At 73.0% G+C, this 57,107-nt stretch carries 52 protein-coding genes and 2 pseudogenes (1 of these 54 running past the window's edge); 24 read left to right on the top strand and 30 right to left on the bottom strand.

Annotated elements, in window-relative coordinates; genetic code table 11:
• The coding region (locus tag ACU436_RS35965; protein ID WP_459031556.1) for an HNH endonuclease signature motif containing protein at window positions 1–520 on the top strand (520 nt) is incomplete at its 5' end.
• 145 nt (window positions 521–665) lie between these two features.
• On the opposite strand, the gene ACU436_RS35970 is transcribed toward ACU436_RS35965, so the two are convergent.
• Complete coding sequence (locus ACU436_RS35970; protein WP_459031557.1) at window positions 666–1,304, bottom strand: TetR/AcrR family transcriptional regulator; 639 nt, start codon at window positions 1,302–1,304, stop codon at window positions 666–668.
• Window positions 1,305–1,369: 65 nt separating this feature from the next.
• Here ACU436_RS35970 and ACU436_RS35975 point away from each other — a divergent pair.
• From ACU436_RS35975 to ACU436_RS35990, 4 genes and pseudogenes are all read left to right on the top strand, one after another.
• Window positions 1,370–1,576: pseudogene (locus ACU436_RS35975) on the top strand (SDR family NAD(P)-dependent oxidoreductase); the annotation flags it as partial.
• A gap of 67 nt (window positions 1,577–1,643) precedes the next feature.
• Entirely contained in the window at window positions 1,644–2,588 is a 945-nt protein-coding gene (locus ACU436_RS35980; protein ID WP_459031558.1) for an SDR family oxidoreductase, read from the top strand.
• A gap of 166 nt (window positions 2,589–2,754) precedes the next feature.
• Entirely contained in the window at window positions 2,755–3,627 is an 873-nt protein-coding gene (locus ACU436_RS35985) for an SDR family oxidoreductase (RefSeq protein ID WP_459031559.1), read from the top strand.
• Window positions 3,628–3,801: 174 nt separating this feature from the next.
• A complete protein-coding gene (locus tag ACU436_RS35990; RefSeq protein ID WP_459031560.1) occupies window positions 3,802–4,533 on the top strand; it encodes a hypothetical protein in 732 nt (243 codons plus the stop codon).
• Between the two features lie 11 nt (window positions 4,534–4,544).
• On the opposite strand, the gene ACU436_RS35995 is transcribed toward ACU436_RS35990, so the two are convergent.
• Window positions 4,545–5,519 carry a carbamate kinase gene (locus ACU436_RS35995; RefSeq protein WP_459031561.1) on the bottom strand — a complete coding sequence of 325 codons (975 nt, stop codon included), beginning with the start codon at window positions 5,517–5,519 and terminating at the stop codon, window positions 4,545–4,547.
• A gap of 130 nt (window positions 5,520–5,649) precedes the next feature.
• On the opposite strand from ACU436_RS35995, the gene ACU436_RS36000 reads away from it, so the two are divergent.
• Window positions 5,650–7,221, top strand: a complete 1,572-nt coding sequence (locus tag ACU436_RS36000; RefSeq protein WP_459031562.1) for a PucR family transcriptional regulator — start codon at window positions 5,650–5,652, stop codon at window positions 7,219–7,221.
• 10 nt (window positions 7,222–7,231) lie between these two features.
• Here ACU436_RS36000 and ACU436_RS36005 read toward each other — a convergent pair.
• The 3 genes and pseudogenes from ACU436_RS36005 to fdrA all read right to left on the bottom strand — a co-directional run.
• Window positions 7,232–8,014: pseudogene (locus tag ACU436_RS36005) on the bottom strand (oxamate carbamoyltransferase subunit AllH family protein); the annotation flags it as partial.
• Window positions 8,011–9,429: a YlbE family protein gene (locus ACU436_RS36010; protein ID WP_459031563.1), complete on the bottom strand. Its 1,419-nt coding sequence runs from the start codon at window positions 9,427–9,429 to the stop codon at window positions 8,011–8,013. The pseudogene ACU436_RS36005 and the gene ACU436_RS36010, both read right to left, overlap by 4 nt.
• Window positions 9,426–10,943, bottom strand: coding sequence for an acyl-CoA synthetase FdrA (gene fdrA / locus ACU436_RS36015; RefSeq protein ID WP_459031564.1), 1,518 nt, complete (start codon window positions 10,941–10,943; stop codon window positions 9,426–9,428). The genes ACU436_RS36010 and fdrA overlap by 4 nt, the downstream gene beginning before the upstream one ends.
• A gap of 380 nt (window positions 10,944–11,323) precedes the next feature.
• On the opposite strand from fdrA, the gene ACU436_RS36020 reads away from it, so the two are divergent.
• Together ACU436_RS36020 and ACU436_RS36025 are read left to right on the top strand one after the other, a co-directional pair.
• Window positions 11,324–12,592: an amidohydrolase family protein gene (locus tag ACU436_RS36020; RefSeq protein ID WP_459031565.1), complete on the top strand. Its 1,269-nt coding sequence runs from the start codon at window positions 11,324–11,326 to the stop codon at window positions 12,590–12,592.
• Window positions 12,589–13,140 (top strand): DUF1097 domain-containing protein, encoded by a 552-nt coding sequence (locus ACU436_RS36025; protein WP_459031566.1) that lies wholly within the window; start codon window positions 12,589–12,591, stop codon window positions 13,138–13,140. Before ACU436_RS36020 ends, ACU436_RS36025 begins: the two co-directional genes overlap by 4 nt.
• Before the next feature lie 19 nt (window positions 13,141–13,159).
• Here the strand turns inward: ACU436_RS36025 and oxlT are convergent, their stop codons facing one another.
• Together oxlT and ggt are read right to left on the bottom strand one after the other, a co-directional pair.
• A complete protein-coding gene (oxlT, locus tag ACU436_RS36030; protein WP_459031567.1) occupies window positions 13,160–14,464 on the bottom strand; it encodes an oxalate/formate MFS antiporter in 1,305 nt (434 codons plus the stop codon).
• Between the two features lie 86 nt (window positions 14,465–14,550).
• On the bottom strand, window positions 14,551–16,149 hold the full coding sequence (gene ggt / locus ACU436_RS36035; protein ID WP_459031568.1) for a gamma-glutamyltransferase: 1,599 nt from the start codon (window positions 16,147–16,149) through the stop codon (window positions 14,551–14,553).
• Between the two features lie 102 nt (window positions 16,150–16,251).
• Here ggt and ACU436_RS36040 point away from each other — a divergent pair, with 102 nt between their 5' ends.
• Window positions 16,252–17,004 (top strand): FadR/GntR family transcriptional regulator, encoded by a 753-nt coding sequence (locus ACU436_RS36040; RefSeq protein ID WP_459031569.1) that lies wholly within the window; start codon window positions 16,252–16,254, stop codon window positions 17,002–17,004.
• On the opposite strand, the gene ACU436_RS36045 is transcribed toward ACU436_RS36040, so the two are convergent.
• The 4 genes from ACU436_RS36045 to ACU436_RS36060 form a co-directional block, all read right to left on the bottom strand.
• The gene (locus ACU436_RS36045) at window positions 16,949–17,791 is read right to left on the bottom strand and encodes a DMT family transporter (RefSeq protein WP_459031570.1); all 843 of its coding nucleotides are present in this window, start codon (window positions 17,789–17,791) and stop codon (window positions 16,949–16,951) included. The two genes, ACU436_RS36040 and ACU436_RS36045, sit on opposite strands and share 56 nt — an antisense overlap.
• Window positions 17,792–17,839: 48 nt before the next feature.
• A complete protein-coding gene (locus ACU436_RS36050; protein WP_459031571.1) occupies window positions 17,840–18,397 on the bottom strand; it encodes a hypothetical protein in 558 nt (185 codons plus the stop codon).
• Window positions 18,398–18,622: 225 nt separating this feature from the next.
• Window positions 18,623–19,258, bottom strand: a complete 636-nt coding sequence (locus ACU436_RS36055; protein WP_459031572.1) for a TetR/AcrR family transcriptional regulator — start codon at window positions 19,256–19,258, stop codon at window positions 18,623–18,625.
• A gap of 210 nt (window positions 19,259–19,468) precedes the next feature.
• Window positions 19,469–20,431 carry an ABC transporter permease gene (locus ACU436_RS36060; protein WP_459031573.1) on the bottom strand — a complete coding sequence of 321 codons (963 nt, stop codon included), beginning with the start codon at window positions 20,429–20,431 and terminating at the stop codon, window positions 19,469–19,471.
• 197 nt (window positions 20,432–20,628) lie between these two features.
• Here ACU436_RS36060 and ACU436_RS36065 point away from each other — a divergent pair, with 197 nt between their 5' ends.
• From ACU436_RS36065 to ACU436_RS36075, 3 genes are all read left to right on the top strand, one after another.
• On the top strand, window positions 20,629–22,542 hold the full coding sequence (locus tag ACU436_RS36065; RefSeq protein WP_459031574.1) for a cytochrome c oxidase assembly protein: 1,914 nt from the start codon (window positions 20,629–20,631) through the stop codon (window positions 22,540–22,542).
• Window positions 22,543–22,607: 65 nt separating this feature from the next.
• On the top strand, window positions 22,608–24,839 hold the full coding sequence (locus ACU436_RS36070) for a heavy metal translocating P-type ATPase (protein ID WP_459031735.1): 2,232 nt from the start codon (window positions 22,608–22,610) through the stop codon (window positions 24,837–24,839).
• A gap of 620 nt (window positions 24,840–25,459) precedes the next feature.
• Complete coding sequence (locus ACU436_RS36075) at window positions 25,460–26,356, top strand: hypothetical protein (RefSeq protein ID WP_459031575.1); 897 nt, start codon at window positions 25,460–25,462, stop codon at window positions 26,354–26,356.
• Between the two features lie 21 nt (window positions 26,357–26,377).
• On the opposite strand, the gene ACU436_RS36080 is transcribed toward ACU436_RS36075, so the two are convergent.
• Together ACU436_RS36080 and ACU436_RS36085 are read right to left on the bottom strand one after the other, a co-directional pair.
• On the bottom strand, window positions 26,378–27,958 hold the full coding sequence (locus ACU436_RS36080) for an ABC transporter substrate-binding protein (protein ID WP_459031577.1): 1,581 nt from the start codon (window positions 27,956–27,958) through the stop codon (window positions 26,378–26,380).
• A 185-nt stretch (window positions 27,959–28,143) separates the two neighbouring features.
• Entirely contained in the window at window positions 28,144–28,563 is a 420-nt protein-coding gene (locus ACU436_RS36085; protein WP_459031578.1) for a universal stress protein, read from the bottom strand.
• A 105-nt stretch (window positions 28,564–28,668) separates the two neighbouring features.
• On the opposite strand from ACU436_RS36085, the gene ACU436_RS36090 reads away from it, so the two are divergent.
• Window positions 28,669–30,267 carry an AMP-binding protein gene (locus ACU436_RS36090; RefSeq protein WP_459031736.1) on the top strand — a complete coding sequence of 533 codons (1,599 nt, stop codon included), beginning with the start codon at window positions 28,669–28,671 and terminating at the stop codon, window positions 30,265–30,267.
• Between the two features lie 319 nt (window positions 30,268–30,586).
• Here the strand turns inward: ACU436_RS36090 and ACU436_RS36095 are convergent, their stop codons facing one another.
• Genes ACU436_RS36095 through ACU436_RS36145 form a run of 11 tightly spaced genes read right to left on the bottom strand, consistent with a single transcriptional unit; the run spans window position 30,587 to window position 41,909 of the window.
• On the bottom strand, window positions 30,587–31,657 hold the full coding sequence (locus tag ACU436_RS36095) for an alcohol dehydrogenase catalytic domain-containing protein (RefSeq protein ID WP_459031579.1): 1,071 nt from the start codon (window positions 31,655–31,657) through the stop codon (window positions 30,587–30,589).
• Window positions 31,644–32,288 (bottom strand): GntR family transcriptional regulator, encoded by a 645-nt coding sequence (locus tag ACU436_RS36100; protein WP_459031580.1) that lies wholly within the window; start codon window positions 32,286–32,288, stop codon window positions 31,644–31,646. The genes ACU436_RS36095 and ACU436_RS36100 overlap by 14 nt, the downstream gene beginning before the upstream one ends.
• Window positions 32,285–33,187 carry a 2-deoxy-5-keto-D-gluconate 6-phosphate aldolase domain-containing protein gene (locus tag ACU436_RS36105; protein WP_459031581.1) on the bottom strand — a complete coding sequence of 301 codons (903 nt, stop codon included), beginning with the start codon at window positions 33,185–33,187 and terminating at the stop codon, window positions 32,285–32,287. The genes ACU436_RS36100 and ACU436_RS36105 overlap by 4 nt, the downstream gene beginning before the upstream one ends.
• Complete coding sequence (locus ACU436_RS36110) at window positions 33,184–34,179, bottom strand: alcohol dehydrogenase catalytic domain-containing protein (RefSeq protein WP_459031582.1); 996 nt, start codon at window positions 34,177–34,179, stop codon at window positions 33,184–33,186. Before ACU436_RS36110 ends, ACU436_RS36105 begins: the two co-directional genes overlap by 4 nt.
• Window positions 34,176–35,015 (bottom strand): carbohydrate ABC transporter permease, encoded by an 840-nt coding sequence (locus ACU436_RS36115; RefSeq protein WP_459031583.1) that lies wholly within the window; start codon window positions 35,013–35,015, stop codon window positions 34,176–34,178. Before ACU436_RS36115 ends, ACU436_RS36110 begins: the two co-directional genes overlap by 4 nt.
• The gene (locus ACU436_RS36120) at window positions 35,005–35,952 is read right to left on the bottom strand and encodes a carbohydrate ABC transporter permease (RefSeq protein ID WP_459031584.1); all 948 of its coding nucleotides are present in this window, start codon (window positions 35,950–35,952) and stop codon (window positions 35,005–35,007) included. The genes ACU436_RS36115 and ACU436_RS36120 overlap by 11 nt, the downstream gene beginning before the upstream one ends.
• Before the next feature lie 5 nt (window positions 35,953–35,957).
• A complete protein-coding gene (locus ACU436_RS36125; RefSeq protein WP_459031585.1) occupies window positions 35,958–37,241 on the bottom strand; it encodes an ABC transporter substrate-binding protein in 1,284 nt (427 codons plus the stop codon).
• Window positions 37,238–38,401: a 6-phosphofructokinase gene (locus ACU436_RS36130; protein WP_459031586.1), complete on the bottom strand. Its 1,164-nt coding sequence runs from the start codon at window positions 38,399–38,401 to the stop codon at window positions 37,238–37,240. Before ACU436_RS36130 ends, ACU436_RS36125 begins: the two co-directional genes overlap by 4 nt.
• Window positions 38,401–39,882: an aldehyde dehydrogenase family protein gene (locus ACU436_RS36135; protein WP_459031587.1), complete on the bottom strand. Its 1,482-nt coding sequence runs from the start codon at window positions 39,880–39,882 to the stop codon at window positions 38,401–38,403. Before ACU436_RS36135 ends, ACU436_RS36130 begins: the two co-directional genes overlap by 1 nt.
• Complete coding sequence (locus tag ACU436_RS36140) at window positions 39,879–41,051, bottom strand: mandelate racemase/muconate lactonizing enzyme family protein (protein ID WP_459031588.1); 1,173 nt, start codon at window positions 41,049–41,051, stop codon at window positions 39,879–39,881. Before ACU436_RS36140 ends, ACU436_RS36135 begins: the two co-directional genes overlap by 4 nt.
• Window positions 41,052–41,105: 54 nt before the next feature.
• The gene (locus ACU436_RS36145; RefSeq protein WP_459031589.1) at window positions 41,106–41,909 is read right to left on the bottom strand and encodes a DeoR/GlpR family DNA-binding transcription regulator; all 804 of its coding nucleotides are present in this window, start codon (window positions 41,907–41,909) and stop codon (window positions 41,106–41,108) included.
• Between the two features lie 89 nt (window positions 41,910–41,998).
• On the opposite strand from ACU436_RS36145, the gene ACU436_RS36150 reads away from it, so the two are divergent.
• The 3 genes from ACU436_RS36150 (at window position 41,999) to ACU436_RS36160 (ending at window position 44,758) form a co-directional block, all read left to right on the top strand.
• Window positions 41,999–42,871, top strand: coding sequence for a hypothetical protein (locus ACU436_RS36150; RefSeq protein ID WP_459031590.1), 873 nt, complete (start codon window positions 41,999–42,001; stop codon window positions 42,869–42,871).
• Between the two features lie 10 nt (window positions 42,872–42,881).
• Window positions 42,882–43,598 (top strand): TSUP family transporter, encoded by a 717-nt coding sequence (locus ACU436_RS36155; RefSeq protein WP_459031591.1) that lies wholly within the window; start codon window positions 42,882–42,884, stop codon window positions 43,596–43,598.
• Window positions 43,599–43,708: 110 nt separating this feature from the next.
• On the top strand, window positions 43,709–44,758 hold the full coding sequence (locus ACU436_RS36160; RefSeq protein WP_459031592.1) for a Glu/Leu/Phe/Val dehydrogenase dimerization domain-containing protein: 1,050 nt from the start codon (window positions 43,709–43,711) through the stop codon (window positions 44,756–44,758).
• Here the strand turns inward: ACU436_RS36160 and ACU436_RS36165 are convergent.
• On the bottom strand, window positions 44,713–45,753 hold the full coding sequence (locus ACU436_RS36165) for a LacI family DNA-binding transcriptional regulator (protein ID WP_459031593.1): 1,041 nt from the start codon (window positions 45,751–45,753) through the stop codon (window positions 44,713–44,715). The two genes, ACU436_RS36160 and ACU436_RS36165, sit on opposite strands and share 46 nt — an antisense overlap.
• 99 nt (window positions 45,754–45,852) lie before the next feature.
• Here ACU436_RS36165 and ACU436_RS36170 point away from each other — a divergent pair, with 99 nt between their 5' ends.
• From ACU436_RS36170 to ACU436_RS36180, 3 genes are read left to right on the top strand one after another with little or no spacing between them, the layout of a single operon-like run.
• Complete coding sequence (locus ACU436_RS36170; protein ID WP_459031594.1) at window positions 45,853–47,037, top strand: enolase C-terminal domain-like protein; 1,185 nt, start codon at window positions 45,853–45,855, stop codon at window positions 47,035–47,037.
• A gap of 10 nt (window positions 47,038–47,047) precedes the next feature.
• Window positions 47,048–48,388 (top strand): cation:dicarboxylate symporter family transporter, encoded by a 1,341-nt coding sequence (locus ACU436_RS36175; protein WP_459031595.1) that lies wholly within the window; start codon window positions 47,048–47,050, stop codon window positions 48,386–48,388.
• Window positions 48,389–48,402: 14 nt separating this feature from the next.
• Complete coding sequence (locus tag ACU436_RS36180; protein WP_459031596.1) at window positions 48,403–49,740, top strand: class-II fumarase/aspartase family protein; 1,338 nt, start codon at window positions 48,403–48,405, stop codon at window positions 49,738–49,740.
• A gap of 9 nt (window positions 49,741–49,749) precedes the next feature.
• Here the strand turns inward: ACU436_RS36180 and ACU436_RS36185 are convergent, their stop codons facing one another.
• Complete coding sequence (locus ACU436_RS36185) at window positions 49,750–50,490, bottom strand: DUF1990 family protein (RefSeq protein WP_459031597.1); 741 nt, start codon at window positions 50,488–50,490, stop codon at window positions 49,750–49,752.
• A 253-nt stretch (window positions 50,491–50,743) separates the two neighbouring features.
• On the opposite strand from ACU436_RS36185, the gene ACU436_RS36190 reads away from it, so the two are divergent.
• Window positions 50,744–50,863 carry a carotenoid oxygenase family protein gene (locus ACU436_RS36190; protein ID WP_459031598.1) on the top strand — a complete coding sequence of 40 codons (120 nt, stop codon included), beginning with the start codon at window positions 50,744–50,746 and terminating at the stop codon, window positions 50,861–50,863.
• Window positions 50,864–50,882: 19 nt separating this feature from the next.
• Here the strand turns inward: ACU436_RS36190 and ACU436_RS36195 are convergent, their stop codons facing one another.
• Window positions 50,883–51,047 carry a hypothetical protein gene (locus tag ACU436_RS36195; protein WP_459031599.1) on the bottom strand — a complete coding sequence of 55 codons (165 nt, stop codon included), beginning with the start codon at window positions 51,045–51,047 and terminating at the stop codon, window positions 50,883–50,885.
• Window positions 51,048–51,059: 12 nt separating this feature from the next.
• Window positions 51,060–51,806 carry an alpha/beta hydrolase gene (locus ACU436_RS36200; RefSeq protein WP_459031600.1) on the bottom strand — a complete coding sequence of 249 codons (747 nt, stop codon included), beginning with the start codon at window positions 51,804–51,806 and terminating at the stop codon, window positions 51,060–51,062.
• Between the two features lie 143 nt (window positions 51,807–51,949).
• Here ACU436_RS36200 and ACU436_RS36205 point away from each other — a divergent pair, with 143 nt between their 5' ends.
• Both ACU436_RS36205 and ACU436_RS36210 read left to right on the top strand, forming a co-directional pair.
• Window positions 51,950–52,717 (top strand): hypothetical protein, encoded by a 768-nt coding sequence (locus ACU436_RS36205; protein WP_459031601.1) that lies wholly within the window; start codon window positions 51,950–51,952, stop codon window positions 52,715–52,717.
• 50 nt (window positions 52,718–52,767) lie between these two features.
• Window positions 52,768–53,544 carry an IclR family transcriptional regulator gene (locus ACU436_RS36210; protein WP_459031602.1) on the top strand — a complete coding sequence of 259 codons (777 nt, stop codon included), beginning with the start codon at window positions 52,768–52,770 and terminating at the stop codon, window positions 53,542–53,544.
• 8 nt (window positions 53,545–53,552) lie between these two features.
• Here the strand turns inward: ACU436_RS36210 and ACU436_RS36215 are convergent, their stop codons facing one another.
• The gene (locus tag ACU436_RS36215) at window positions 53,553–54,470 is read right to left on the bottom strand and encodes an aminoglycoside phosphotransferase family protein (protein ID WP_459031603.1); all 918 of its coding nucleotides are present in this window, start codon (window positions 54,468–54,470) and stop codon (window positions 53,553–53,555) included.
• Between the two features lie 522 nt (window positions 54,471–54,992).
• Here ACU436_RS36215 and ACU436_RS36220 point away from each other — a divergent pair.
• Both ACU436_RS36220 and ACU436_RS36225 read left to right on the top strand, forming a co-directional pair.
• On the top strand, window positions 54,993–56,114 hold the full coding sequence (locus tag ACU436_RS36220; protein WP_459031604.1) for a DUF222 domain-containing protein: 1,122 nt from the start codon (window positions 54,993–54,995) through the stop codon (window positions 56,112–56,114).
• Window positions 56,051–56,362 carry an HNH endonuclease signature motif containing protein gene (locus ACU436_RS36225; protein WP_459031605.1) on the top strand — a complete coding sequence of 104 codons (312 nt, stop codon included), beginning with the start codon at window positions 56,051–56,053 and terminating at the stop codon, window positions 56,360–56,362. The genes ACU436_RS36220 and ACU436_RS36225 overlap by 64 nt, the downstream gene beginning before the upstream one ends.
• Window positions 56,363–56,566: 204 nt before the next feature.
• On the opposite strand, the gene ACU436_RS36230 is transcribed toward ACU436_RS36225, so the two are convergent.
• Window positions 56,567–57,107, bottom strand: partial view of an RraA family protein gene (locus tag ACU436_RS36230; RefSeq protein ID WP_459031606.1) — the 3' portion only. Its footprint extends 125 nt past the window's final position; only the last 541 of its 666 coding nucleotides appear in the window; the start codon falls outside the window, past its right edge; it ends in the stop codon at window positions 56,567–56,569.

Below are 57,107 nucleotides of genomic sequence, written 5' to 3' on the forward strand. Positions count from 1 at the left end.
GGCCTCCACCGCCGAACGCCTCGCCTGCGACGCCCGCGTGCGACTACTGCTGGACGACCGGACCGGGAACCGCATGTACATGGGCCGCAACCGGCGCCTGGCCACCCCCGCCCAGATCGCCGCACCCACCATCCGCGACGGCGAGGGATGCCAATTCCCAGGCTGCACCCACACCCGGTACCTCCACGCCCACCACGTGCTCCACTGGTTGTTCGGCGGACCCACCGACATCGACAACCTCGTCCTCACCTGCACCCACCACCACAAGCTCATCCACGACGCCGGCTACCGGATCCGACGACTGCCCGGGCGGTGGGAGTTCCTCCGCCCAGACGGCACCCCGATTCCGATCACTACGGCACCGTTGACCGGCAACACCGAAAGTTTGATCGAGATGCACACCCGGGCCCGGCAGCGGATCGGCCACACCACGTTGACCCCGAACTGGGACGGCGACCGCCTCGACCCCGAACCCATCCTGGACGTGCTGCTGCCGAAGAGGACCTCGGCGGCGGCCTGAACGAGGTGTCGCGTTCCGCGGAACGCACCGCGCAAATGGGAAGGGGGAACGGGACCACAGGATAGTTGAGCAGGCACCCGACAGGGCGGTCTCGTCGGAAACGGGCGTGCCCACCGCAACGGAATGCCATCTCGTGCCGGTGGGTTCACGCTCTGTCCGACGCGTGCCGATCCTGGGCACGCGCGCCGGCTCGGGCACGATCCGCGTCAGCAGGCGGCTGGACCAGGAGCTCGAACAGTGGCCGCAGCCGTCGTTCCAGGGTGGGGGCGTCGGCGGTGGCCAGCGCCGAGCTGCCCAGCACCTGTTGCATGAGCCGCACGCCGGCCAGCACCGACAGGAACAACGCGGCTCGCTCGTGGGCCTGTGCGCCGGGCAGCAGCGCCTGCAGTGGGAGCTGGAAGTGGGTGTCGATGGCCCCGCGCAGGATCTCGGTGGCCCGAGGGTTCGCCACCGAGCGCAGCATCAGCAGGAAGCCGTCCACGGAGCGCGGCTCGGCGGCGACCAGCGCCGCCGCGGCGAACCGGCTCAACGACGCGACGTCGTCGGCGATCAGCGTGCGTTCGGTGAAGGCCACCTCGACCACCTCGGCGAACAGCCGCTCCTTCGAGCCGAAATAGCGGTTGACCAGCATCGCGGTCACGCCGGCCGCGTTCGCGATCTCCCGTACGCCCACGCCGTCATAGCCGTGGCTGGTGAAGGCGATCAGCGCCGATCGCAGTATCGCCTCCCGGGTGGCGGCGGCGTCGCGCCGGCGAGCCCGCGGTCCGGTCGGAGAGTCAGCCATGTCTACGAGTGTAGACTTGACGATGTCTACAGCCGTAGACACCACGCCGCACGGAGGGGGTTGACATGGATCTACAGCTGTCCGGCAAGCGGGCATTGGTCACCGGATCGAGCGCCGGCATCGGCGCGGCGATCGCCACGCTGCTGGCCGGCGAGGGCGCCCAGGTAGTGGTGCACGGTCGGGACGCCGCCCGGGCCGAGGCGGTCGCCGAGGCGATCCGCGCAAGCGGCGGCGCCGCGGAAGCGACGACCGGCGATCTGAGCACCGACGGGGGCGCGGACGGGGTGGCCGTCGAGGCCGAGCAGGGCGGAGAGATCGACATCCTGGTCCGGGCACATCGTGCAGTTCTCCTCGATCGGCGGGCGGGTCGGCGGCACCCCCGGCATGGGCGCCTACCAGACCGCCAAGTTCGCCGTGGAGGGCTTCTCCGAGGTGCCTGCTGCTGGGCGCGAGCGCCGTCGAGCTGGCACTGCGCTCGGCCGGGGATCGGAGCGCGGAGGCGCGTCGGTGGGCGGAGCTGAGCCGTTCCGCCGACTACCCGGCGGGACGGTCGTGACCCGGATCGCGCTCGTGACCGGCGCCAACAAGGGTCTCGGCAAGGAGGTCTCACGCCAGCTCGCCGCGCGCGGCATCAGCGTGTTGTTGGGCAGCCGGGACCCGGAGCGCGGCGAGCGCGCGGCCGGTGAGCTGCGCGCCGATGGCCTGCCGGTGCGGCCGGTCGTGTTGGACGTGACCGATGCCGACTCGATCGCGGAGTTGGCGCGGCAGCTGCGCGTCGAGCACGGCCGGCTGGACGTGCTGGTCAACAACGCCGGCATCCTGATCAACCCGCCGGCACTGGAGACGACCGTCGACGACATGCGCACCACCTTCGAGACCAACGTCTTCGGCGTGGTGGCGGTGACCTCTGCGATGCTGCCGCTGCTGGTCGAGGCGCCGGCGCCGAGGATCGTGAACGTGGCCAGCACGACCGCGTCGCTCACCTACAACGCCGGACCGGCCGCCCGGTTCGCCGACGCGCCCCGCAACCTCGCCTACGCCGCCTCCAAGTCGGCGGTCACCATGCTCACCGTGCAGTACGCCAACGCGTTTCGCCGCGCGCCGAGATACACCCACTTCAAGATCAACGCTGCTACTCCGGGACACATCGCCACCGACCTGAACGGCCGACGGGGACCGCGCACCCCGGCGCAGGGCGCGCGCATCGTCACCACCCTGGCCACGCTGCCGGACGACGGTCCCAGCGGCGGCTTCTTCAACGACGGCGGCCACCTGCCCTGGTGACCCGGGCGGCGGCGAGTCACCCACAGGCGAGGCGAGGTTCCTCGCCGATGCGGCAACGGCGCAGACATCAACGAGAGCAGTGCTCTTGACCTGACGCCCGCCCGGTGTAACCTCATCGAGAGAGCACTGCTCTCTAATGAGTTCACCGTTCCAAAGAGGGGGAGACATGAGCGCGATCGAGACCGTTCTGGTGACCGGGGCGACCGGGAACACGGGATCAGCGCTGGTCGAACGGCTGCTGGGGCGCGGGGTGAGCGTGCGGGCGATGGTGCGCACGCCAGCGGCCGCAGCACGGTTCGACGACAGCGCCGCGATACCGGTGATCGCCGACTTCGACGACCCGCGTGCCGTGGCTGCGGCGCTCGCGGGGGTCGACCGGGCGTATCTCGTGACACCGTCGTCCGAGCGCGCGGAAGCCCAGCAGTTGCGGTTCGCCGAGATCGCCGCGGCGGCCGGTGTCCGGCACCTGGTGAAGCTCTCGCAGTTCGCCGCCGCCGCGAGCTCCCCGGTGCGTTTCCTGCGCTACCACGCCGCCGTCGAGCAGCACATCCGCGGGCTCGGCACCGGCTGGACGTTCCTCCGCCCCAACCTGTACCTGCAGGGCCTGCTCGCGATGGCCGCACCGATCCGCGCCGAGGGCAGGTTCTTCGCACCGATCGGTGACGCGCGCGTCAGCGCCGTCGACGTCCGGGACATCGCCGATGTCGCAGCGGCCGTCCTCACCGAGCCCGGGCACGACGGTGCGACCTACTCGATCACCGGCCCGGCCGCCGTCACGCACGCCGAGATCGCCGCCGCGATCGGAGCGGCCACCGGCCGGGATGTCACGTTCGTCGACGTGCCCCCGGCGGTGTTCGCCGACCAGCTGCGGCACGTGCTGCCCGCCTGGCAGGTCGACGGCCTGGTCGAGGACTACGCCCACTACGCCCGCGGCGAGGCCGCCGCCGTGCACGACACGGTCGCGTCCGTGACCGGCCACGCCCCGCGCACCGTCGCCGAGTTCGCCCGCGATCACCGGGACGCGTTCCTGGCGGGCTGACGTTCCGTGGCGACTTCTCGCCACGAGCCGGCCTTGACAACCGGCCGACCATCGAGACACCGCAGGTCGACGTCCGTGTTTCGCCTTTCGACGTCGGCGGCGAGCCTTGCCCTGGAAAGATTTTTCCTTATAGCGTGCGAGCGCCGCAGGCCAGCGATCGACGGTGGAGGTGAAGTGTCCGATCTGAGCCGGTTCGACACCACCTTCCATCGCGCGCTCGACGAGTCGGACTTCTCCGCGACCCGGGGGCTGGGTCCGGGGTCGCGGCTCGTGCAGGGCAGCCAGCACCACATCTGGGACGTGATCAACAAGCTGTTGCTCGCCGAGACGAGGTCGGAGTACGTCGGACTGGACGACCCCGGCTATCTGATGCGGGCCAATGTTCAAGAGAGCATCTGGGCTCGCGGGGCGACCACCCTGAAATCCCTTGCCGATCGCGGCGTCCGAATTCGGCAGGTCAGCACCCGCGCCGGGGCGCAGGCCGACGAGGAGATGTTTCCTTGTCTTCAGTGGCGCACCGGTGGTGAGGCCCGCCTGGTCGATCGACTTCCCGCCAAGGCGTGCGTCGTCGACCGCAGGTTGGCGCTCATCCCGGTCGACCTGGCCGTGCTCGCCCGGGGCATGTTGATCATTACCGACCAGGCCGTCGTCAACCTGCTGCTGTCCACTCACCGCTCGCTCTGGCGTACGGGCGTCGACCCGCGTGGCCTCTGCACCGAGCCACCGCCCGCCCTGCGTCCGGTCCTGGCCATGCTGGCCTCGGGCCTGCCGGATGATCGGGCCGCCCACAACGCTTCCCTGTCACCCCGCACCTACAGCCGACGGGTGGCCGAGCTGATGCGAGTACTGGGCGTGAAATCGCGCTTCGAGGCCGGCATCGAAGCCGCCCGGCGAGGTTGGGTGTAGGAGAGGACTGGTCAGGCCGTCGCCGGGTCGACGGCGGCCATGATGCGCGTCCCGGTCCTGCCGGCCCACGCCTCGCCCATGGTGCCCGGAGAGGTGATGAGCACCTCCCGGCCACCGGCCTCGAGGAACTGGAGGGCCGCTTCGACCTTCGGCCCCATGCTCCCGGGTGGGAACTGGCCGTCGGCCAGGTGCCGGCGCGCCTCGGCGACGTCCATCTGGTCGAGGAAGCGCTCATCGGGCCGGCCGAAGCGCACGGCGACCTGCGGGACCCCCGTCGTGATCACGAGGAGCTGGGCGTTCAGGGCCCTGCCGAGCAGGGCGGACGCGAAGTCCTTGTCGATGACTGCCTCGACGCCGCGGTAGCGGCCGTCGGGGTCCTCGACCACCGGGATGCCGCCCCCGCCTGCGGCGACGACGACGAACCCGGCCTCGGCCAGGGCCCGGACCGCCTCCTGTTCGAGGAAGCCTCCGGGCATCGGTGAGGGGACGACGCGCCGCCAGCCGCGACCGGCGTCCTCCGCAACCGTCCACCCCTGCTCCCGGGCCAGGCGATGCGCCTCGGCACGGGAGTAGAACGAGCCGATCGGCTTGGTGGGCCGCCGGAACGCCGGGTCGGCGCGGTCGACGACGGTGTGGGTGAGGAGCGCGACCACCCGCTGCGGCATGCCGCGTGCGCGCAGCTCACCGGCGAGCGTGCAGCCGAGGATGTAGCCCAGGCTGCCCTGCGAGTCGGCCACGCACATGTCGAGGCCCAGGCTGGGCAGCTCCGGTGCCAGCTCGGCGACGAGGTCGGAACGCCGTTTGATGAAGCCGACCTGCGGACCGTTGCCGTGGGTGAGCACCACCCGCCACCCGGAGCCGATCATCTCGCACAGCCCGGCGGCGATGCCGCGCGCCGCCTCGAACTGCTCGGCGATCGTGGCGGCCGGACCGTCGTCGAGCAGGGCGTTGCCACCGATCGCGACCACTGCCGTCGGGCTGTTCACCGAGGTGACGCTAGGGAAGGACGTGGCCGGGATCACTGGCTCCGATTGCCGGAGAAGCGGTGCTTTCCTTGGCGTCGGGTGACATGGTCGTCGGACGTGATGCCGAGCACAGTGAGGTGTGGTGAGCAGCGTGGAGACCGTCAGGGCGCCTTTCGGGATCACGGTCGAGGAGGCGCTGACGCTGCCCTGCCTGTCGCACGCACGCCTGCTCGCCGGCCACGAGGGCACGGACCGTCGGATCCGGGTCGTCAACATCATGGAGGTCCCCGACATCGTCCGGTGGATGCGCGGGGGCGAGTTCCTCCTCACCACCGGCTACCCGGTCCGTACCGACGAGGCGGCACTCGCCGGGCTGGTGCCCCAGCTGGCGAAGCGCGGCCTCGCGGCGCTCGGGATCCGGATCGGGCCCTACCTGCCGGAGTCGCCGGTCGAGATGCTCGCGGCCGCCGATCGCCTGGGGTTCCCCGTGGTCGAGATCCCGGGCGAAGTCACGTTCAACGACGTGCTCTCCGAGGTGCTGGGCACGATCCTCAACCGGCAGGCGGTCGAGCTGGAACGCTCGGAGATGATCCACAAACGGCTCACCGCCGTCGCCGTCCGGGGCGGCTCCCACCAGGAGCTCATCACGGCGCTGGCCGAGCTGATCCGGTTGCCCACGGCGATCCTGGACACGCAGGGGCGGACCGTTGTCTCCGCGGGCCCGGCCGCGGAGGACCCCGGATCGCCGGACGCGACTCGCCCGATCACGGCGGGCGGCACCCCGCACGGGGACATCGCCGTGTGGACCAGCGGCGCCCACCTGCAACCGCACCAGCTGACGGCGATGGAGCACGCCGCCACCATCGCCGCGATGGCCGTGGCCCAGGAGCGGGCCGTGGTGAGCCGGGAGCAGCGGCACAGCACGCTGCTGCTGATGGAGCTGGTCTCCAACCGGAGGCTGAACCGGGAGGAGATGCTCCGCCGGATCGCCGCGATGCCCTGGAACCTGGACGCCCCGCGCGCGGCCGTGCTCGTCGAGCTGACCCGGTCGGACGGCGAGGTCCGGATCGCCGACCAGCCGATCGAGGACCGGTTGACTCGCGGTGCGCACCACGCGGCCGGCCCGGAGTCGATCGTCTGGGGGCTCGACCGGGCGCTGGCGATGCTCGTCGAGCCGGGCACCTCGCTCGGCCAGGTCTGCCAGTCCGTGCACGACCAGATCGCCCGGATCTGCCCCGACGCGCACGTCCGGATCGGCTGCGGGCGGGTCTACCCGGACTTCACCGACCTGCACCGCAGCTACCAGGAGGCGGGCGAGGCGCTGTCCCTCGGGCGGGAGCTCTACGACCGCGGGTTCGTGCTGCGCCACGACGAGCTGGGCGTCTACCGGCTGCTCTACCAGCTGCCGCCGGAGGAGCTGCGCCGGCAGGTGGACGAGGCGCTCGGCCCGCTGGCGGCCTACGACCGCGAGCACCGGGGGAGCCTGGTCCACACCCTGGAGTGCTACCTGCACAACGACCGCAACGGGGTGGCGACCGCGGACGAGCTGAACGTGCACTACAACACGTTGCGCTACCGGTTGGGGCAGATCGAACGGCTCACCGGTGGGGTCGAGCGCCACCCGATGAGCCGGCTGCAGCTGGAGATCGCCGTGCACGCCAACCGCCTCGTGGCGGCGGCGAAGGCCCAGCACCGCGCGCCGGCGCCCCGGCGACGGCGGTGAGCGCCAGCGCGACACCGCGCGCGAGGTCGCTGCCCGAGTGGTGCCCGACCGCCAGCAGCGACGCCAGCGGCGCATCCAGCGGGGCCGTCCCGCCGAGCGCGGCGATCATGGTCGCGAGCGGCGGGACGCACCGGCCCTGCGCCGCGTGCCGGAGCAGCCCCGCGGAGATCAGCGGGGTCCGCCGGTGGGCGCAGGCGGCGACCGTGCGGGCCGCGCCGTCGGCCGCTGCGTTCGCAACGCCGAGGGCACGCACGGTCACCAGCGCCCCGGCGACGACATCGTCCCCGGACGGGGTCAGACCCGGGCCCAGCCCGAGGAGCCGGAGCACGGCGTGCCCGGTCGTGTCCCGGTCCCCCCCGGCGAGCCCCGCCCGCAACGCCGCCACCGGTGCGGCGAGGACGTCCGGGAGGGGGCGGGCGGCCGCGGCGACCAGCCCGGCGAACTCGCCCGCCCGGTCGAGCGCGCCCCGGACGTTCGCGATGTGCGGCCGGCCGGGAGCCCACCACCGGGTCACCGGCACCGTCAGCGGGCCCACCCGCACCGCAGCGGCGCCCACGGTCGCGCGCATCCCGGGCCGCACGGCCGCGAACGGCGCGTCGGCCGCGGTCAGGGGCAGTACCACGGCGTTCGGCACCCGGACGGCGTCGCGGGTGACCAGCGCCATGATCTCCGGATCGGCTCCCCCGACCTCCAGGTAGGCCGCGGCCCGCAGGACGCCGACGACCCGCGCCGGCCGATGCCCGCCCTCGAGGAGGCCGGCCAACGCGAGACTCGCCGCGCCCGGCGTCGTCATCCCGCGTCCGGCGGGACCGGGAACGCGCGCAACGCCTTCACGAAGCACTCCATCGGCGCGTGGGTGATGCCGGCACCGATCTGCCCGATCCCCGGCTCCTTGTGCGCGATGCCAGTGGTGATGATCGGTTCCAGGCCGGAGTCGGCGACCGCCCGCACGTCGATGCCGAGCGGGCTGCCGGCGAAGTCGAGCGTCGGCATCTGGAACTCGCGGTGCCGACCCACCGTGATCATCGCCATCTCCTCGGTGGCCCGGCGGGCGTCCGCCGTGGTGCCGCCGACGAATCCGACGATGGCGGGCGCGGCCGCGAGCGAGAAGCCGCCGAGCCCGTGCACCTCCGCGATGGCGCTGTCACCGATGTCGGGGTTGGCATCCGCCGGGCCGTAACCCGGGAAGTAGAGCCCGTCCACGTCGGCGGCCGGTGCCGTGAACCAGTCGTCACCGATCCCGCTGACCCGGATCCCGACGTCGACCCCGTTGCGGGCGAACGTCGTCACCACGGTCGAGTGCTCGACTCCGTGCCCGGCCATCGTGGCGAGCTTGCTGGCCGCCATGGAGAAGTTGAGGAACCAGTAGTCGTTGCCGCCGAGGAACTCGAGCGCCTCCACGCCGCCCAGCGCGTCCTGACGGGCGAGCGCCGGCGCGAGCAGGCGCACGAGGAGCGCGCTCGCCGCGACGTTGCGGCTGTGGCACTCGTCGCCCATCTGCAGCGCCTTGGCGATGACCGACTTCAGGTTGACCGGCTCGGACAGCGAGCGGACCGCGGCCTGCAGGCTCGGCCCGAGGCGCTCGCCCATCCACCGCAGCCGCCGCATGACGTCGTCGCCGAGCGCGCCGTAGCGCAGGCAACGGCCCTGCCCCTCGTTGAGGTTGCAGTAGGCCTGCCGGCCCGTCGCCGGATCCGCCACGACCAGCACCGGCATCGACGCGGAGATGATGCCCGCCATCGGACCGACCGCGTCGTGGTGGTGGCACGGGTCGAAGGAGATCTCGCCGGAGTCCGCCATGCGCGTGGCGGCCTCGGGCGAGTCGGCCCATCCCTCGAGCAGCGCAGCGCCCACCACGGCCGCCCGCATCGGCCCGCACATGCGCTCCCACGCGATCGGCGGGCCCGCGTGCAGCAGCAGTCGCTCCTCGGCGAGTTCGGGGATGACCTCACGGGCGGGCCGCACGTCCACGAGGTGCGGCTGCGCGTCCAGGATGCGGTGCAGCGCCTCCTGGTTGGCGGCCTCGACGAGGGGATGGGCGGTCAGCGCGGCGAGCCGCATCCCGAGATCCCGGTCGCCCTGTGCCGGCGGCCGCCAGTCCAGCGTCACGACGTCGGCCCCGGCGGCGGCGACCGGCCCGGCGAACTCGCCGAGGCCGACGTTCACCGCGCGGACCGGCCCCGTGAACAGATCCTGCAGCGAGTTCATCGGCCCACTCCCCCGGTCGCGCTGGTCAGTACCGCTGCGGCCAGCCGCGCGGCGTCGGTGCTGCTGCGGGCGATCACGGCACCGGCCTCGGCCAGCGTCCGCTCCTGCCCGGCCAGTCCTTGCGGGTCGGCCGCCGTGCCCACGACGAACGCGACGACGACCGGGCCACCCGGCCGCGAGGTCGCCTCGGCCACCACCCCGGCGAGTGCCCCGGCCGGGTCCGGGCCCGCGCCGTGGCCGAGCACGACGTCGAGCACGATCACCGCGGTTGCCGGGTCGTGGGTGGCGCTGCGCAGGTACTCGACACGCGTGCTGGGATCGATCATCGGGTGCGGACGGCCGACGGTGAACCGGTCGTCGCCGAGATCGAGGATCACGTGCCGGCCGGGCAGCGAGCCGGGTGGCCCGTCGTCCACCGTGTGGTCGACGTGCCCCAGCAACGGTTCGACGAGCAGGCCCGCCTCGTAGGCGAACGTGCCGCCGGCGTACAGACCGCGCAGCAGGCGGCGGCCCCCGTCGAGCCCGGCCGCGAGGCGGTCGGCGGCGTGGGCGGGCGCGGCGGGCGGGGGCGTCCCGGTCCCGAGCCGGACGGCGGCGGCCGCCGCCTCGTCGAGGCTGGGGACCACCACGACCGAGTCCGAGGGCGACTGCAGGTCCGCGCCGAGGAACGCGACCACGACCGGCTTCCCGATGGCGCCGGCCTGCTGGAGCACCTTCTCCGCCACCGGTGCGGCCGGCGGTTTGGAGACGAGCCCGATGACCTCGGTGGCCGGGTCGGCGGCGAGGGCGTCGAGGGCGGCGAGCATCGAGAGGCCGCCCACCTCCTCGGACAGGTCGCGGCTGCCCACCCCGACGACCTGGCTGATCCCCGAGCCCCAGGTGTCGACCAGCGAGGAGACCTGTTGCAGGCCGGTGCCCGAGGCGCCGACGAGGCCGACGCCGCCGGAGCGGAGCTGGTTCGCGAAGCCGAGCGGGACGCCGTTCAGCACCGCCGTCCCGCAGTCCGGGCCCATCACGAGCAGGTCGCGCCGCTGCGCTTCCTGCTTGAGCAGCACCTCGTCCTCGACCGGCACGTTGTCGCTGAAGAGGAACACGTGCATGCCGTTGCGGAGGGCCTTCAGCGCCTCGGCCGTCGCGTACCGGCCGGGGGTGGAGATCAGGGCGAGGTTCGCGCCGCCGCCCGCTCCGGCGAGGGTCCGTGGCGCCGGCGACGCCGCGCCGTCGCCGGCTCCTGGCGACGTCCCCTCCCCGTGCAACGCCTCCTCGGCCGCCACGAGCGCGGCCCGCACGGCGGTCTCCTCGCCGTCCACCGCGATCACGAGGTCGTTCGGGCCCGCATCGCGGGACTCGTCGGTCAGCAGCCCCGCGGCCGCCAGCACGTCCTTGTTGGTCTCGGTGGCCATGACCAGGCTCGCGGTCCGGACACCCGGTCGTCCACCCAGCTCGGAGGCCACCCGCATCAGGACCACGGAGTCGAAGTACGAGTTCGCCCGCGCGACGCTACCCACAGCCATGCGGTCACTGTGCCGCCGCACCGGGTGCTGGTCATGGGCAGCAGGTGACAGAAGTGGCCGGATCCCCCCAGCACCGCTTGCCAGTGACCCGCCCGCGCGGCGCGACGCGGCCGGTACCGGCTCGACATCGGCGACGACCTCTGGCACGCCCTTCCCGTCACCGGCTTCGTGCTCTACCTCCTGCTCACCGCGCGGGAACTCGCGAACGCCTGGTCCGGAAAGCCCGCTCCGCGCCGGCAACCCGTCGCCCGACCGTCGTCACGAGCTGTCAGTTTCGGCCGCCGATTCTCGGCACCGGTTGCCGGTGACGGCAGCACCCACCGCCACCGAGTCTGTGTCGCACGCCACAGCGCGTCACCGTCGACCCCCAGGGACTGTGCATGGACCTGCTCATCGAGAACGCCCGAGTGTGGGACGACCGAGGTCTCGTCGACATCGCCGTCTCCGACGGTCGGATCGCCGCGATCGGCCCGGACCTGGGCCAGGACGCGGCCCGGCGGATCGACGCCGCAGGGCGGGCCGTCCTGCCCGGCTTCGTCGAACCGCACCTGCACATGGACAAGGCGCTGCTCTACCGCAGGCAACCCACCCGCGACGGCACGCTGGAGGAGGCGATCCGGCTCACCGGCAAGCTGAAGGCCGAGCAGGACCGCGAGGACGTCCTCGAGCGCTCCCGCGCGGTGCTGGACATGGCGGTGCGCGCCGGCACGGTGGCCATCCGCGTGCACCCGGACGTGGATCCGTTGCAGGGCCTCCTCGGGGTGGAGACGGCGCTGCAACTCCAGCAGGAGTACCGGGACCTGGTCGACATCCAGATCGTGGCGTTCCCGCAGGAGGGCATCGTCAAATCGCCGGGAACGCTCGAACTGATGACCGAGGCGATGCGGATGGGCGCCTCGGTCGTCGGGGGATGTCCGTACAACGAGGCCGACCGGAACGACACCGAACGCCACATCGAGCACGTGTTCGAGCTCGCGGAACGCTTCGACGCCCCCGTCGACATGCACGCCGACTTCGCCGACGACGCCCAGGACCCGCGCTTCACGACCGCGCGGCACATCGCCGAACAGGCGCTCAAACGTGGCTACCGGTCCCGGGTGTCCCTCGGCCACGTCACCAGCCTCGCGGCGCTGTCCCCCCAGGAGTGCGAAGCCGTCATCTCGCTCCTGCGCGAGGCGGACGTCCAGATCGTCACGCTCCCGGCCACCGACCTCTACCTCGGCGGCCGGCGGGACACGAAGAACCAGCGACGCGGGCTCACCCCGGTCCACCTGCTGCGGGACTCGGGCGTCAACGTCACGTTCTCCTCGAACAACGTCCGCAACGCGTTCACCCCGTTCGGCAAGGCCGACCCGCTGCTGATCGGAAACCTGCTCGCACACGCGGCCCAGTTCGGGACACCGCACAGCCAGGCCGAGGTGCTCCGCATGGCGACCTACGACGCGGCTCGCTCCATCGGGATCGCCGACTCCTACGGGCTCGCGGTCGGGAAGGCGGCCGACCTGGTGGTGTTCGACTGCAACCGGGTCGACGACGTACTGCTCGACATCCCGGTGCGCCGATGGGTCGTGAAGCGCGGCCGGGTCACGGTCGAGACGCGACACGACTGTGTGATCAACCCGACCGACGGACGAGGAGCCCAGCGGTGACCGACAAGTCGACAGAGATCGGTGCCGCTGCGGCGAAGCCGACGAACTGGCTCAACCTGCCCGTCGAGGTGGCCGCCTCCCTGCTCGCGATCACCACGGTGCTGATCTCCCTCGGCCCCCCGCACCTCCCGCCGTGGGCGATCTTCATCGGCTGGGCGGGAACGTTCGCGATGGGCGGACCCACCCGGGAGAACATGAAGCGGATCTGGGCGGTGATGCCGCTCGGGTCGTTCGCCGCCTTCCTGATCGTCCTGGGCTTCCAGCAGGCCGCCCTGCTCTTCACCGGGGCCGCCTACGTCATCGCGGAGATGGTCATCCTCTTCGTCCTCAACGGCGCGATGATCTCGGTGGCCCGCCTCTCGCCGGTGTTCGCGTTCGTCCCCGGCATGTTCTTCGGGTTCGCCACCTTCTTCGCCACCTTCTTCGGCGGGTTCGGACCGGACTCGACCAGCCCGGTACTGGCGCTCCTGGCGGCCGTCGTGATGAACGCGCTGGGGCCGATCTACGCCTGGCTGAACATGAAGCTGGCCGCACCGCACGGCCACTGAGACCGAGCGGGTGGCCGTGCTACCCGGTCGCGGCGTCCACCGGTGCGGCGACCCAGCTCCGCCGCATCGGCCTGAGCACGAAGTAGGCGAGGAGCGCGGTGGCGATGTCCAGCGCGGCCACGATGAAGAACACCGGCGCCCAACTGCCGGTGGCCGCCACGAGGTAGGCGGCCGCGGGCCCGCCGAGGATGGCCCCGACGCCCTGGGCCACGTAGAGGAACCCGTAGTTGGTGGTGGCGTGCTCCGGCCCGTAGATGTCGGTGAGCGTGGCCGGGAACAGGGAGAAGATCTCCCCCCAGCCGAAGAAGACGACCCCGGTGAGGATGACGAACAACACCGGGTTCTCGCGGAAGGCGAGCACCGACAGCACGGCGATGCCTTCGAGGGTGAACGCGATGAGCATCGTCTGCTCGCGCCCGATCCGGTCGGAGACCCAGCCGAAGAAGGGGCGGGTGAGGCCGTTGGTGATGCGGGACAGGCTCAACGACAGTGCGACCGCACCGATCCCGAGCACCTGGTAGCCGTCCACGCCGAAGTCGCGGGCGAACACCTCGACCTGCGCGGCCACCATGAGCCCGCCGGTGGACATCATCGCCATCATGACCAGCAGGAGCCAGTACGGGCGGGTGCGCAGCATCTCGCGGGGCCGGTAGCTGCGCTGCGACTGCCGGCCGCCGGCGACCAGCGCCGGGTCGATGCCGGCGTTTCGGGGTGGCTTGCGCAGGCCCTGCGCCACGACCAGGCCGACCAGGCCCTGGATCAGACCGAAGGTGATCAGTGCCTGCTGGTGGTCACCGGCATCGACCATGGCGGCGATCGGGACCGTGGTCAGGAACGCACCGAATCCGTAGCCCGCCGCGGCCAGCCCGACGGCGAGGCCCCGCCGGTCCGGGAACCAGCCGACGACCAGGCCGATGACCCCGACGTAGACGATGCCCGTCCCGATCCCGCCGAGCACGCCGTAGGTGAGGTACAGCCCGAGCAGTGAGGTCACGGGTGCGGCCAGCACCCAGCTGGCGCCGACGAGCAGCGCCCCGATCGAGAGCAGCAGCCGCGGCCCGAACCGGTCCACCAGCCACGCCTGCACCGGCGAGAACCACGTCTGCAGGACGATCAGCAGGGAGAACGTGACCTGCAGTGCGGCCACGCCCGCACCGGTGGTGTCCTGCAGCGCAGGCACGAACAGCGTCCACGTGTACTGCGGGCTGGAGATCACGATCATGGCCGCGATCCCGAGCGCGAGCTGGACCCAGCGACGGGTCGCCGCGCCTCCCGCCCCGGCGCCGGCTCGCTCCGAACTCGTCGTTGGTGCTACCTCTGACATGCCGACTCTCCTTCGAGTCCAGGGGCGTGCGAGGACACCGGAGCGGCGGGCGGGTCCGCGCCGGTCGTTCGGGGGCGTGCGAGCGGCTACCAGCCCAGCGCGCTGCCCTCCCCACGCGGATCGGCTCCGCCCATGAGCAGGTTCCGTTCCGGGTCGACCCGGATCGCCTGCGCGTGGCCCATCACGTCGTCGAACTCGCCGACCGGCCGGACCGGATGGCCACGGCGCTGCAGTTCGTCGACGGTCTCGCGCCCGAAGCGGCTCTCGACCCGCAGGTCGCGGGTCTCCTCGCCCCAGGTGCGGCCGTAGAGCCATCGGGGGGCGTCGATGGCCTGCTGCACGTCCTGGCCGAAGTCGACGACCCGGTTGACGATCGCCGTCGAGGTCTGCGGCTGCCCCTCCCCGCCCATCGTCCCGTAGACGAGGTGCGGGCGGCCGTCGCGCAGCAGCAGCCCCGGCATCAGGGTGTGGAACGTGCGCTTCCCCGGTTCGAGCCGGTTGACGTGCTCCTCGTCGAGGGAGAAGAAGGAGCCCCGGTTCTGCAGCATGATCCCGGTCTCGCCGCCGACGAACGCGGAGCCGCACTCGTGGTAGAGGCTCTGGATGACGGATGCGGCGTTGCCCTCGTCGTCGACCACAACGGTGCACGTGGTGTCCCCGCCCACCGCCGCGGCCGGCTCCGGTGCCGGAAGGTGGGCGCGCCCGATCCGGGAGCGCAGCTCCGCGGCGTACTCCTTCGACAGCAGGTCACCGAGCGGCGCGGGGCTGAACTCGGGGTCGGTGAGGTAGCGGTCCCGGTCGGCGAACACCAGCTTCGTCGCCTCGGCCACGGTGTGCACGTACTCCGCGCTGCCGTCGCCCATGGCGGCCAGGTCGAGGCCTTCCAGGACGTTCAGCAGCATCAGGTGCGCGAAGCCCTGCGAGTTGGGCGGGTGCTGGTAGCAGTCGAGTCCGCGGTACGTGGTGTGCAGCGGCTCGGTCCAGTCGGACCGGTGCTCGGCGAAGTCCTCGACGGCGAGCACGCCCCCTTCCTGCTGCACCGCCCGCGTGATCTCCTCGGCCACCGCTCCGGTGTAGAAGCCGTCGCGGCCGTGCGCGGCGACCCGTTCCAGCGTGGCCGCGAGCCGGGGCAACCGCACCTCGCGTCCCACGTCGGGCGCTGCGCCGTCGAGCGCCTCCCAGTTCGGGGCGTGCGTGGCGAGCACGTCGGCGACCTGGCGCAGGCAGGCGGCCTGGCCGCCGCACATCGGGTAGCCGTCCCTGGCGTGCGCGATGGCGGGGGCGAGCACCCGGGCCAGCGGCAGCCGCCCGAACCGGCCGTGCGCGGCACACCAGCTGTCGACCGCGCCGGGCACCGTGACCGCGGCCGACGCGCCCCGCTGCGGGATCGTCGCGTGCCCCCGCGCGCGGTAGAACTCGCGGGTGGCCGCACGGGCCGCTCGCCCGCTGCCGTTGAGCGCGTGCACCCGCCTGCCGGCGGCGTCGTAGATGAGCCAGAACGCGTCCCCGCCGGGACCGGTCATGTGCGGGTAGACCACGCCGAGGGCGGCGTTGACGGCGACCGCGGCGTCCACGGCGCTGCCGCCGTCCTCCAGCACCCGCAGCCCGGCGGCCGACGCGATGTAGTGCGGGGACGCGACCATCCCCCGGCGCGCCAGCGCCACCGGGCGCGTGGTGCGACTCATCGAATACTGCATTCACCGACTGTGGCTGCCGCCATTGCAATGGTCTATCCACCAACCGAGTGGCCTGGTGGTCTGACCACCGCCCACCGGTACGATGCGGGCATGGCGGAGCTGGAGCGCGCCGGACTCGACATCCGACCGGTCGCCCGCACGCGCGCTCACGAGGAGGTGGCCCGCCAGCTGCGGGACCTCATGAAGGACGGCACCCTCCGGCCGGGTGACCGGCTTCCCTCCGAGCGGGAGCTCTCCGCCCGGTTCCTCGTCAGCCGCGCGACGATCCGCCAGGCCCTCGAGGTGCTCGACCACAACGGGCTGATCGAACGCCGGATGGGCGAGGGCACGTTCGCGCGGGCGGACTCCGCCACGGCCTCCGTCACGACGCTCGTCACCGCGCTGCGGCTGGCCGAGGGCACCCTCGCCGACCAGCTCGAACTGCGCCTCCTCTTCGAGCCCCAGGTCGCCAGGCTGGCCGCGCAACGGGCCCGGTCCGCCGACCTCGACGTCCTCCGGCAAGCCGTTTCCCGCCAGGAGGAGCAGCTCGCGCGGGGAACCCCGTTCGTCGACGACGACAGCGCGTTCCACCTCGCGATCGCGCGGGCCGCCACGAACGATCTGCTGGCCAAGATGGTCGAGGGCATCCACGAGCTGCTGCGCGACAGCCGGGAGCGGTCGTTGCACGCACCGGACGGCATGCAGCAGTCACTGGACGGGCACCACCGGATCCTGGACGCCATCTGCCGGCACGACGAGGAAGGCGCGTACGAGGCGATGCACGGGCACCTGCTCGACGTCCAGCGGCTCAGCCTCCAGTCCGTCGCGGAGGGGCTCGGTGCCGGACCGGCCGGCCCCCGATGACCGACAGCAGCTGCGACTTGTCGTAGCTCTCGCCGCCCGGCACCGGGCCGCGCCCCCGTCGTCCGGGACCGACGGCCGGGAGCCAGATGGTCAGGAGGATGAGGCCGCAACCGCCGAGCTGGGTCGCCGCGGGCACCTGGCCGAGGACGACGGCGGCGAGGACGACCGCCCCGACCGGCTGCAGCAGCAGGAGCGTCGATGCCCACGCGGGTTCGATGCTCGCCAGCCCGCGCGCCACCAGGAGCCAGCTGACGACCTGCCCGAACACGGCGAGCAGCGCCAGCCACAGCCAGGTGGTCGCCGGCAGGTCCACGGCGATCCCCGTCGTCGCCGCACCCGCGACGCCTGCGGTCGCGGCGGCCGCGGCGGTGCCGACGAACACCGGCGTCGCGGGGTGTGCGGGTGAGCGGCGACCGGAGCGCCGGTTGAGGAACAGGTATCCCGTGTAGGCGACCGCCGCGAGCGCGCAGAGCACGGTTCCCCGAACGGGGTCGCCACCCAGGCCGCCGGCACCGCCCAGCGCGCCGCCGGCAAGGGCGACCCCGACGGTCAGGACCGGAAGTGCGAGCAGGAAGCGCCTGCTGATGCGGGTGCGGCTCACCAGCCCCACCAGGACGGGGAACAGGACGACCTGCAGGTTGACGACGACGGTGGCGATGCCGGCCCCGATGTCACCGATGCTGACGTTCCACATGAGGAAGTCGACGCCCAGGAACACCCCCGCGATCAGGGCCGAGCCCGTCAGCCCCGCGGGGAGGCGGCCGTGCCGGCGGATCTCCACCAACACGAGCGGGATCAGTGGCACTTCGGCGGCGACGGCGATCGTCGCGGCGTGTCAGTGCCCCTTGGCGGCGCGGCCGAGGCGCAGCGCCGAGACCAGGAAGAAGATCCCGCCGAGCACGGCGTAGCCGGCGACCTTGCTCAGCGTGGAGTTCTCCGCGGCGGCCTCGATGAAGAACGACGTCCCGGCGAGCACCGAGATGCCCCCGCTGAGGATCATCGCCCACTGGCCGCCCATCTTGCGGCGACTCACGGCGACGATCAGCTGGACGAGGCCCGCCACAACGGCCCACACTCCCCACACCCGCAGCACCGCCGGAACACCGGACGCGAGCGCGATGGCCATTCCGATCGCGGCGAGGGAGCTGATCGCGATGTTCACGTACAGGCCGGTGGCCGATCCGATCAACCGGGACCTGCGGGCGTCGACGATCGCGGCGGCCACGTCGAACAGCGGGTACAGCACGATCAGCGTCGCGCTCACCGGCCCGACGCTCGCGCCGGTCACGAACAACAGCGCCGCCCATACGACGGCGAAGCCGAAACGGGCGAAGTACAGCCCCCGGAGGGCTGAGGCCATCTGCACCTGCGGCGAAGCGGTCGCTGTTGTCATGACGGTTCCTTCGATCGGCGAGCGACAGGTAGACGTACCAGTTCGTCTACATGTCTCAGGCTCCCGGCTCCGCCTGCCCGCCGCAAGGGCATGTGATGCGCGCCATGGCACCGCGCGGCAGCGATCGGCCCACCCGGCCGCGGCCCACTCGACCGCCACCCACGGCAGCATCGCGGCCACCCGGCGGACCTTGCCTGGCGGGGGGGAACCCGCCGGCACGCGCGCTCAGGGCGAGGTCGCACCCGGCAATGCGGCGCCCGCCCGCGCAGCGTCGATCATGGCTCGACCCGCGCCGATGATCGTGTCGAGGCGGGACGCCGGGTCGAGGCCGAGGTAGCCGCCGACCATCGCGCCGTCACGCAGGATGACCAGCTGCTCGACCAGCGTGGCGGAGCCGCCGACGCCCAGCTCTTCGAGCAGACCCCTCAGGAAGCCCGCGAACCACTCGCGGTGCGTGGCGATGGCCCGGCGGACGGGATGGGCGGGGTCGGCGTACTCGGCCGCGGCGTTGATGAACGGGCAGCCGCGGAACCCGGGCGTGCAACTCAGCTCCGCGATTCCGCGCGCGATGGCGAGGAGCGTGTCGCAGGCGTCGCCGGACTCGGCGCGGAACTGCTCGAGCACCCGGCGCTCGAGCGCCGCACGGCCCTCGAGATAGGCCAGGACCAGATCGTCCTTGGAGGGGAAGTGCCGGTAGAAGGTGACCTTGCTGACGCCCGCCTCGGCGATCAGCCGGTCCGCGCTCACCGCGCGGATCCCCTTGGCGTAGAAGTACTCGTCGGCCGCTGCCAGGATCCGCTCCCGGACCGGCGAGGACTGCCGCACAGCAGTCCCCCGCGCCCCGTCGGTCGTCCGCGCCATCACCGCTCCAACCCGTTCCGGCCGTTCCAGCAAGGAGCCGATCCTACCTCCAAGACGCACTAGTTAGTCTACTTAGTGCCCCGCCCACCCTCGAGGACCCCGACCGGCACTCGACCACCCGCAATTCTTCCCGGGAATCGCGACGACCGGAATGATCGGTCATTTCGCTGCGCATCGACAACCACTGTCGGCGCACCGTCCGCGGCCGCGTCAGTCGAGGGACAGTCCCGCGGCCGGGGTCACCCGGGCGGCGCGGCGTGCGGGGAGGACGGAGGCGAGCAGGCCGGCCAGGGCGGCGAGGAGGACGACGACGCCGAGTGCCGGCCAGGGGATCCGCATGGTGGCGTGGGTGAGGGCCTGCTTCACGAACGTCTCGTAGCCGACCCAGGCGAACGCGACGCCGATCGTCGTGCCGGACAGGGTGGCCGCCACCGACAGCAGCGCCGCCTCGGCGGCCAGCATCCGCCGCAGTTGCCCGCGGGTGAGCCCGAGCGCGCGCAGCAGCGCGTGTTCGCGGGCGCGTTCGAGGACGGAGAGCCCCAGGGTGTTCGCGATCCCGACCACGTGGAAGGTGGGTTGGTCGCGCCACTGCACGTACTGCGGCCAGGTCACGTACACCGAGGCCTGGGTCCAGGTGGAGGGCGACTCCACGAGGCCGACCACTGCCAGGTCGGTCCCCGCGGCGCCCTCCCCGACCCGGATCCGGTCGCCGATCGCGATCTCCCGGGCCTGGGCGTCCCACACGTGCACCACCGCCTCGCCCGCCCGTTCCGGGAAGCGGCCCGAGACGAGCTTCTGCCAGCGCAGCTGTTCCCCGGCCGCGATCGGCCCGACGGTCGTGTCACCCCGCCAGTCGCCGGCGCGCGCCGCCAGCAGGACGCGGCCGAGCCCGGATGCGTTGTCGCCGAGTCGGTCGACGAGCGCGATCGCGTCCGACGTGTCCAGGGTTCCGGGGCAACACGACGGGCCCCGCGAGGGTTCGTCCTCGGGGGCGTCGACCACGTGGTCGGCACCCCGGTACGGCGACCCGGCGTTGTCCATGAGCCCGCTCTTGGCCCCGGCGGTGAGCACGCCGATCACGACGACGAAGGCGACCGCGACGATCACCGCGATCGCCGCGGCGACGTACCTGCGGGTGTGGGTCCACAACGACGCGAGGAAGACGGTGCGCATCAGGCCGTCCGCCCGGCCGGCGGGGTGACCGCGTCGTGGGGGTGGGTCATGCCTGCAGTAGAGGGAGCGTGGTGTCGTCAGCACGTATCGGATTTCCGATATGCCCGCGATATGCCCCGGCTCGTAGGGACGCGACGTCGGCCGCCTGCCGGGAACCCGGGCCTCCCTCCCGACGACCTCTGCCCGGGAGGTGGGACATGCTGCTCGTCCTGGCAGGGCTCGTCGCGGCGCCGGCGTGCGGGCTGCTCGCCGCGGCCGACAGCGGGTTGTACGCCTGGCTCGGGCTGCCGGATCCGGGACTGGCGCATCGCATGGTGGTGCCCACCGTGCGGGCGGTGGCCGAGCTCGGCGGCGCGGTGACGGTCGGGTCGCTGCTGTACACCGCGTTCGTCGCCCCGCCGCGGGCGCCGGGCGCGCTGGACGTCGACGGCTGGCTGGCGATGCGCCGCGCCGGCTGGTCCGCCGCCGTCGGCGGGACCGCGGCCCTCGCGCTGGTGCCGCTGCTGGCCGTCGATCTGACCGGTGCATCGCTGCCCGCGGTGCTGGGGGCGGGGTGGTGGCCGCTCGTCGTCGCGCTCGAGGAGCCGCTGGCGTGGCTCCTCACCGGAATCGGGCTCTTGCTGACGGCCGTCGGATGCCTCGTCGCGCTGACATGGCGGGCGAGCGCTCTCCTGCTGGTGCCCGCGGCCGGGTCGCTCCTACCGCCCGCGGTCGTCGGGCTGGTCGCGACGGGCGCGGACCACGACCGCGCGACGGACGCGTCCGTGCTGCACACGCTCGCCGCCGCCGCGGTGACGGGCCTGCTGCTGTCGCTGCTGCTGCACATGCGGCGCGGCGGTCCGCACCGCGTGGTGGTGGTCCGCCGCACCGGGCGGATCGTCGCGACGGCCTGGCCGGTGCTCGTCGGGACCGCGGCGGTCGCCGCTGCCGTCGGCGCCGGGGCGGCGCCGCTCTCGGCCATGGCGTGGACCGCCGTGGTCGCCGCGCAGCTCACGACGCTCATGCTCGCGGGCGGCGGCGGGCTGCTGCTGTGGCGGGCCGGACGGGTCCGGGCCGCGGCAGCCGTGCTCCTCGCCGGCGCGGTCGTGAGCCTGCTCCTGCGGGTCGTGCTCACCCGCCGGACCCCACCACGGTTCCTCGACGGCACCGACACCCCCACCGACGCCCTGATCGGCTACGACCTGCCCGAGCCGGTGAGCGCCACATCGCTGCTGCTCGACTGGCGGTTCAACCTGATCTTCGGCACGGGCGCCCTGCTGCTCGCCGCGGGCTACCTGCTGGCGGTCGGGCGGCTCGCCCGGCGCGGCGACGCATGGCCGGGCGGCCGGACCGCGGCCTGGCTCGCCGGCTGCGCGGTGCTGCTCCTCGCGACGTCCTCGGGTGTGGGGCGCTACTCGGTCGGGGTGTTCAGCGTGCACATGGTGGGCCACATGGCGCTGTCCATGCTGGTGCCGGCGCTGCTCACCCTCGGCGGCCCGGTCACGCTCGTGCTGCGCGCCCTGCCTCCGGCCGGGCGCGGGCGGCCGCCCGGCCCCCGGGAGTGGATCGCCGATGCGGCCACGTCCGCGGCCGCGCGCCGGCTGACCCATCCGCTGGTGCTGCTCACGCTGTGGGTCGGCTCGTTCTACGCGCTGTACCTCACCGGGCTCTTCGACGCCGCCGTCGAGGTGCACTGGGGCCACCAGCTGATGCACCTGCACTTCGTGCTGGTCGGCTACCTGTTCTTGTGGCCGCTGGTGGGTGTCGACCCGGCGCCGTCGCGAATCCCGCACCTGGGCCGGCTGGCCGTGCTGCTGGCGTCGATGCCGTTCCACGCGTTCTTCGCGATCACCGTGATGAGCACGTCCAGGGTCATCGGCGGTGAGTTCTACCGGCAGCTGGCCCTGCCCTGGCTGCCCGATCTGCTGCACGACCAGCAGGTCGGCGGCGGACTCGCCTGGGCCACCGCCGAGCTGCCGATGCTCCTGGTGATCGTCGCCCTGCTCGTGCGATGGTCTCGCGACGACGAGCGGGAGGCCGCCCGGCGCGACCGCCGGACCGCGACCACCGACGACGAGCTGCAGGCCTACAACGAGATGCTCGCCCGGCTCGCCGGGACGGGACCCGCGTGATCCGCGCCATCGGCGGGAACCGCACCGGGCCCGCGACCGACCCCTCCGGCGTGCGCACCGAGACGATCTCCACCGAGACGATCCCCGCCGACGGGGCGGCGGGGCCGACCACGGTGGCGCTCGCCGTCGGCGGCATGACGTGCGCCGCGTGCGTCGGGCGCGTGGAACGCCGGCTCGGGAAGCTCGACGGGGTGTTCGCGACGGTCAACCTCGCCACCGGCCGGGCCACCGTCACCCATCCCCCGGACGTCCCGGTGGCCGACCTGGTCACGGCGGTCGAACGCGCCGGATACACCGCGCAGCCGATCCTTCCGGACGCCCCCGAACCGGACCCGGACGACCGGGTGCCGGACCTGCGTAGGCGGATGGCCGTCGCGCTGCTGCTGTTCGTACCGGTCGCCGACCTGTCGATCGCGCTCTCGCTGGTTCCCGGGCTGCGGTTCCCCGGCTGGGAGATGGCGATCGCCGCGCTCGCACTGCCGGTGGTCGGCTGGGCGGCCTGGCCGTTCCACCGCACCGCACTCGCCGGCCTGCGCCACGGCAGCACGACGATGGACACGCTGGTGTCGCTGGGGATCCTCACGGCGTCGGCGTGGTCGCTGTGGGCGCTCGCCGCCGGCGCGGGGCGGCCGGACGAGACCGCGGGCTGGGCGGCGGTCCTGCATCCGAGCGGGCCGCTCTACCTCGAGGTCGCCGCCGGGGTCACGACGTTCCAGCTCGCCGGTCGCTACTTCGAGGCACGGGCCCGGCGCGCCGCGGGCGGCGCCGTGCGCGCCCTGGGCCGCCTGCGCCCGGACCAGGTGCACGTGCTGCGGGGCCGGGCGGACGCGGAGGCCGAGCACCGGGTCCCGGTGGCGCACCTGCGGGCCGGCGACCGGTTCGTCGTGCGCCCGGGCGAACGCATCGCCGCCGACGGCGAGGTCGTCGACGGGAGGGCGGCGGTCGACACCAGCACGATGACCGGTGAACCGGTTCCCGTGGAAGCCGGGCCCGGCGACCGGGTCGTCGGGGGCACCATCGCGCTCGGGGGTGTGCTGACGGTGCGGGCCGACCGGGTCGGCGAGCAGACCCGGCTCGCGGGCATGGTGCGGGCCGTGCGCGATGCGCAGGCCGGCAAGTCGGCGGCGCAGCGCCTGGTCGACCGCGTCTCCGCGGTGTTCGTGCCGGCCGTGCTCGCGCTCGCCGTGCTCACCCTCGTCGGCTGGTTGCTCGCGGGTGCGGATGCCGGTACGGCCGTCGGCCGGGCGGTCGCCGTGCTGGTGATCGCCTGCCCCTGCGCCCTCGGCCTCGCCACGCCCACCGCGATCATGGTGGCCACCGGGCGCGGCGCGGAGCTGGGGATCTTCGTGACCGGGTTCCGTGCCCTCGAGGCGGTACACGCCGCCGACACCGTGGTGCTCGACAAGACCGGCACCCTCACCACCGGCGCGATGCGCGTCACCGCGGTCTGCGCCGTCGCCGGCAGCACCGAGGAGGAGGTGCTCGCGCTCGCCGCGGCCGTCGAGCGCGCCTCCGAGCACCCCGTCGCCGCAGCGGTGCTCGACCGCGCCGGAAAGATCCCGCTGCCCGCCGTGACCGGCTTCCGCGCCCTGCCGGGCCGCGGCGCCCGCGCCGTCGTGGACGGCCGCGAGGTCGTGATCGGGAGGCCCGACCTCTTCGACGACGTCGCCGCCGTCGCCGACCGGATCGCCGGCTGGGCCGAGACCGGTGCCACGGCGGTCGTGGTCGGCGTCGACGGCGCCGTGGCCGGGGCGCTCGCCGTGGCCGACACGGTGCGGCCGAGCGCCGCCGACGCGGTCGCACAGCTGCGCGCCATGGGCCTGACCCCCGTCCTGCTCACCGGCGACGCACCCGCAGCCGCCCGCCACGTCGCCGCGATCGTCGGGATCGACGAGGTGCACGCCGGCGCCCTGCCCGGCGAGAAGGTCGAGTTCGTGCGCGGGCTCCGGGAACGAGGCCGGACCGTCGCGATGGTCGGTGACGGCGTCAACGACGCCGCCGCGCTCGCCACCTCCGACCTCGGCATCGCCATCGGGTCGGGCACCGATGTCGCGGTGCAGGCCGCCGATCTCGTCCTCGTCCGCGACGACCTGACCGTGCTGCCGACGGCGGTGCGGATCGCCGGAGCGACGATCCGCACCGTCCGCGGCAACCTCGCCTGGGCGTTCGGCTACAACGTCGTCGGCGTGCCCCTCGCCGTCGCCGGCCTCCTCAACCCCCTGGTCGCGAGCGCCGCGATGGCGCTGTCATCGCTGCTGGTCGTCTCCCACAGCCTCCGGTTGCGGTCGGCGGGATGACATGGTTGCGGCAACGACGATGTGCACCCGATAACGGCAGGTCAGGGCGGCGATCAAGGGATGATGGTCGCTGTTGAAGATCGACTAGCGACCATTTCGCCTTGATCGCCGAACGCCGCTGCGGCCGATTCGGCAACCCCGTCCCGTGGTCGGGGGGTTCCGCTGCGGTGGGCGCGCCGTACCCGACCGGCCACTGCCTGCCCCGTCTCCCGCCGCCGGCCTCGCGCGCGTTCGGCCCGGTACGTCGACTCCGTCGCCTGGGGTTGGTGGCCGGGTTGGGTGCACCACCGGATCCTGTGGATGCGTTGGCGGCCGTCCCCGGCTGTAGGGCACGCCGTTCCTCGACGAGCCTGTTGCCGCCGGGTGCGCGCGGACCATCCGATGGTCCCGTCCCCACGCCCAGCACGGCCCCGGCGAGAGTCCCGGCGCGTTCCGCGGAACCGATCCGCGCGGTCCACGGGCCCGACATCGAGTCACCGCAGCCCGGACAACTCGAACGCGAAGCCCCGCGGCAGCACCCAGCTCCGGGCGGTCGGTCGATGCACCCACGAGAGACGTGGAGCGGGCGGTTGTCCGATCCGTTCACGACGCCGGCGCCGCGATCTTGGAAGCTGAGTCCCATGTCCATCGATCTGAAGGCCGCAGCGTCCTTCCTCACGCGGCACGGACGCCTGCTCGACCGCCGCCGGTTCGAGCACCTCTGCGCGGGCGGCACACCCGAGGCCGTGCTCGCCGCGGTCGACGGGTATCGCAACCCCGACGGCGGGTACGGCTGGGGGCTCGAGCCCGATCTTCGGGCGCCGGAGAGCCAGCCCGGTGGCGCGCTGCACGCGTTCGAGGTCTTCGCCGAGGTCGGCCCGGCCACCACGCCGCGCGCGGTCCAGCTCTGCGACTGGCTCGAGACGATCACCCTGCCGGACGGCGGGCTGCCGTTCGCCCTGCCGGTCGCCGACGGCAGCGGCAGCGCGCCGTTCTGGGTCGGGGCCGACCCGACGACGTCCACGCTGCAGAGCACGGCGTTCGTCGCGGGTACCGCCCTGCGCGTCGCAGCCCACGACCCGGCCGTCGCGAAGCATCCGTGGACCGGCCGCGCCGTCGACTACTGCCTCGCCGAGATCGACGGGCTGGACGCCGCGCCGCATGCGATCGCGCTGTCCTTCGCGGTGCAGTTCCTGGACGCCCTGTCCGGCACCCGCCCCGATGCCGCCGACCGGCTGGACCGGCTGCGCCGGTTCATCCCGGACGACGGCGTCGTCCCGGTGACCGGAGGCGCGCCCGGCGAGGCGATCCGGCCGCTGGCCTTCTCGCCCCTCCCGGGACGTCCGTCCCGCCGGCTGTTCCGGCCGGAGGTCATCGACGCCGAGCTCGACCGGGTCGAGGGCGAGCAGCGCGACGACGGCGGCTGGACCGTCGACTTCGCCAGCTACTCCCCCGCCGCCGAGCTCGAGTGGCGCGGCTACGCGACCGTGGGCTCGATCTCGATCCTGCGCGCCAACGGACGCCTGAGCACCGGGTGAGCCCGTAGCCGCGCGCGACCGTCAGGGATTCGTCTTCCAGGTCCCCGCCCAGAACAGCTCGCTGGACAGGTAGCGGGAGACACCCTTGATGTTCGGCCGGGCGATCGCCGCCTTCGCCGCGCGGGCTAGCCAGATCACCGGGAGGTCGGCGTTGATCAGCTCCTGCGCCTTCTGGTAGCCGGCGATCTGCACCGCTTCGTCCGTCGAGCTCCTCGCCTCGTCGAGCACGGCGTCGACCTGCGGGTTGGAGTACCTGCCGTAGTTGTTGATCCCACCCGTGTGGAACTGGTTGAGCAGGAACGGGTACGGGTTCTCGTACGGCCCGCTGATCCACGTCGCCACCCCGAACTGGGTGCCCTGGACGACCGGCCCGATGTACGTCACGATGTCGTCGAACTGCAGGGTGACGTTGACGCCGATCGCGGCCCACTGGGCCTGCATGAACTGGCCCATCTGGTGGTCGTCGGGCGAGTTGCCGGTGTTGTAGGTGAAGTCCGGGTTCCCACCTGACGCCTTGTAGTCGGCGATCAGCTGCTTCGCCTTCTCGACGTCGTACTTCGGGTAGGCGTCGGCGGCCGCCTGGCTGTAGTACTGGTCGCCCTCGGCGAAGGCCGTCACGGCGAGGTGGCCGGCGTTGTCGTACTGCGTCGCGTTGAGCGCGTTGGGGTCGATCGCCCGGATGAGGGCCTCCCGGACGCGGCGGTCGTCCAAGGGCGCCTTGGTCATGTTGAAGTAGACGAACTGGCCGTCGCCGCCTGCTCCGTAGTACGTCACCAGGTCGGGGTTCGTCGAGGACTTCGAGACCTCGCTGAAGAACCCGCCGATGTCGAGGTCCACGTCCCCGTTGGCGACCGAGGCGTAGCGGCTGTCGGTGTCGGGCAGCGGCCGGAACTCGATCCCGTCGAGGTAGGGCTTGCCCTTGTCCCAGTAGTTGTCGAACCGCTTGACGGTGATCTTGTTGTTGGGGATCCATTCGACGAACGAGAACGGGCCGGCACCGACCGGGTGGCGCCCGTAGTCGTCGCCCCACTGCTGCACCGCGGCGGGAGAGGCGATCGTGCCGAGGTTGCCCGAGGAGAACGGCAGCGCGAACGACACCGGGAAGGAGCCGGTCGGGCGCTTCAGCGTGAAGGTGACCGTCAGGTCGTCGGTCGCGGTCATCGCGTCGATGGGCTCGGTGTAGAGGTGCCCCAGCGCGGTCGGCTCGTCCCGCTGCCGGGCGACGTTGAAGATCACCGCGTCCGCGTCGAGCGGGGTGCCGTCCTGGAACGTCACCCCGGGCCGGAGCTTCAGCACCCACGTGGTTCCGCTGTCCGGGGTCGTCATCGACTCGGCGAGCATCGGCTGGGGCACGCCCTTGCTGTCCATCTTCAGCAGCGAGTCGTACACGGCCGACGCCATGAGGTTCGACCCGATGACCGGGTCGAACGAGCGTGCTTCGGTGTACATGCCGACGGTCAGCGTCCCGCCCGGCTGCGGCGTTCCTTCCGTCGCCGGGTCGCCACCGAAGGGCTTCGACGTGTCCAGCCCAGCGGCGTCGGGCCCCTGCATGCCGACCTGAGCCCCGCACGCCGTGACCACCAGCGTGAGGAGCGCCACCATGCACAGGAGGATTCGGCGGCCTCGCGTCCGCGCACTCCCAGTTCCGTTCATCGGCCACTTCGCCTTTCGCACTCCGCCCTCACCGGACGTGCCGGCGAGGATGCCGCGGCGGCCGAGCCAATCACGACGCCGCGGCCCCACGCAGGCCAACGGGTGCAGAAGAACGTGGTGCTGAGTGCAGACGGTCAGTCGCGGACGACGACGACGGGGCAGCGGGCGTGGGTGACGGCGTGCTGGCTGACGGAGCCGAGCAGCACGCCGGTGAACCCGCCGTGCCCGCGGCTGCCGACGACGAGCAGGTCGGCGTCGGCGGCCGTCTCGAGCAGGGCCCGGGCGGGAGAGCCCTGGATCACGTGGCGCTGGACGCGCTCGGCAGCGGCCGGGTCGAGGGCGTCCGCAACGGCCTGTTCCAGCGCCTCCTCGGCGTTGGCGGCCCAGTCGATCTCGTCGATCACCGTTCCCCAGGCGTAGACGTCCGGGAAGCTCCAGGCGATCACCGCGTGCACCTCGCCGCCGGTCAGATCGGCCTGCCCCGCGGCCCAGCGCAGTGCCTGCTGGGAGGAGGGTGAACCGTCGACCCCGACGTAGATCCTGCCGTTGCTCATTCAGGTGTCCTCGATGCGCTTGCTCGGCACGGCCGATCGGCCGCGGAGCCGACGGTAGTGTCAGCGCCGCCCGGTCGTCGGGAACGGCGGGCGGAGCGCCGGGTGATGCTGGTCCACATCTGGTTGGAGCGCCGTGCCATGAAGCTCGCACACCACGGGGCCGAGCGCGCGGTCGTGTCGTGGATCGGCCACCACGCCGCCCGCACCCCGGATCGGATCGCTCTGCGCGACCTCGGCCGCGGGGTCGACGTCACCTACGGCGAGCTCGACGCCCGGATCCGGTCGCTGGCCCACACGCTGGCCGAGCGGCACGGCGTCGGGCCCGGTGACCGGGTCGCGGTGCTCTCCCGCACGGACGGCCGGGTCCTCGAGGTGCTGCACGCCTGCGCCCTGCTGGGCGCGATCGCCGTCCCGATGAACTGGCGCCTCACCGCCACCGAGCTGACGACGATCGGCCAGGACTGCACCCCGACCGTCCTGCTCGCCGAGACCTGGGCCGCGGAGACCGCCGGAGAGGTCGCGGCGGCGGTCGGCGCCCCGCTCGTCCGCTGGGCGAGCGAGCCCGGGGACGCAGACTCCTACGAGGAGCTCGCCGCCGCGGGGGCGCCCGCGACCTGGCGGCCGCCGCCGGTACACGAGGACGCCGACTGGACGATCATCTACACGTCCGGCACCACCGGCACGCCCAAGGGCGTCCGCGCCACCCACCGCGGCTCGCTCGCGACCATGCTGGGCATCGGCGCCGCGATGGGCGTGAGCCGCGGGTCGCGCTGCCTCACGGTGCTGCCCCTCTTCCACGTCGCGGGCCTGCAGCTCTTCGCCGAACCCGTGCTGTTCGCGGGCGGCGCCGTGGTGCTGGCGCGCGCGTTCGACCCGGGCCGGACCCTCGAGATGATCTGCGATCCGCACGAGCCGGTCACCCACCTCTGCGGAGTGCCTGCCCACTACCAGTTCATGCAGCAGCTGCCCGAGTTCCCGGACGCGCCGCTGCGCCCCTTCACCGCGGTCGTGGGCGGGTCCCCGGTGCCCCGCGCGCTCGTCGAGGGCTGGGCCGCGAGGGGCGTGGCGCTGACGACCGTCTTCGGCATCACCGAGGCCGGCGCCTGCGTCACGTCGATGCCGCCCGGCCGGGAGCTCGAGCGCAACGGCACCATCGGGTTGCCGATGCTCTACACGCGGTGCCGGATCCGGTCCGCCGACGGCGCCCGCGTGGCGCTCGGCGAGACCGGCGAGCTGCAGGTCGCAGGCCCGACCGTGACCCCGGGCTACTGGAACCGCCCGGACGCCACCGCCGACGCGCTCACCGAGGACGGCTGGCTGCGCACCGGCGACGCCGCCACCGTCGAGGCCGACGGCTACCTGACGCTGGTCGACCGGTGGAAGGACATGTACATCTCCGGCGGCGAGAACGTCTACCCGGCCGAGGTCGAGAACGCGCTGCACGACCATCCGTCCGTGGCGCAGGCCGCCGTGGTCGGCGCTCCCCACTCCCGGTGGGGCGAGAGCGGGGTGGCGTTCGTCGTGGCCGCGCGGGAACAGCGGGTGGACGAGCGGTCCCTCCTCGACTTCTGCGCGGAGCGGTTGGCCCGCTACAAGGTCCCGACCCGGGTGGTCGTCGTGGACGCCCTGCCTCGCAACGCGACGGGCAAGGTGCTCAAGGCGCCGCTGCGCGAGCTCGCCGGGCGCTCCGGCGCGAGCGCATGAGCGAGCTTGCGCCGGCACCGGTTGCGGCAACGACGATGTGCACCCGATAACGGCAGGTCAGGGCGGCGGTCGGGCCGGCACCGACGCGGGTGCCCGCACGCGACACCCGGGCGGGTGTCGATCGCATCCGTTCCGAGGTGAGCGGGCCCGCCCACGGGAGACGAACCGCTGCGGCGCCGGCAGTGGTGCCGCCGGTGGTGGTCGCCTGCCCGGCGCGGCTTGCGGGGATGATCACGGCTTCGGTGCGCGGGCGGCCATATCCGGCCGTGGACGCGCCGATCCGCTGATCGAGCCCCGGCGCCCGCGGGTGGCGGCGGCGTCACCCACCTCGCGCGGCGGCCTCGCCCGAGGGCGCAACGAAGACCTTGTCGACGTCGCCGCGACGTTGCGCGGCCAACGCCTCGTCGAACTCGTGGAGCCCGTAGAACGCCGCGGTGAGACGGTCGAGCCCGAGCCGGGGCAGGAGCGCCACCGCCCGCTGGTGGGTCCACGGGTTGATGACCGACCCCAGGAGCGTGAGCTCGCGGCTGAAGAGGTCGTGCGGGCGGACGGCGGCGACGTCGTCCGGTGCCGCGACGCCGAACTCCAGCACCCGGCCGCCGCGCCGGGCGAAGGTCAGCGCCTGCTCGAGCACCGTGGAGGAGCCGACCGCGTCCACGACCGCCGGGTACCCCTCGCCGCCCGTGAGGGCGAGCGCACGGCTCACCTGCTCCCGGTCGCGCGGGTCGATCACCACGTCGGCGCCCATGCGCTGCGCCAGCTCGCGCCGGGTCTCCCGCGTGTCGGCCGCGACGACGGGGGTGGCGCCGAGCAGCCGCCCCAGGGCGACCAGGACGGCGCCGGCCGGGCCGCAACCCAGCACCAGCAGTGCCTCGCCGGACACCACACCGAGGCGGTCCACCGCGTGCACGCAGCACGACACCGGCTCGCAGAGGGCGCCGACCCACGGTGTGGTGTCCGGGGGCAGTGCGTAGGCGATCCGCGCCGGCACGATCATGGACTCGGCCATCCCGCCGTCGAGGCGCACGCCGTAGCCCCGCTTGCCCGAGCACAGGTGTTCCTGCCCGGCCCGGCACCACGTGCACGCCGTGCAGTAGCGGTGGGGTTCGACCGTGACGAGGTCGCCCACCCGGGGGGTGGCCGCGCCGTCGATCCCGTCGCCGACCTCCACGACCCGGCCGCAGACCTCGTGGCCGAGCACCACACCCGGCTCGGCGGGGAACGAGCCGCCGACGATGTGCGCGTCGGTGCCGCAGACGCCGACGGCGAGTGGCCGGAGCCGGACCTCGTGCGGCGCGAGGGGCCGGTCGGCCGAGGCCGTGAGGCGGACGTCGCCGGGACCGGAGAAGCGCAGCGACCGCGTGCGGACGCGGGCGTCAGGGGTGGGCACGGAGCAGCCCTCTCAGTCGCGCGATGTGGTGGCGCGCGGCCGCCTCACCGGCGTCCGGGTCGCCGGAGGCCAGCGCCTCGAAGATCCGGCGGTGGTCGGCGACGGCCTGGGCCATCCCGCCGCTGACGCTGGTCGAGCGCATCGCGAGCAACACCTGGCCCTGGATCTCCTCGAGCATCCGGGCGAGCACCGGGCTGCCGGCCGCCTCGCGGATCTCCCGGTGGAACGCGGCGTCGACGTCGATGTGGCGGGTGAAGTCGCCGGCGGACACCACCTCGTCGTGCTCGGCCAGCAGGTCGCGGAGCCTGCGCCGGACGGCGGGTGTGAACCCCGCCGTGGCCAGGCGCGTGGCCATGCCCTCCAGTGCCTCGCGGGCGTCGTAGAGGCTGATGAGGTCCTCGCGGCTCGGCCGGCGCACCACGGCGCCCCGGTTGAACGTCTCCTCGGCGAGACCCTCGCGGACGAGTTGCAGGACGGCATCGCGCAGGGGGCTGCGGCTCAGCCCGAACTCACGGGCGATCGCCGGGACCGACAGTCGCGATCCCGGGGGGAGGTCGCCGGTGAGGATGCGGTCGCGGAGGGCGCGGTGCACCCGTTCCCCGACCCGCTCATTGGCATCGGAGGAGATCATCCCGATGCCCGGCCGGTACTGGCGGCGGGAGCGGCCGGGCGGGACGCGTCGAGGAAGGCGTCGACGAAGTGGCGGTAGCGGGCGGCCACGGCCGCCACGGCCGAGCCGTGGTCGGTCTCGCCCGCCAGCAGTGCGCGCACGGCGTCCCACCAGATGCTGCGGCCCACCGCGAAGCCGGCGAACCCCTGTCCGGCGGCGCGCGCGAGCCACGCGTCGACCTGTTCCGCCGGGGCGCCCGCGCCGAGCAGCAGGCATGTCGCGTCGTGGGTGGCGGCGAGCGCGACGGCGTCGGCGTAGCCCTGCGCCGGACCGAGGTGCTCGAGCTTCCAGACGTCGACCGGGACGTCGGCGACGATCTCCTCCATGGCCCGCAGCACCAGCTGGGGCCGGACGTCGTGCGCCCACGCGTCGGTGGCGTGCGGGGGCGGCGGGACGAGCAGTTCGAAGAGGAACCGCGAGCCCGCGTCGCGGGCAGCCCGCGCCGTGCGCGCGAGCCGGCGCCGCTGCTCCGCGTTGGCGGCGGCGTCGCCGTCGGGGTTGTAGCGGACGAGCACCTTGGCCAGGTCCGGGGTGTGGTGGGCGAGGTACGCCGGGACGTCGGGCGGTGCGTCCTCGTACACGTCGAGGCCCGCCCGCTCCAGCGGCATGCTGAGGGTCACGCCGGCGGCGCGGGCCCGCTCCGCCACCCCCGGTCCGAGCTCGTCGTCGACGAGGAGGCCGGCGGCCTCGCCGGGGACGCCGCCGTCCACCGCGGCGAGCAGCCCGTCGAGGACGGCGTGCTTCGCGCGGGTGGTGGCGGCGCGCTGGTCGGGCGTCGCGGCGCCGGTGTGCCCCCACAGGGCCTTGGTCAGCCACGGCCGCTGGTCCACGGCGAGGACGAACAGGCGAGGCGCGGTCATGCGGACGCTCCGGAGACGATGTAGGGCTTCAGCAGGTCGCCGGCCACGAAGCGGTCGAAGGCCTGCGCGAGCTCGGGCAGGGTGAGGGGGTGCGCGAGGACGTCGCGCAGGTCCGGGCCGCACCGGCGGAGCAGACCCCAGTTGCCCTCCACCTCCGCGAGCGGGAAGTAGAACGACCGGACGGTGAAGCAGTCCGTGCGCCGCCACCGCGGGGTGGCCGGCATCGTGTACGGGTCGTGCGACTCCCCCAGCGCGAGGACGGCGCCGCCGGGCACGACGACGCGTTGCGCGGCGGCCCGGGCGGGAGCGGCGCCGCTGACCTCCACGGTGATGTCGTACTGGTTCTCCGCCTCCAGGTCGACCCGCGTTCCCGCGCCGAGCCGCCCGGCGAGCGCGAGGCGTCCCGGGTGCGGGTCGACGGCGTCGACGGACTCGATGCCCAGGGCCTGCGCCACCGCGACCACGCCCAGGCCGAGCGGGCCGCACCCGACGACCAGGAGGCGCCGCGGGTGTTCCTCCTGGGTGCGCAGGGCGAGCCGGAGGCCGTGGGCGGCCGTGCCGACCGTGTCGAGGCCGAGCACCGCGACGTCCTGCGGGATGTCGTCGGGCACCGGCAGCGCGCACCGCTCGGGGACGTCGACGACGTCGGCGAAGCCACCGTCGCGCTGCCAGCCGATGAGCTCGCGCAGCTGCAGGCACCGGTTGGTCCGGCCGCGCCGGCACTGGTCGCAGTCGCCGCAGAAGACGGGGATGTAGACGATGCAGCGCGTGCCGGCGGGGAGCGAGGTGCCGCCGCCCGTCGCCACGACGGTCCCGGCGATCTCGTGCCCGGGCACGACCGCCGAGCCGCCGGCGAGCAGTCGCTTGTCGGAGCCGCACAGCGCGCAGACGTCCACACGCAGCCGGACCTCGCCCGCGGCGGGCTCGCCCAGGTCGTCGTCGGTGAAGTCGATGACCGCGTCGCCGCGGAAGCGGGCGGAGCGCCGGATCACTTGACCGCCCCGCCGGTGAGCCCCCGCACCAGCCACCGCTGCGCGAAGACGGTGAGCAGGAGCGCCGGCAGCGAGATGAGCGTGCTGGCCGCCATGAGGCCTCCGTAGTCGCTGGAGCCCTGCCCGATGAAGTTGAACGCGATCACGGGCAGCGGCAGCGTGTCGGCGTTCGCCAGTGCGAGGGCGAAGAGGAAGTAGTTCCAGGAGAAGATGAAGGACAGCGTCACCGCGACCGACAACCCCGGCAGGGCCAAAGGCAGGACGACGTGCCGAAAGCGCTGCCACACCGTGCAGCCGTCGAGCATCGCCGCCTCCTCGAGGCTCGCCGGGATGTCCTCGAAGAACGGCACCAGCAGCCAGATGCACAGCGGCAGCGTGATGATGAGGTGCGCCGCGATGAGCAGCGCGAAGTTCAGGCCGTTGTTCGACGGCGCCCCGATCTGCACCGAGAGGACGAACAGGGGCAGCACGAAGAGCACGCCGGGCGCCATCCGCGCGAGCAGCATGAGGAAGCCGATGCTCGTGGCCTTGCGCCGCACGATGACGTAGGCCGCGGGCACGCCGAGCACCAGGCCGAGCAGCGTCGAGCCGCCGGCGACGATGAAGCTGTTGCGGATGTAGTACTGGAAGACGAACCGGTCGAACAGGTTGGTGAAGTTCTCGAACGTCAGCGGCGCCGTCAGGTCGAAGATCGAGCCGGTGATGTCGACGTTGCGCCGGAACGCCGACCACAGCATGAACAGGACGGGTCCGAAGAAGACGAGCGCGGCGAGCAGGTACAGCGCGTACACCCGCACGAGCCGCCGCGCGTCGATGGGTGCGGTCCTAGTGATCAACGCTGATCCTCCGGCGCCAGAGGGTGAACGCACCGGCCATGACGACGACGAGCAGCAGCAGGCTCAGCTGCAGCGCCGCGGCGTAGCTCGCCTCCTGGTCGATGAACGCGGCGCGGTAGCCGTAGACGTTCAGGGTGTTCGTGGAGTCCACCGGGCCGCCCTGGGTCATGATGTAGACGGTGTCGAAGAACCGCACGAGGTCCACCGTGCGCAGCAGCATCGCCACCGAGATCACCGGCATGAGCAGCGGCAACCCGACGTGCAGCGCCTGGCGCCACCCCGACGCGCCGTCGATGGACGCCGCCTCGAACGGCTCCGTGGGCAGCGAGCGGATGCCCGCGGCGATGATGAGCGCCATGAACGGCGTCCACTGCCAGACGTCGACGAGCGCGATCGACCAGAGGGCGATGTCGGGATCGCCCAGCCACACGACCGGGTCGAGCCCGACGGCGGTGAGGATCTGGTTCGCTGCGCCCAGCGTGGGGTCGTAGATGAGCATCCAGACCAGCGCCACCGCGACCGACGCCGTGATCGCCGGGACGAGCATGAGTCCTTGGAAGAGCTTCCGCCCGGGGACGTCGATGCTCAGCAGGTAGCCGAGTGCGATGCCGAGCACGGTCTCCACGAGCAGGCAGACGACGAACAGGACGAGGGTGACCCGCACGGAGTTCCAGAACTCCGGGGCCTGCACCATGCGGGCGAAGTTGTCGAGCCCGACGAAACCCGCGTTGCTCCCGTCGCGCCTCCGGTCGGACAGCGACAGCCAGACGGTGTGGAGGACGGGGAGGACGGCGAGGGCAAGGGTCACGACCATCGCCGGCACCAGCAGCGGCCAGACGCCCCGGGCCACCGGGGTCGCCCCGCCGCCCCGGCGGTGCCGGGACGGTGCGGGAGCCGGTCTGGGGGCGGCAGGCGCGCTGGCCTCGCGAGTGGTCACGGTGGTCATCCGTCGGCCAGTTGGGCGGCGAGACCGGACTGGATCTCCGTGGCCGCCTGCTCCGGGCTCGCCTCACCGAGGATGACCTTGCCGACGGCGTCGCCGATCACCTTGCGCATCGCCGGTGCGTTCGCGCCGACGGGACCCACCTCGACGTTGCCGTTCTCCTGCAGGTCGGCCACGGCGGCGCGCCACTGCTGGTGGGTGGGGGTGTTGCGCGCCTCGGTGTAGCCCGGGTCCTGCGCCACGGACGTCCGCGGCGGCGCGATCTCGGCCTTCGCCAGCTCGAGCTGCGTCTCCGGGCTCGTGGCCCACTGCATGAACTGCCAGGCGGCGTCCTTGTTCTGCGAGAACGGGGACATCGCGATGCCCCAGGACAGCACCGTCGGCGCCGCGCCGGGGAGCGGGACCACCCCGACCTGCTCGGCGACCGTTGAGCTGCCCGGGTCGATGACGCTGTTGAGCTCGTTGCTGGACTCCAGCTCCATCGCGGCCTTGCCCTGCGCGAACAGCGTGGAGGACTCCGTGAACGAGTAGTTGATGACGCCGGGCGGCCCGTACTCGCGGGCGAGCGTGGCGTACTGGTCGATCGCGCGGGCGGCGCGCGGGTCGTCGAAGGTGGGCGCGCCCTGGTCGTTGGTCCACTCCAGGCCGGTGCCGTGCAGGAACGGGCCGAAGGTGAACGGGAGCGCCGCGGAGGCACCGCGCAGCGTGATGGGGGTGACGTCCGCGGCGCGGGCCTTGATCGCCGCGGCCGTCGCGAGGAGCTCGTCGACGGTCGTGGGTGGCGTGAGGCCCCACTGCTCGAACAGGTCCGTCCGGTAGTACAGGACCGGGCCCTCGACGTTGATGGGCAGCGCGTACGTCGTGCCGTCGACCTTCATGCCCTCGATGGCGCCGCGGCTGAAGTCGCCGGCCGCGTACTCCGCGGGCGCCTTCGTGAGGTAGTCGTCGAGGGGCTCGTAGTAGCCGGACGACGCGAAGAGCGGGCCCTCGCGCGACGGCAGGGTCATGTAGACGTCCATCGCCGAGCTGCGGGACTGCAGGTTCAGCTGGATCTTGTCGCGCGTCTGCTGCTCGGCGAACGTCTGCACGTTCACCGTGATGCCGGACTCCTGCTCGAACCGGTCGATGAGCGGTTCGATCCCGCGCTGCCACGGGTGGTTCGACATGACCAGGTTGATCGCGTTGCCGCCGCCCGAGGCGGCATCGGTGGGGTTGCCGCACGCCGGTAGGGCGAGCACGGCTGCGCCGAGGATGCAGCCGAGGATCCGGTTCCGTGTCTTCATGATGCTGTCTCCAGGGCCGCCCTGGCAGTGCACTCCGCCGAGGGGGACGTGACGAGGGGCGTGAGCCAGGTGTGGAAGTCGCCGAGGTCGGCCGGGTCGCGGCGCCTCCAGCGCTCCGGAACGGTGCGGACCCGCGACGCCACGTCGGCGAGCGGGACGAGGGGGTGGTGCGGGCGGTAGCCGGGCCCGGGGCGGCGCTGCAGCCCGACCATGACCGCGGTGGGTGCGGACTCGTCGAGCAGCGCGGCGGCGGCCAGCCGGCCGACGTCCGCCGCCTCGCCCGTGTCGGCGGCGCTGACCAGGTTCGACGCGCAGCGCTGGGCCGCGCCGAGCACCTCGCCGCGCGCGGGCAGGCCGAGGCGGGTGGTGACGAGCTCGGCCAGGCGGCGCCCGACCCCGCCGACGAGCAGCGTCTTGTGGTTGGCCGCGTGGATGGGCGTGGCGGTGAGGTCGGCGGCGACCCCCTCGCTGACCACGACGAGCGCTCGCCCCCGCCGCTCGACGAGGCCGGCGACGTCGGTGAGGAACTCCTCGACGTCGAACCCGAGCTCGGGCAGGTGCACGCGGTGCACGACGTGCTCGTCGTCGCCCGGGACGGGCAACGTCGCGGCGAGGGCGAGCCAGCCGCTGGCGCGGCCCATCGTCTCCACGACCCGGACCGGCTCGATCGAGGACATCGCGCGGTGGTCGCGGGCGATGTCCTGGACCGTCGTCGACACGTAGCGCGCCGCGGACGGGTAGCCGGGCGCGTGGTCGACGCCCTCGAGGTCGTTGTCGATCGTCTTCGGGACGCCGACGGTCCGCAGCGGCGCACCGCGCTCGGCGGCGCGCCGGGCGACGGCGTCGAGCAGCGCCATGGTGCCGTTGCCGCCGACGAGGCAGAGCCCGTCGACGCCGCGCCCGGCGAGGCCGGAGACGATCGCGTCGACGTCCTCGGGCGTCGTGGCCCGTCGCCCACCGCCCAGCCAGGATCCGCCACGCCCGACCTCGTCCGCCGGCAGGCCGGCGGGCGGCAGCGGGTCGAGGGCGGCGCGGACGAGGGCGTCCGGGCCGCCGCGCGCCACCAGCACCTCGTGCGCGACGGCCCGGTCGAGGAAGCCCGCGACGCTGCGGTTGACGACCGCGGTCGGCGCGCCGGTCTGGCCGATGACGACACGCATCAGGACGAACCCGCGCCGACGACCGCGGTGGTGCGCCACGACTGGAAGGACTCGAGGCCCGGCGCGCCGCCCTCGTACCCGGTGCCGGACAGTCCGAGCCCGCCGAACGGTGCGCCCGGGTAGTTGGGCGTGCCGGTGTTGATGCCGACGATCCCCGCGCGGAGCCGACCCGCCACCTCCCGCGCGGCGTCGACGTCCGTGCCGCAGACGTAGCCCGCCAGCCCGTAGCCGGTCGCCCGGTGCTGGGCGACCGCCTCGTCGAGGTCGTCGTAGGTGCGCACGGCCGCGACGGGGCCGAACGCCTCGTCGCGGAACACCGCCGCGGAGGCGGGCACGTCGACGAGGGCGGCCGGGGCGAACCAGTGCCCCCGCTCGGGCACGGGCGCCCGGGCGCCTGCGGCGCGCGCCCCGGCGGCGACCGCGTCGTCGATCAGTGCGGCGAGCCGCGCCGGGTCCGCCGCGGGGGCGAGCGGGCCGACGTCGGTGCCGGGGTCGAGGGGGTCGCCGACGACGAGCCGCTCGGTCGCGGCGACGAAGGCGTCGACGAACTCGTCCGCCACCGCGCGCGCGACGAACACCTGGTTGGCGGCGATGCAGGACTGCCCGTTGTTGCGGTACTTCGCGACGAGCAGCGTCTGCACCGCCTGCTCGACGTCGGCGTCGGGCAGCACGACGAAGGGCGCGCAGCCGCCGAGCTCGAGCACGGTGCGCAGGAACCGGGGTGCCGCCGCGGCGGCGACGAGCCGGCCGACCCGCGTGGAGCCGGTGAAGGAGACCACCTGCACTCCCCCGTGGGCGAGCCACGGGTCCACGACGTCGGCCGGCTCGCCGAGCACCGTGTTCACGGTGCCCGCGGGCAGGTGCCGGTCGAGCAGGGCGGCGAGGACCATCGACGACAGCGGGGCCACCTCGGACGGCTTGAACAGCACCGGGCACCCGGCGGCGAGCGCGGGGGCGATCTTTCGGGCGGGGATGGACACCGGGAAGTTCCACGGCGTGAGCACGGCGGCCACCCCGAGCGGCCGCGCCTCGACGCGGTGCTCGGCACCGGCGACGGCGTGCAGGACGCGTTCCTGCTGCTCGTCGAGCAGATCCGCCATCACGCGGAAGTAGACGGCCGACAGGCCCAGCTCGCCGCGGGCCTCCGCGAGCCGCTTGCCCGTTTCCCGGGTGACGAGCGTGGGCCAGGCGTCGGACGCCGATGCGGCGTCGAGTTCCCCGGCGATGGCGCGCAGTGCGGCGGCGCGCTCGGCGGCCGGGGTCGCGGCCCAGGCCGGCAACGCACCGGCCGCGGCGTCGGCGGCGTCGGCGGCGTCCTGGTGCCCGCCGACGGCGACCTCGGTCCAGGGCAGTCCGTCGACCGGTGCGACCAGCGGACGGCGCGACGACGTCGTGCGGCGTTCGCCCGCCACGACGACGGCCGTCGGGTCGGCAAGTACGTCGCCGACGATCGCGTCGGCGCTGCTCACGACGGTGTTCACAGATGCTCCTCCAGGTCGGAGAGGGCGTCGAGGTCGACGTCGACGCCGAGGCCGGGGCCATCCGGGACGCGGACGGTCCCGCGGTCGGTCAGCAGGTGGTCGACGGCCTCGCGCAGCCGGTTGGCGCGCACGTCCCACTCGACGGTCGTGGTCGCCGGCACGGCCGCGGCGACCTGCAGCGTCGCGGCGGTGGCGACCGCGCCGTTGTACAGGTGCGGGTTGACGGTGGTGCCCGTCGCCGACGCGAGGCCGGCGACGCGCAGGTACTCGGTCGGGCCGCCGATCTTGGACAGGTCGGGCTGGACGATGTCCACGGATCCCTGAGCGAGGTAGGGCGCGAAAGCGGCGGCGCCGTATAGGTTCTCGCCGGTCGCCAGGGCCAGCCCGCCGCGGCGGCGGAGCTCGGCGAGCTCGCCGGGGTCGTCACCGGCGAGCGGCTCCTCGAGCCACTCGAGGCCCGCGTCCCGCAGCTCGGGGACGATGGCGAGCGCCTCCTCGAGCGACCAGGCCTGGTTGGCGTCGCCGTAGAGCCGGACCCCCTCGCCGAGCACGCGGCGAGCGGTACGGAGGTTCTCCAGGTCACGCTCCCGCCCGAAGCCGAGCTTGACCTTCGCGGCGGTGTGTCCCGCGCTCACGCAGCGCTCCGCGGTGGCCGCGACGCCGTCCGGGCCGAGGCTGGAGGCGTAGACGGGCAGCTCGCGCCGGACGTTCGTGGCACCGAGCAGAACGCCGAGCGACACGTCCGCGTGCCGGGCGGCCAGGTCCCACAGGGCCGTGTCCACGCCGCTGATGGCCTGGTGCACCGGTCCGGGCGCTCCCCACTGCCGGCCGAGCGGGTGCAGGGCGGCCACGAGCAGCGCGTGCGCCTCGGCCGGGGTCGACGGGCTGCGGCCCACCAGCTGCGGTGCGACGCCTTCCGCGACCGTCGCCGCGCGCTCCTTCCAGGCCCATGCCGGGTAGTTCACCCACGTCTCGCCGAGACCGCGCCGCCCGTCCTCGAGCTCCACCTCGACCACGGCCATGGCCCGGTGGCCCATGGGCGCGAACGACATCGCGATCCCGTCGACGACCGGGCTGCGGAAGACCCGCAGCCGGACCGCGGCCACGGGAGACGCCGGGAGCAGGGCGTCGCCACCGGCGGCCGTCGCCGTTTGTGCGGAAGTGAACATTGCATGCAGTGTGGGTGGCCTTGCTGGCCCTGTCAAGGAGTGGATCGCGTCGGGTCAGCGGGCGACGACGACCCGCGTGCCGGCCTCGTGCAACCGCCGGGTCAGGCCGTCGCTCAGCGGGGCGTCGGTCACCACGGTGTCGATGCGATCCAGGTCGCAGACGCGCACGGTGCCGGGGCCGCCCTCCTTCGCGGCGTCGCAGACCAGGACGACGTCCTCGGCGACGTCGAGCAGCGCGCGCTTGACGCTCAGCTCCAGCTCGGACCGGACGTAGACCCCTCGCGCGTCGATGCTGCTCACGCCGAGCATGAAGACCCGCAGGCGCAGGTCGTGCACGAAGTGTGCGGCACTCGGGCCGATGAGGGCCTGGTTGTCGTGCGACATCTCGCCGCCGACCGCGATCACGCGGGTCGACCTGCGAGGGAGCAGGGCCGCCAGCACGGGCACCGAATGCGTGACGACGCAGCCGGAGAAGTCCTCGGGCAGCGCGTGGGCGACCTCGAGGGCCGTGGTGCCGGCGTCGACGCCCACGGTGTCGTCCGCCGCGACCATCGCCGCGGCGGTCGCGCCGATGCGGCGTTTGGCGTCGGCGTTCACGAGCGCCCGCGCGCCGAAGACCGGCCGGCCGTGCGAACCGGCCGGCAGGCTCGCACCGCCGTGCACGAGGGTGACGTCGCCGGCGCCCGCCAGCCGGCGCAGGTCGCGACGCACGGTCATCTCCGACACGCCGAGGTCCTGGCTGACCTCCGAGACCGAGATGTGCCCGCTCTCCCGCAGCCGTTCCAGGATGGCGTCGCGACGGCGCGGCGCGGCGTCGTAGCGCAGCGCACCGACCCCCGGCTCCGTCGTGTCGCTCACGGATCAGATGTTAGCCGTGGTTCAGATCGCGCAACGGATGATAGATTCCGAACATTCGCTAGCGCGCCGAGCCCACTGGAGAGCCTGCTGTGACCGGTCGTCCCGCCCCGAAGCGCCTCGCCCGCCCCTCCGGGGGGCTCGCCATGCTGGCCGTCGACCAGCGGGAGGCCCTGCGCGCGATGATCGCCGAGCGGACCGGCACAGCCGTGTCCGACGCGGACGTCACGGCGTTCAAGGTGGCGGCGGCGCGCGCCCTCACCCCGCACGCCTCGGCGGTTCTCGTGGACCCGCAGTTCGGCTGGGACGCGGTACGGGCCGCAGGCGCCGTCCACCCGTCGTGCGCGCCCATCGCCGCGGTCGACCACTTCGTCCCCGGCGAGCGCGAGTTCGTCGGGGACTCCGTGCTCGACGAGTCGCTCGACCTCGACGCGCTCGCCGGCCAAGGGGCGCTGGCGCTCAAGCTCCTCGTCGTCTGGCGGCCCGACGGGGACCGGGTCCGCCGGGTGGCGATGGTCCGGGACTTCGTCGCCCGCTGCCGGCAGCGCGACCTCGTCAGCATCGTCGAGCCCGTATCGCGCGCGCCGTTGACCGGCGGGGACTTCGACGTCGACGCCGGCATCCTCGCGGCCGCTCGCGAGCTGGGTGGGCTCGGCGCCGACGTCTACAAGGCCGAGGTGCCCACCCACGGCAAGGGCACCGACGCCGAGGTCCGGGAGGGGTGCCGGCGCATCGACGACCTCGTCGCCGGCGCCTGGGTCGTGCTCTCGTCGGGCGTCTCGGCGGCCCGGTTCCCCGACGCCGTCGGGCTCGCCTGCCGGGCGGGCGCATCCGGGTTCCTCGCCGGGCGGGCGGTGTGGGCGTCCGTCGTCGGCAGCCGCCGGCTCGAGGAGGATCTCGAGCAGGTCGCCGTGCCGGCGTTGCAGCGCCTCGTCCAGGTGGTCGACGACGCCGTCGGGCGCTGACCCGGCGGCCGTGGAACTGGTCCTCGCCGCCCTCGCCGTCGTCGCAGGCGCCACGCTGCAGCGCTGCACGGGGCTCGGGTTCGCCCTCGTGTCGGGCCCCTTCCTCGTCCTCGTGCTGGGCCCGTACGAGGGCGTCGCGCTCGCGAACCTGCTCTCGCTGGTCACCTGCTGCGTCGTGCTCGCCGCGACGTGGCGGAGCGTCGACGTGCGGACGGCGGCGCTGCTGAGCGCGGGTGTCGCGGTGGCGATCGTGCCGGGAGCGGCGCTCGCCCGTGCACTGCCCGACCCCGCGCTGCTCGTGGTCGTCGGAGGGCTCGCGGCGGGGGCGTCGCTCCTCGTGGCCGCCGGCTGGCGCGTCCCCGGATCCACGCGGCCGTCGGGGGGCATCCTCGCCGGCTTCGCGTCCGGGTTCAGCAACGTCACGGCAGGCGTCGGCGGGCCGGCGCTCGCCGTCTACGGCGCGAGCACGGGCCTGCCGCGTGCGGGCTTCGTGCCCACCGTGCAGGTCGTCGGCATCGTCACCAACGCCTTGTCGCTCGCCGTCAAACACGATGCGCACCTGCCCTGGCGGCTCGTTCTGGGCTGCACGGCGGCGGTGCTGGCGGGCACGCTCGCCGGACGGTGGACCGCGGGCATCGTCACCGAGCGCGCGGGCCGGGCCACCGTCCTCGCGCTGGCCATCACCGGCGGTCTCCTCTCGGTGGTCAAGGGACTGCTCACGTGGTGATCCGGGCATGTGGCGTTCGTCCCGCCGGACGCCGTACAGCGGGGCACCCGGCCCACCGGCACCTACGCTCGGCTGCACGCTGCACTTGCGGCGGGACGAGCGGGGAGGGTGTGGGCGAGTGCCGGTGCACGGCGACCTGGAGCGCATCTACGCGGACGTACTGGCGCGCACTGACCGGGCTGCCGATCGGCGGCGGCAAGGGCGGGTCGGACTTCGACCCGAAGGGCCGGTCGGGCCGCGAGGTCATGCGCTTCTGCCAGAGCTTCATGACCGAGCTCTACCGCCACATCGGCGAGTACACCGACGTCCCCGCCGGTGACATCGGGGTCGGGGGCCGGGAGATCGGCTACCTGTTCGGGCAGTACAAGCGGATCACCAACCGCTACGAGTCCGGTGTCCTCACCGGCAAGGGGCTGAACTACGGCGGCGCCCAGGTGCGCCGCGAGGCCACCGGGTACGGCTGCGCGTTCTTCGTCGAGGAGATGCTGCGGGCGCGGGGCGAGTCGTTCGACGGCAAGGACGTGGTCGTCTCCGGCTCGGGCAACGTCGCCGTCTACACGATCGAGAAGGTCCACCAGCTCGGCGGCCGGGTCGTCGCGTGCTCGGACTCGTCCGGGTTCGTGCACGGCCCGAAGGGCATCGACCTCGACCTGCTCAAAGAGGTCAAGGAGGAGCGGCGGGAACGCATCGGCGCGTACGCCGAGCGGCGCGGGGAGGACGCGGCGTTCGTCGCCGACCGGTCGGTGTGGGAGGTGCCGTGCGCGGTCGCACTGCCCTCTGCCACGCAGAACGAGCTCGACGAGACGGACGCCCTCGCGCTCGTGCGCGGCGGCTGCATCGCCGTGGGTGAGGGCGCCAACATGCCGACCACGCCCGCCGGTGCCCGGATGCAGGAGGCGGGCGTCGCGTTCGGACCCGGCAAGGCCGCGAACGCGGGCGGTGTCGCGACCTCGGCCCTGGAGATGCAGCAGAACGCCTCGCGGGACTCCTGGTCGTTCGCCCACTCCGAGGAGCGTCTGCGCGACATCATGACCGGCATCCACGCCCGCTGCTTCGAGACCGCCGAGGAGTACGGGATGCCCGGCAACTACGTCGCCGGCGCCAACATCGCCGGCTACGCCCGGGTCGCGGAGGCGATGCTCGCGCTCGGGCTCGTCTGAGCCGGCGCCGCCGTGCTCTCGCGGACCACGAGCCTCCCCCGGACGCGGACCCGCGAGGCGCGCGGCGCGGCCTGCTCCGCGGACAGCCGCGACAGCAGCAGCTGAGCGGCGATCATCCCGACCTCGTGGAGGGGCTGCTCGAAGCTGGTGAGGGGCGGCTGGCACACCTCGAACCAGTCCGGGTCGCCGAAGGCGACCAAGGACAGATCGCGGGGAATCGAGACCCCGAGCCGCTGGGCGGCGTGCAGGGCACCGAGGGCGAGCTCGCTGCTGGCCGCGAAGACGGCGGTGGGGCGCGGCTGCATCGCCCACGCGGCGCGGAAGGCCTGCGCCCCCCACGCCCGCGTGTGCCGGCCGTACAGCAGGAGCTCGGCGGGAAGCGGCAGGCCGGCGGCGTCCATGGCCTGCCGCGCGCCGTCCACCCGTTCGACGGTGGTGCTGAACTGCTGCTCCCCGACGATCACCGCGATCCGCTCGTGGCCCCGGGAGAGCAGGTGCTCGACCACCTCGCGGGCCCCGTCGCGCTCCTCGCTCTGCACGACGTCGACGCCCGGACGGCTGGAGTGGCGGTTCATCTCGACGACGGGCACCTGCGGACCGGGCAGCTCCCACCGTCGTGAGGTCGGGACCAGGACCAGGCCTTCGACCTGCGCGCTGGAGAGCCGGTGCAACGCCTCCCGCTCGCGGGCCGCGTCGTTGCGGGTCACCGCGAGCACGATCCCGTAGCCGCGCTGCTCGAACTGCTCCTGGAGCACGGCGGTGCACGCGGCGTAGAAGTTGTTGAGCATGTCCGGCAGGACGACGCCGATGGTGCTGCTGGATCGGCTGCGCAGCGCCCTGGCCGCGGTGTTGGGGCGGTACCCGAGCCGCGCGGACGTCGCGACGATCCGTTCCCGGGTGGCCGGGCTGACGCTGGGATGGCCGTTGAGGGCGCGGGACACCGTCGAGATCGCGACGCCGCACTCCCGCGCGATCTGCTTCAAGGACGCAACCACGTGGAAACGTTACCGCAAAAACCGGCGGTTGACCTGCGGCGAAGCAGAGATCAGTGTCGGTGACAGCAAACGATTCCACGAACGTAGGTCACCGGTCACATGCGCATCACCGACATCCGCCACGTCGCCGTGCCGCTCACGGGCGCGGTCTCCAACGCGATGGTCAACTTCGAGCGCCACACGGTCTCCCTGGTCGTCGTGCGCACCGACCAGGTGCGCGGCGGCCGGCCGGTCCACGGTGCCGCGTTCAACTCCATCGGGCGCTTCGACCAGGAGGGCATCCTGGCCACCAGGATCGTCCCGCGCCTGCTGGCCGCGGACCCCGTGACGCTGCTGCACGCCGACGGCACCGGGTTCGACCCCGTCGCGGTCCGCCGGGTCGCCTCGACCGACGAGAAGCCCGGTGGCCACGGGGACCGCGCCGGCGCCGTCGCCGCGGTGGAACTCGCCGTGTGGGACCTGAACGCCAAGCTCGCCGACGAGCCCGCCTACGCCACCATCGCCCGCGCCCACGGACGTCCCGTCCCCCGCGATCCCGCCGTGCCGACCTACGCCGCGGGCGGCTACTACGGCGACGCCACCGGCAGGCTCGATGAGCAACGGGCCACGCTGGCCGGCGAACTACGCCGTTACCGCGACGCCGGGTACACCGCCTTCAAGATCAAGGTCGGCGGGGCTCCGCTCGACATCGACCTGGCGCGGGTCGACGCCGCGGTCGAGGCCGCAGGCGACCCCGCCCGGGTCGCCGTGGACGCCAACGGGCGCTTCGCCGCGCAGGACGCCGTCCGCTGGGCCGAGGCGCTGGCGCCGTACGGCCTGCGCTGGCTCGAAGAACCCTGCGACCCGCTCGACTTCGACACCCTCGGCGCGGTCGCCGACGCCTTCGGCGGCCCGGTCGCCACCGGCGAGAACCTCTTCTCCCGGCAGGACGTCGTGAACCTGCTGCGGTACGCCCGCCTGCGCCCGGACCGCGACGTGCTGCAGATGGACGCCGGCCTGTCCTACGGGCTCGGCGAGTACGCCGCGATGGTAGGCGCGATGGCGGACTTCGGCATGTCCCGCACCCAGGCGGTCCCGCACGGCGGCCACCTGCTCAACCTGCACATCGTGGCCGGGCTCGGGCTCGGCGCGTGCGAGTCCTACCCGGGGGTCTTCGCACCCTTCGGCGGCTACGGGCCGGGGACGCCGGTGCGCGCCGGATCGATCCACCCGACCGATGCGCCGGGGTTCGGCCTGGAGCAGAAGGCCGACCTCGCCGCCCACCTCGACCAGCTCATCGCCTGAAGGGCCCACCATGACCACTACGGCCACGTCACCCCCTCCCGGGACCCGCAGGTCCGGCCGGTGGTGGACGAGCCTCCCGTTCCAGGTGCTGATCGGGATGGTGCTGGGCATCCTGCTCGGGCTCCTCGTGCCCGGGGTCGCCGCCCAGCTCAAGGTGCTCGGCGACATCTTCCTGGACCTGCTGACGGCCGGTATCGCCCCGCTGGTGTTCCTCACCCTGGTCTCGGGCATCACCAAGGCCGGCAACCTCCGGCAGGCCAGCAGGATCGGTGTCCTCGCGCTCGTGTACTTCGAAGTGATCTCCACCATCGGGCTGGTGGTCGGGCTGCTCGCGGCCAACCTGGTGCCCCTCGGCGCCGGTGCGAGCGGCCTTGCCGACCGGGCCGACGCGAGCTCGGTACCCAGCGACGACGGGCCGCACGGCTTCGTCGCCTTCGTCACCGGGATCATGCCCGACAGCTTCGTCGGTGCCTTCACCTCCGGCCAGCTGCTGCAGGTCGTCATCATCGCCCTGATCTTCGGGATCGGGCTGCTGACCCTCCCGGCCCGGATGCAGGAGCGGGTGCACGGCGGCATGGAGGTCATCTCCCAGGCGTTCTTCGGATTCGTCAACGTCGTGATGCGACTGGCACCCGTCGGTGCGTTCGGCGCCATCGCCTACGCGGTCGGTACCAGCGGCACCGACCTGCTCGCGGCGCTGGCCCAGCTGATCGTGCAGTACTGGATCGTCGTCGCCGTCTTCTTCTTCGGCGTCTTCGGCACCGTGCTCGCGCTCGCCGGGGTCAGCATCTGGCGGCTGGTGCGCTACCTGCGCCTCGAGGTGGGTCTCACGCTGAGCACCGGTTCCTCCGAGTCCGCCCTGCCGGGGATCCTCGACAAGCTCCCCCGCCTCGGGGTCTCCCGCCAGACCGTCGGCCTCGTCGTCCCGACCGGGTACGCGTTCAACCTCGACGGCACGTCGCTCTACATGCCGGTGTGCACGTTGTTCCTCGCCAACGCGTACGGCGTGCCGATGGGGCTGCCCGAACAGCTGGCCCTGGTCGGCATCATGATGCTGACCTCGAAGGGTGCCGCGACCGTCAACGGCGGCACGTTCGTCGTCTTCGCCGCGACGGTCGCCGCGACCGGCATCCTCCCCACCGCGGGCCTGCCGATCCTCTTCGGCGTCTACCAGTTCATGTCCCGCGCCACCGCGACCGTCAACTCCTTCGGCAACGTGGTCGCGGCGATCGTCGTCGGGCGGCTGACCCGCCAGGTGGACAAGGAGACCCTCGACGCCGTGCTCGCCGGCCGCGCCGCACCGCTCCCGCCGGCCGACGCCGACCGCCCGACCGCGAACGCCACGCACTGAAACGGAGGAGAACCATGAGCACGGTCTTCGAGTCGGCACTCTTCCGGGACATGTTCGGCACCGCGGCGATGCGGGAGGTCTTCGACGACCAGGCCTACCTGCGCGCGATCGTGCGTGCCGAGGTCGCGCTGGCCGAGGCCCAGGCCCGCGTCGACGTCATCCCGCGGGAGGCGGCCGACGTGATCGCCGCCGAGGCGGGGGCCGGCCGGCTGGACGTCGAGGCGCTCAGGCGCGAGACCGAGGTGGTCGGCTACCCGATCCTGCCGGTGGTCAAGCAGCTCGCGCAGCAGTGTGGCGACGCGGGCGGGTACGTCCACTGGGGCGCGACGACGCAGGACATCATGGACACCGCGACGGTACTCCAGGTCCGCGACGCCCTGGACCTGGTCGACGACGCCCTCCTGCGGACGCGGCGGGCGCTGCGTCGCCTGGCCGAGGAGCACGTCGACACCGTGACCGCCGGCCGCACCCACCTGCAGCACGCGCTCCCCGTGACGTTCGGCTACCGGTGCGCGGTGTGGCTGTCGGCGCTGGACCGGCACGCCGAGCGGCTGGCGCAGGTGCGGGAACGGGCGCTGCTGGTCCAGCTCGGCGGCGCCGCGGGGACCCTCGCCTCGCTGGGTGAGGACGGGTTGCGCGTGCGCGCGGCGTACGCCGAGGTGCTCGGGCTGCGCGAGCCGGAGATCACCTGGCACGTCGTCCGCGACGGCCTCGTGGAGGTCGTGCAGCTCCTCGCCCTCGTCGGGGGCACGCTCGGCAAGGTGGCCTGGGACGTGATGATGATGGCGTCCAGCGAGTTCGGCGAGGTCGCCGAGCCGTTCGTCGAGGGACGTGGGGCGAGCTCCACGATGCCGCAGAAGCGCAACCCGATCTCGAGCGAGCTGATGTTCGCCGCCGCGAAGCTCCTGCGGGAGCGGGCCGGGTCGATGCTCGACGCGCTGGTGCAGGACTTCGAGCGCGCGACCGGGCCCTGGCACGTCGAGTGGGCCACGGTGCCGGAGGCGTTCCTGCTGGTCGCCACCTCGCTGTCGCAGGCGGAGTCGCTGTTCGCCGGCCTGGTGGTCCACCCGGACCGGATGCGCCGCAACCTCGACCTCACCGGGGGCCTCATCGTCGCCGAGCGGGTCATGATGGAGCTGGCCCCGGAGCTGGGCCGCCAGCACGCCCACGAGGTGGTGTACGACGCCTGCCGCGCCGCGATCGAGAGCGGCACGACCCTGGCCGACCAGCTGCTCGCCGACGACGACCTGCGCGGGCGGCTCGGCGAGGAGGCCATCCGCGCCCTCACCGACCCCGCCGGCTACCTCGGGTGCGCACGCGAGATGACGCGCCGCGTGCTCGACCACCGGTAGTCGCGTTGTTCAGCGCCCGACCCGGATCGTCCAGGCCTCGAAGCGGCCCGGGTGCAACCCGCTGGGCGCGCGGACGATGCCGTCCGGACCGGGTTGCGGCGGTGGGGGCGGCGCCTCGACCAGCATGGGCATCCGCTCCAACACGTTGCGGTAGAACCGCAGCTGCGTCCGCCGCCCGAACAACCGGAACCCCAGGCGCAACACGGGATTGGGGATCGGGCCCCGGCGCGAGTTGGCGATGATCCGGAACTCCACGCGGCCGGTGTCGAGCTCCTTGGCCACCTCGTAGGTCAACCTGCCCTGCTCGATGTGCCCCTCCAAGGTCTGGTACGACCACCCGACCCGACGCTCGGGCCCGTTCGGCCCGTCCCGCACCTGATCGTGCCGCTCGGTGATCCGCACACCCATGAGGAACCGCAGCACGAGGAAGCGCCCCTCCAGCACCATGTTCCGGCCCACCAGGTCGCCGCGATGCCGGTAGGCCGCCCGGAGGATCGACGGGTCGCTGAACTCGTAGCTGTTGACCAGCGCAGCCGCCGTCTCGAACGGCCCACCTCGTTCCGGCTCCCCCGGGGCCTCGACGCCGACCTCCAGCTCCCGCCGGTCCCGGTGCCAACCGGCCACCACGCTCGGCGGCGCCGCCGACTCGCTGTAGTTGACCGACCTCCGCGCCAGGTCGTCGAGGAGGCCGGCCAGCCGCGCGTCGCGCCTCGGCGTCGCGGTGCTGGTGCGGCGAACGGTGGGCACCATCCAGGCTTCCCACCACACCCGTCGCGAACCCCGCCGTGATGACGGCGATCACCGCGGCTCTCGCCGGATTGCAGCCTCCGTGCACCGAGCAGGGTGGTGAGCGCGACGTCGCCACCGGCACCTGCGAGGCCTACGCCTACGGTCCCGGCCGCTTCGGGATGGAGGCGGTCTTCGTGCCGCGGGCGCCGGACTCGCCCGAGGACGACGGCTGGCTGATGACTACGTCTCCGACCTGCCGGGCGGGTGCGCCGAGGTGGTCATCCTGCACGCCCAGGACCTCGGCGGCGGGCCGGTCGCCCGGATCCACATCCCGCAGCGCGTACCACTGGGATTCCACGGCAACTGGGTGCCCGACGGCGAGGTCGGCAGATGACGCGCCCGCTCCGGCGCGATCACTGCCCGCGTAGGTCCAGGGTGGTCGCGGCGATGAACCGTTCGAGGAGCGGGCCCAGAACATCGGTGTCGGATCCGATTCCGTACACCCCGGTGAGGTGGTTCTGCCCGTGGAGGTAGTGCATCGGCGGGTACTCACCCCGGCGTTCGAACCAGGCGGACACGAGGTGAGCGGCCTAGCCGACGAACTCCGGATCGTCGTACTCGGCGACGGTGAGCAGGAGCGGCAGGTCCGTCGCGATCAACGCATCGAGCGTGCCCATCCCCGACCACGCACCCCGGTCGTCACCCCAGTAGGCGCGGTGGCTCGGCTTGTCGCCCGCCCGGCCGACGTCGTACATGCAGGACGCGAGGGCCGCACCGGCCAGGGCCGACCGGTGCGGCCCGCCCAGCTCCGGTCGTGCGACGTAGTCGGCGACGTGCATGGCCCCCGCCGACTGGCCGAGGAGGAAAATCCGGGTCGGGTCGCCGCCGTACCGGCCGATGGTGGCGACGACCCAGCCGATCGCGGCCGCGATGTCCTCGGCACCACCGGGCCAGGTGCTCTCCGGCGCGAGCCGGTAGTTGACGGCGACGCCGACGTAGCCGTGCCGTACCGCCCACCCGCCGACGTTGCCGAAGAACGGCGAGTCCGGCGAGGACTTCGCACCAGCGACGAAACCGCCGCCGTGCACGTAGACGAGCACGGGGCGACCGGACGTGGGCTCGCCGGTTGCCGGGGAGTACACGTCCAGGACGTGCCGCTCGTGCGGGCCGTAGGCGAGATCCCGGTCGACGCGGACCCCGTCGAGGAGGTGCGGATCGAGACCCTCCACCACCACCGCGATGGTTCCCTGGATCATCTCCGGGGTGAGCTCGGGCCCCAGCGCGGCGATCGCCGCGCGGCGGCGCGCGGCGACGTCCGCTGTACTCGCATGACCCACCGGGTTCCCCTCTCCGTCGGCGTTCACCGTAGAAGATCGGGGACGACCTGTGCGAGCAGCAGGGCGAGCAGGATCTGCTCCGGCCGCCTCGGCCATGCCCGGGGTGGCAGGATGATCGAGTGCCGCGCACCTCGCGTTCCCCGGTGCTCCTCGTGCTCGCGAGCGTCGCCGCCATCGCAGCCGCCGGATGCGCCCCGGCGCTCCCACCGCTCGCTCCCGGCGGACCATCGGCCAGTCCCGCCACAGCCACGCCGGTCCAGCTCGGGCACGCTCCGGGCACCGCGACCGCCCCCGTGGCGCTCGACGGGCCGATCGGATCCGCGGGGCTGTTCGAACCCACCGCCTGGCCCCGCGCGTGCGCGATCCTGGACGACGCCGGACTGCGAACCGTGCTGCCCCAGACCGGCCGCACCGCACGCGAATCCAGTTCCGGCGAGATCACGGTCTTCGGGGTCGGTCGAGCGACCACTGTCCAGATTCCCGAGGCGTCCTGCGAAATCGGCGTTGAACTGCCCGACAAGGACTTCGACCCGGCGGGCGGCTACAACGAGTACGGCCTCGGCGTCGAGATCAGCATTGCCGGCACACCGGAGATGGTGGCCCAGAACCGTCGTGATCCATCCGGCGACGAGCGTCCGACCGACCTCGACGGCATCCCCTGCCTGAGCCGGAGCTCCGCGCAGGAACTGACCTGCATGACGCCCCGAGTCGTGTTCTCGGTGCGGCGCAGCTCGATCGGCATTCCCAACCCGATCGACCGGGAGGCCGTCATCCGCTACGTCCACGACGGGCAGACCGAGATCTTCCGGCGCGACGGTGGGGTCCCCGAGGTCGAACGGCGCGACCGGTACGAGACCGAGGTGGTGCTCCCCGAGTTCGCCCGGGTGATCCTCCGCAACCTCGGCTCCTGAGCACCCACCGCCATTCCGGTTCCAAGAAGAAACTCGGCTAAGATTCCGTCATGCCGAATGACAGCGGCGCCACCAGCCTCACCTCGGTCGACAACGCGCTGTGGCTGCTGCAACTGGTCGCCGAACGTCAGGCGCTGCGCGTCGCCGAGGCGGCGGACCTGCTCGGCGTCGCCCGATCCACCGCGCACCGCCTGCTCAGCGCCCTGCGCCGGCGGGGGTTCGTGATGCAGGACCGCCCCAACGGGGCCTACCGCCCCGGCCCGGCGCTGCACGAGGCCGGGCTGGCCGCGATCAACCGGATCGACATCCGCCGGGTCGCCCGCCCCGTCCTCGAACAGGTGCAGGAACAGACGCAGGAGACGACGAGCCTCGCGGTGCTGGAGGGCACCTCGATCAGGTTCGTCGACTGCGTCGAGAGCGCCCGCTCGGTCCGGGTCGGCAACCGGACCGGGATCGTCCGGCAGGCCCACGCGTCCGCCGTGGGCAAGGCGATCCTCGCCGCGCTGCCTTCCGCCGAGGTCGAGCGCCGCTACCCCGACAGGTCGCTCCCCACCAGCACCGTCACATCGCTGACCGACCGCGACGCGCTGCTCGCCCAGCTGGCCGAGATCCGCGCCCAGGGCTACGCGCTCAACTTCGAGGAGAGCGCCGACGGTGTGTCGGCGGTCGCCGTCGCGTTGCACGACGCATCGGGCAACCCGATCGCGGCGCTCGGCATCGCCGCCCCCAGCAGCCGGACCGGCAGCATCGAGGGCATCCGGGCGCATTCGCCCGCCGTGCTGCGCGGTGCCCAGCTGGTGCAGGAGCGGATGCGCGATCCCGGCTGAGCCACGCGTCAGGCCAGCGGCCCGCGGTCCAGGAGACCGTGGTGCCGCCGATGGTCGGCGATCGTTTGGGACAGCGCGTGGCGCCCCATGACCGCTCGACGGTGGCCGCCGCCCATTCCGTGTCTGCTTACCGCGCCGAGCCCGGCCTTCAACGCCCATCCCCGACCGCGGATCCAGGTGTCGTCGTCGACACCGGATGCCTCACGGAACAACGGTCGCGTCTCTGCAGTCAGCAAGGTCCACGCCGGCACCATGTCGACAGCCGAGTCGCCCGCCCCCATCAAGTCGAAATCAATCACCGCCGACAACGAGCCGCGGTCGGCCAAGAGGTTCATCGGAAACAAGTCCCCGTGAACCCATGCGGGCTGATGGTATGGCGGCGCCGCTAGCGCGCTGTCCCACACGGCAGTCGCCAGCGCTTCGTCCACCACACCCTCCGCGCTGAGCGTGCGGATATCGGAGCGGACGGCAGTGTGGTCGCCGTGCAAAGGGTGGGGACGCAACGAAGCCGGCGCTCCCGTGACGTCGATGCTCCGGAGCGCAGCCACGAACTCGCCGAGGCGCACCGCGGCATCCGCAAGATCAACATCATTGTCGGTGTCCAAACCCTCCCCACGAAGCCACCGGAATACAGCCCACGGCCGGGGAAATACGTCATCTGGAGCGCCGGCGGCTACCGGAACCGGTACGGCCAACGGCAGCTGCGAGGCCAGCCGCGGCAACCAGGTCAGTTCGATGTCGACCGCCGCCGCCGACCCGGGGTGGAGCGGAAGACGCACCACCAAGTCAGCACCCAGGCGGAACAACGCGTTACCGGCTCCGGCGCCAGGCCCCTCCGTGATGGGCCGGTCGGCCCAACGCGGGAACTGCCGATCCAGCAACTCGCGCACCGTGGCCACCGACACGCTCGGCTGGTTGCCGTTCATCTTCGTTTCCGCAGCATCCCCACGACCGGGCCTGTCGTCCACGATCAGGTCTCGACCTTCCTCCGCGGCTCCCGCACGACCGACCGTCTACCCCATGATGCCCCGCCGCGGCTGCGGCGATCAACACCGCTCGCGCGTTCCGCGGAACGTGGTGCCGGCATTCGGTCTTTCTCGCGTGGGCGAGCCCGGTCGCCTCGGAACTCGATGCCCCCGACCCCGCCGGGGCCTCGCGCGCTGCCGCACCGTTCGCCTCGATCCTCACGTGCGGGGGGGCCGGATTGGAGCACTACCGAATGCCGTGGGCGCCCTGGCGGCCGTCCCCGACTGTCCGGCACGCCCGTTCCCGACTTCATCCTCGACCGGGTGCCTACGCAACTATCCGGTGGTCCCGAATCGACACCCGCCATCACCACAAGATCGTTGCCATCCGACCCGCGTTCCGCGGAACGCAGGCCGTCAAGAATTGTCGGACCCGGATGCCATCCTGGACTCGAACCGCAATCCGAACCCACGAGGCTCCCCATGACCGCAGCCACGATCATTCCACTCCCCGCCCCGATGGACGAGATGAGCACCGATGATCTGGAATCGGAGTTGTTGGGGTTGGCCGGGCACATCGCCGCCGCGGAATGCCGCTTCCTCCAGCTGTTGGCCGAGTTCGACCAGCGCGGCGGCTGGGTCGGCGACGGGATCCGCTCGTGTGCGCACTGGCTGTCCTGGCGGGCCGGGATGAACCTGCGCACCGCCACCGAACGCCTCAGGGTCGCTCACGCCTTACAACAGTTGCCGCGCATCACCGAGGCGTTCGCCGCGGGGCGGGTCTCCTACTCCAAGGTCCGGGCGATCACCCGGGCCATCGGCTCCGACACCTCCACTCTGACTCAGATGGCCGCCCAGATCGCGGCCGGGGAGCCCGACCTGCGCCACACCACCGTCGCCGACCCAGCCACCGCGGAACGAGTACTGCTCAACGTGGCCCTGTGCGGCACCGCCAGCCACGTGGAGACCGTCGTACGAGCGGTGCGCCGCCGCCACACCCCACCCGGGGACACCGCGGCCCACCGGTCGCTGACCTGGCGGTGGGACGAGGACGGGACCCTGGTGGCCCGCGTCCGGTTCACCCCCGACCAGGGGGCCGCATTCATCACCGCCATCGAAGCGCTGGTGCCGCCGCGCACCCCGATCCGCCACCCCGTCGAACCGTCCCCGCAGGACCTGGACGAGCGGGCACGGGAACAGGAACCCGGCCCGGCGGTGGATCGGACGGAAGCCCGCCGCGCCGACGCACTGCTCGCCCTCATCAACGGCCGCACCGACGGGCAGGACGAGCCAGTGGTCGAGCGCGGCACCGCCCAGGTGATCGTCCACCTCGACGCCGGCAGCGGCGCTGCCCGGATCGCCGGCGGCCCCGACATCCCGGCCTCCACCGCCGCACGCCTGGCGTGTGACGCCCGCGTCCAACTGCTACTCGACGACCGGGACGGCAATCGGATGTACCTGGGTCGCAGCCGGCGCCTGGCCACCCCCGCCCAAATCGCCGCCCTCACCGCTACCTCCACGCCCACCACCGGCGGCACTGGTTGTTCGGTGGCCCCACCGACATCGACAACCTGGTTCTGGTGTGTTCTTTCCACCACGGCGTGATCCATGACCACGGCTATCGCATCGACCGCCTTCCCGGCCGGTGGGAGTTCCTCCGCCCCGACGGTTCCCCGATCCCCACCACCGCCGCAGCGCTGACCGGCAATGCCGAGAGTTTGATCGAAATGCACACCTGGGCCCGGCTGCGGATCGACCGCAACACCCTCACCCCGAACTGGGACGGCGACCGGCTCGACCTGGATCCGATCCTGGACGTCCTGCTGCCCAAACGGATCAGGACAGCAGCCTGAACGGGGCTGCGTTCCGCGGAACGCAGCGACCCGTGACACTCACGGCTGCGCCTCCCGCCGTTGCAGCAGGTGGTAGCCGTGTCGGCGGCGGGCCTCGGCCAGGCTGGTCCCGGAGAGGACGTCGGCGTCACCGAGCAGCAGGTCGCCCGACGTCGGAGACCTCCACCCGGTCCTTGCCGGTGCGCATGAACCGATGCGGGCCGGTCACGACGTCGCCTCCTCGACCGCCGGGAACCGGCTGTCGTGCATCACCTCGGTGACCGGCCGTCCGGCGCGCACCGCCTCGGCCATGCCCGCCTCGCGGGCCACGACCCGCTCGGCGAGCCCGAGCACCCGTTCGAGGTCACCGGAGGGCACGAACACGACACCGTTGCGGTCGGCGAGGACGTGGTCGCCCTCGCCGACGGTGACGCCCGCGACCTGCACCGGGACGCCCATCGCCAGCTGCACGATCCGGCCGCGGGCGCTGACCGGGACGACGGCCCGGCCGAACACCGGGAAGCCCTGCTCCTCGCACTCGGCGATGTCACGCATCGCGCCGTCGACCACCACGCCGCCGATCCCCCGCCGGCCGGCGGCCAGCGTCAGGATGCCGCCCCAGCACGACACGTCGACCCGGCCGCCGTTCGCGATCACCAGCACGTCGCCCGGCTCGGCGGCCTCGATGGCTGCCGTGGCGATGTGCTGGGCGGGACCGCCGGACTCCGGTGGCCCGGCGAGCACCGTGCGCACCCGGCCTGCGACG

Source organism: Pseudonocardia wallangbongensis, assembly GCF_054486945.1.

Coding starts and splice junctions, on each gene's coding strand:
- ACU436_RS36010 (WP_459031563.1), bottom strand. CDS start 9,429: ATGAACTCGCTGCAGGATCTGTTCACGGGGCCGGTCCGCGCGGTGAAC.
- ACU436_RS36175 (WP_459031595.1), top strand. CDS start 47,048: ATGACCACTACGGCCACGTCACCCCCTCCCGGGACCCGCAGGTCCGGC.
- ACU436_RS36085 (WP_459031578.1), bottom strand. CDS start 28,563: ATGAGCAACGGCAGGATCTACGTCGGGGTCGACGGTTCACCCTCCTCC.
- ACU436_RS36220 (WP_459031604.1), top strand. CDS start 54,993: ATGACCGCAGCCACGATCATTCCACTCCCCGCCCCGATGGACGAGATG.
- ACU436_RS36060 (WP_459031573.1), bottom strand. CDS start 20,431: ATGCGCACCGTCTTCCTCGCGTCGTTGTGGACCCACACCCGCAGGTAC.
- ACU436_RS36210 (WP_459031602.1), top strand. CDS start 52,768: ATGCCGAATGACAGCGGCGCCACCAGCCTCACCTCGGTCGACAACGCG.
- ACU436_RS36040 (WP_459031569.1), top strand. CDS start 16,252: ATGGCGGAGCTGGAGCGCGCCGGACTCGACATCCGACCGGTCGCCCGC.
- ACU436_RS36055 (WP_459031572.1), bottom strand. CDS start 19,258: ATGGCGCGGACGACCGACGGGGCGCGGGGGACTGCTGTGCGGCAGTCC.
- ACU436_RS36140 (WP_459031588.1), bottom strand. CDS start 41,051: ATGTTCACTTCCGCACAAACGGCGACGGCCGCCGGTGGCGACGCCCTG.
- ACU436_RS36185 (WP_459031597.1), bottom strand. CDS start 50,490: ATGGTGCCCACCGTTCGCCGCACCAGCACCGCGACGCCGAGGCGCGAC.
- ACU436_RS36075 (WP_459031575.1), top strand. CDS start 25,460: ATGTCCATCGATCTGAAGGCCGCAGCGTCCTTCCTCACGCGGCACGGA.
- oxlT (WP_459031567.1), bottom strand. CDS start 14,464: ATGTCAGAGGTAGCACCAACGACGAGTTCGGAGCGAGCCGGCGCCGGG.
- ACU436_RS36125 (WP_459031585.1), bottom strand. CDS start 37,241: ATGAAGACACGGAACCGGATCCTCGGCTGCATCCTCGGCGCAGCCGTG.
- ACU436_RS36100 (WP_459031580.1), bottom strand. CDS start 32,288: ATGATCTCCTCCGATGCCAATGAGCGGGTCGGGGAACGGGTGCACCGC.
- ACU436_RS35985 (WP_459031559.1), top strand. CDS start 2,755: ATGAGCGCGATCGAGACCGTTCTGGTGACCGGGGCGACCGGGAACACG.
- ACU436_RS36180 (WP_459031596.1), top strand. CDS start 48,403: ATGAGCACGGTCTTCGAGTCGGCACTCTTCCGGGACATGTTCGGCACC.
- ggt (WP_459031568.1), bottom strand. CDS start 16,149: ATGAGTCGCACCACGCGCCCGGTGGCGCTGGCGCGCCGGGGGATGGTC.
- ACU436_RS36170 (WP_459031594.1), top strand. CDS start 45,853: ATGCGCATCACCGACATCCGCCACGTCGCCGTGCCGCTCACGGGCGCG.
- ACU436_RS36105 (WP_459031581.1), bottom strand. CDS start 33,187: ATGACCGCGCCTCGCCTGTTCGTCCTCGCCGTGGACCAGCGGCCGTGG.
- ACU436_RS36050 (WP_459031571.1), bottom strand. CDS start 18,397: ATGACAACAGCGACCGCTTCGCCGCAGGTGCAGATGGCCTCAGCCCTC.
- fdrA (WP_459031564.1), bottom strand. CDS start 10,943: ATGGCTGTGGGTAGCGTCGCGCGGGCGAACTCGTACTTCGACTCCGTG.
- ACU436_RS35970 (WP_459031557.1), bottom strand. CDS start 1,304: ATGGCTGACTCTCCGACCGGACCGCGGGCTCGCCGGCGCGACGCCGCC.
- ACU436_RS36215 (WP_459031603.1), bottom strand. CDS start 54,470: ATGAACGGCAACCAGCCGAGCGTGTCGGTGGCCACGGTGCGCGAGTTG.
- ACU436_RS36080 (WP_459031577.1), bottom strand. CDS start 27,958: ATGGTGGCGCTCCTCACGCTGGTGGTCACGGCGTGCGGGGCTCAGGTC.
- ACU436_RS36090 (WP_459031736.1), top strand. CDS start 28,669: ATGCTGGTCCACATCTGGTTGGAGCGCCGTGCCATGAAGCTCGCACAC.
- ACU436_RS36130 (WP_459031586.1), bottom strand. CDS start 38,401: ATGCGTGTCGTCATCGGCCAGACCGGCGCGCCGACCGCGGTCGTCAAC.
- ACU436_RS36065 (WP_459031574.1), top strand. CDS start 20,629: ATGCTGCTCGTCCTGGCAGGGCTCGTCGCGGCGCCGGCGTGCGGGCTG.
- ACU436_RS36020 (WP_459031565.1), top strand. CDS start 11,324: ATGGACCTGCTCATCGAGAACGCCCGAGTGTGGGACGACCGAGGTCTC.